The organism is Mycobacterium sp. NS-7484, from assembly GCF_001953975.1.
In the GTDB taxonomy this organism is placed as follows: Bacteria; Actinomycetota; Actinomycetes; order Mycobacteriales; family Mycobacteriaceae; genus Mycobacterium.
The window spans coordinates 57672-105030 of record NZ_MBEJ01000094.1 but is presented as its reverse complement, the minus strand read 5'-3'; the positions used below and the strand labels follow the sequence as shown (position 1 = coordinate 105030).

Genomic DNA, 47359 nt, shown 5'->3' with positions numbered 1-47359 from the left:
CCCCGGCCCCCCCCCCCCCGACAACGCCGCAGCGGGCTCGGTCGCGAGCGTGGCGTCGGCGATGTCGACGACGGCACACTGGTGCCCGGCCACGCGATCGACAAGCTCGGCGGTGGTCACCGCGGCGACCGGAGCGGCATCGGAAAGGATGAACTCGACACGCTCATCCGGTACCGACGGATCGATCGGCACATACGCCGCACCGGTCTTGAGCACCGCGAAAACCGCCACAACGGCCTCGATCGACCGCGGGAGTAGCAACGCCACCCGCTGTCCGGCACCTGCGCCTTGGTCGATGAGCCTGTGCGCCAGTCGATTGGCGGCCTCGTCGAGGTCCCGGTAAGTCATGTGGGTTCGGTCGAAACTGACGGCCACCTGCCCGGGACAGCGGGCCGCTTGCGCGGCGAACAGAGCCGAAATCGATGACGGCGCAGATTCGGACCGGGTCAGCGTTGCCCGGTTGCCCAGCGCATCGAGGCGTGCGTGTTCATCGGATTCGAGCACATCGATTGTCGACAGCCGCCGGTCGGCGTCGGCGGTCATCGCCTCGAGCATCCGCTGTAACCGATCGACCAGGGCGGTGATGCTTTCCGCGTCGAAAACGTCGGTGCGGAACTCCACCGTCCCCGAAATCCCGGTGGCCTCTCCGGTTTTCGCCCAAACCTCGGCGAGCGAGAACGACAGGTCCATGCGGGCCGTGCGGGTGCCCAGGGGTAACTGAGCGACCTCGATGTCCCCCAGCATCGAACCGTCGCCTGGTCCGCCGGTCTGACCCGGAACGTTCTGCCAGGCGAACATCACCTGCACCAGCGGGTGATGGGCCACCGATCGGGTCGGGTTGAGCCGCTCGACCAGCACTTCGAACGGCACATCCTGATGCTCGAAGGCGCTCAAACTGCGTGCCCGGACTTGAGCCAGCACCTCGGCGACACTGGGGTCACCGTCCAGCTCGACCCGCAGCACCAAGGTGTTGACGAAGAATCCGACCAGGGCGTCGAGTGCTGGATCGCGGCGCCCGGCGATCGGGAAACCCACCGCCACGTCGGACGTCGCACTCAACTTGGCCAATACCATGGCCAGGGCGGCCTGCACCACCATGAAGCTTGTCGTGTTTTGCTCACGGGCCAGACGCGCAACTTGGCGCTGAAGATCGGCCGACCATTGCACATCCACCCGGTCACCGCTTTGGTCAGCGACCAACGGATACGGACGGTCCGTCGGGAGTGTCACGCGTTCGGGCATCCCGGCCAGAGCGCTCTCCCAGAAATCCAGTTGCTGGGAGATGCGGCTGCCGGGGTCGTCGAGATCACCGAGTTGCGTGCGTTGCCACAGCGTGTAATCGGCATATTGCACGGCCAACGGCTCCCAACCGGGGCGTCGTCCGGCACACCGCCCGGCGTACGCAATACCCAGGTCGGCCACCAGCGGGGTGATCGACCAACCGTCGGCGGCAATGTGATGCACCACGGCGACCAATACATGCTCACCGTCGGAGACCCGGAAAAGCCTTGCGCGTAGCGGTATCTCCGTGGACAGATCGAAACTGTGCCGGGCAGTCTCTTCGACCGCCGCAGCCAAGCGGCTTGCCGACCAACCGCAGGCGTCGACGACGTCCCAGCCGAACTCGACGTGTTCGGCTGAGACCACCCGCTGCTGCGGTAGTCCGTCGACTGCCGGATACACGGTACGCAGGCTCTCGTGGCGTTCCAGCACATCGCCGAAGGCTGCGCCCAGCGCCGCGACATCGAGGTCCCCGGTCAGACGTAACCCCACCGCCAAGTTGTACATCGGTGAGGGCCCGTGCAATTGGTCGAGGAACCACAATCGGCTCTGCGCGTAGGACAGCGGCATCACCGCGGGACGGGATCCGGCGACCAGTGGTGGCAGTCGATGTTGCCCATCGCCGATACGCAGCATCAGCTGGGCCACGGTGGGCGCATCGAAGACCACACGCTCTTCGAGACCGGCATCGAGTGTCCGGTTGAGCGCGGCGACCAGACGCATCGCCAGCAGCGAATCGCCGCCGAGATCGAAGAAAGAGTCGTCGATTCCGACGCGGTCCACGCCGAGGATCTGTGCGTAGATTCCCGCGACGATTTCCTCGGTGGGCGTGGTCGGTGCGCGGTAGTCGGTGGACTGGTATTCCGGTGCGGGCAAGGCCTTTTTGTCGAGTTTGCCGTTGACCGTCAACGGCAAACTGTCCAAGGACATCACCGCGGCAGGCACCATGTACGGCGGCAACCGGTCGGCCAGCGCAGCACGCGCTGCCACGGGGTCGGCGCCCCCGGTGACGTAGCCGACCAGCCGCTTGTCGCCGGGACGATCCTCCCGCACGATGACCTCGGCCTGCTCGACGCCGTCGAGGGCCGTCAGTGCCGCCCGGATTTCGCCGAGCTCTATGCGGTAGCCGCGGATCTTGACCTGTTCGTCGGCGCGGCCTCGATACTCCAGTTGGCCGTCGGTGCCCCAGCACACCAGATCCCCGGTGCGATACATGCGGGTGCCGGTGGTCGCGAACGGACAGGCCACGAACCGCGTGGAGTTCAGCCCGGCCCGTCCCGCGTAGCCATATCCCAAACCCGCACCGGCGACATACAACTCGCCGACAACGCCCGCCGGGACGGGACGTAACCAGCCGTCGAGGACAAAGAAGGCCAGGTCGCACAGCGGTACACCGATCGGGCTGACCGTGTCGTCGAGATCCACCGCGGTGATCTCGCGGAATGAGGCGTGCACGGTGGTCTCGGTGATGCCGTACATGTTGATCAACCGGGGCGATCCGGCATGTCGCTCCCACCACCGCCTCAGCCGCGAGGGTTCCAGCGCCTCCCCGCCGAAGATCACCGCCTCCAGGTTGAGTTGCCCGGCGGATTCCGGCTGTACCGTATCGACGGCTTGCAGCGCATAGAACGCCGACGGCGTCTGGCTCAGCATCGTGACGCGCTGCTCGGCGAGCAAGGCATGGAACTCCTCCGGTGAGCGTGTCACCGATTCGGGAACCACGACCAAGCGGTCGCCGTGCAGCAGCGCACCGAAGATCTCCCACACCGAAAAGTCGAACGCCAGTGAATGGCAGTGAGTCCACACCTGCTCCCCCGACAAGGGCAGGCGGGTATCGATCGCATTCAGCAAGCGCGTCACACTGCGATGTGGGATTGCCACCCCCTTGGGCACACCGGTGGTGCCGGAGGTGTAGATCAGATAGGCGACGTCATCGGGTTGTGGCCCGGCCGGCACCACGGTACCGGCGGGAGATCCCGGCGCCGACGCCTGGTTCGCACCGACATCGATCACTGGTACACCGCGACCGTCGAGGCGGGCCGCCAGGTCTGCGGTCGTCACCGCCGCCACCGGGCGGGCGTCGGTGAGAACGAACTCCAGCCGCGCATCGGGCACCGCAGGATCGATCGGCACATATGCCGCACCGGTTTTCAGCACGCCCAGGATCGCCACGATCGCCTCGGCCGAGCGTGAGAACAGCACCGCCACCCGTTGGCCCGGACGTACTGCATGCTCGATGAGCCGATACGCCAACCGATCTGCCGCCGCGTCGAGCTCGGCGTAGGTCATTGACCTGCCGGCACAGCTGAGGGCCACCGCTGCGGGATCACGGGACACCTGGGCCGCGAACAATGCCGGAATCGAGGCGGCGGTGACCGGCTGGGTCAGTGCGTCACGGTTACCCCAGTGCTCCAGTTCGTCGAGTTCGTCGTCGTCGTCGAGATCCATCGACGACAATCGCCGGTTGGCGTCGGCGCTCACGAGTGCTGGTCCTTCCCGGTCATCGCCTCGAGCACCCGCTGGAACCGCCCGACGATCTTGTTCACCCGCCGTGCGGTGAACACGGTGGTGTCGAACTCGACCCGTAGAACGAGTTCGCTGCCGGGCATCGCCTGCAGGGTCAGCGGGTAATGGTTGTATTCGCGGCCGGTCACCGCGGTGATGGCCAGCCCGTCGGCCATCGATGACACTGCGGTCTCCACGGGGTAGTTCTGGTAGACGAACAGGGTGTCGAACAACTGCTCGTGGCCGACAACCCGGTGAATCTCGCTGAGGGCCAGGTGCTGGTGATCGAGTGTGTCACTGTGCAGGCGTTGCAGGGTCTCTAGCAGATCGGCGATGGTGGTCTCCGGGGTGATGGTGGCGCGGACAGGCACGGTGTTGATCAGCAGGCCGATCATCGATTCGGCACCCGTCACGTCGGCTGAACGGCCCGACACCGCAACGCCGAAGGTGACATCGTGCTGTCCGGTCAGCCACATGAGCACTTGCGCCCAGGCCGCCTGGAGCACCGTGTTGACCGTGGTGTGTTGCGACCGGGCCAGCTCGTGCACGGCCGTGGTGGTCTCGGCGGGTAAGTGGAACGTCTCGGTGGCACGGGCTCCTGGCCTGGCGCCGGTGTTGGGAGCGACCAGAGTCGGTGTGGTGAACCCGGCCAGCGCGTCACGCCAGGCGGTGCGGGCGGCATCGGCGTCCCGGCTCGCCAACCACGTCACGAACCGGCGATACGTCCCAGCGGCCGGCAGGTGCTGTCCGTGGTAACCGGCGAAGATCTCCTGCAACAGGATCGGCAGCGACCAACCGTCGAGGACGATGTGGTGGTACGTCATGACGAACCGGTGCTCGTCGGCACCCGACCGGATCAGCGCGGCGCGGAACGCCGGCTGGTCGATCAGGTCGCATACCGCGGAACGCTCGGCGGCGCACAGCCGTTGGAATTGCTCATCGGTGGCTATGTCGAGGTACTGCCAGGGCACGCGCGGCTCGACCGGAATGATCTGTACCGGTTCGCCGAACCGTTTGTCGAAGCGGGCGGCCAGGTTGGGGTGGCGGTGCACCACGTCGTGTACCGCCTCGCACAGCCGGTTGGCATCCAGTGGCCCGGTGATGGTGACATCGAGTTGCATCGCGTAGACGTTGTCATCGTTTCCACGAGTTCTGTTGGCCTGGAACAGAAGTCCGCTTTGCAGTGGCGTCAGCGGCAGTATGTCGGCGATGCGGTGATCCTGGCTCAGCTCGTCGATCTGGTGCTGGGCGAGCACGGTGGGGACGATGTCCGACGGGGTCAGACCACCGCCTCCGTTGCGCACGTGCGCGCAGATGCCGGTCAGAGCATCGAACCACAGCTGCGACAGGCGGCGCACCTGGCTCTCGTCCAGCGCCGAGGGAGCCCACGTCCACGACGCGTAAAGGCTTGGGCCGTCGTGGGTTTCTACGGTGCTCGCGTTGAGTTCGACAGTGTGCCCCAGCGGCATGGGGATGGCTGCGGCGGCCGCGGCGACGGCGGCTCCATCACGATCGACCTGCCACAGGCCGGCGAAGGCTTCGGACTCACCCGCCGCCCCGGCCGCGCCCATCCGGCCGAGGTAGTTGAACCCGATCGTCGGTTCTGCCCCGCAGAGTTCGACGTCGGGGTTGAGGTAGCGCAACAACCCGTAGGTCATTCCGTCGGGAAGGCCGCGAAGTTGTTCCTTGACCGCCTTGATCACGCCGCCGAGCGCCGATTCGCCGGCCACGACCGCAGGCCAGCTCAACCCGTTGAGATGCCGCCCGACATCCAAAGCGACCGGGTACTTCGCGGTGAACCAACCCACGGTTCGCGACAGATCGATGTTTCGCGCGTCAAGCCCATCCAGGTCCTCACTACGGCCGTGGCCTTCCACATCGACGACGACGGGCAGAGTGATCTGCAGGAACTGTGTCAACGCCAACCCATAGGCGATCAGCAGAATGTCCTGCACCCCAGCGTGGAACGCCGCCGGAGCCTCACCGAGCAGAATGCGGGTGGTCTCGGCATCGAGCGCTACGGAGAGGTGGCCCGCGGTGGCGTACGTGTCGGCCTCTGGCCGCACCGCCGGCAGTGCGGTCGGAGCCGCCAGCACCCGTCGCCAATGGTCGGCCTGCTCCGCCACCGTGGCGGACCGTGCGTATTGATCGAGTAGGTTCGACCACTGCGCGAAAGACGTTCCGGTCGTGGGTAATACCGCCGGATGACCCTGACGGAGCTGAGCCCAGGCGATGTTGAGGTCTTCCAGCAGAATCCGCCACGACACCGCATCGACGGCCAGGTGATGGACGATCAACACCAACTGGCCGGTGGATGCGACCCACAGCGCGCTGACCATCTGCCCGGAAGCCGGGTTCAGCCGGGACCGGGCCGCCGCCAGGGCCTGCTCGGATATCACGTCCACCGACTCCAGACAGGCTCGCGCAGAACCCGTTTCGGGGACCAACAGCGACCAGTGTCCGTCGTCGTCGTCGTCTACCCGCAGCCGCAGCGTCGCATGCCGATCGAGCAGCGCGTCCATGACGGTCTGGACGTCGGATTCGGTGACTCCCGGCGGAGCTTGGGCCACCACCGTCTGGTTGAACTGATCGACGGGGCCGCCGGCGCGGTGAACATCTTCGAGCCAGCGCATGATCGGCGTCGCCCGCACCGGACCGACACCCTCGTCGGCCGGGCCGGTGTCGCCGCCGGTCACTCCGACCACGTGTGCCAGTCGTGCCACGGTCTGCTCGACGAAAATGTCGCGGGGCCTGCACGTCACACCGCAAGCTCTGGCCCGGGCGACCACCTGCATCGACAGAATGCTGTCTCCGCCCAGGTCGAAGAAGGAGTCGTCGACTCCGACCCGCTCGAGCCCGAGCACCTCGGCGTAGATGCCGGCCAGGATGCTCTCGACGGCGCTGCCCGGTGCACGATACCGATCGGCGTCCTGGTACTCCGGGGCCGGCAAGGCGCGGGTGTCGAGTTTGCAGTTCACGGTCAACGGCAACGCATTCAGGACCACGATCGCGGACGGCACCATGTAGGGCGGCAGTCGCTCGGCCAAGACGTTTCGTGCCCCGGCCGGATCCACCGACCCGCCCGTCACTTCGGTGACATAGCCGACCAGACGCTTGATTCCCGGTTGATCCTCACGAGCGATCACCACAGCTTGTGCGACTCCGGACACCCCACTCAACGCGGTCTGGACCTCCCCGAGTTCGATGCGGTAGCCACGGATCTTGATCTGGTCGTCAGCGCGACCGAGATACTGCAGTTGGCCGTCGGCGCGCCAGCTCACGAGATCACCGGTGCGGTACATCCGGGCTGCCGGACGTCCCGGCTCGCCGAACGGACAGGCCACGAACCGTGCTGCGGTCAACCCCGACCGGCCCAGGTATCCACACGCCACGCCGTCACCGGCCACGTACAGTTCCCCGACCACTCCAGGGGGCACCGGACGCAACCATTCGTCCAAGACGAACAGCGATGCGGTGGGTACCGGGGCACCGATCGGCGCCGCCCCGGTGCCGGGCAGCAGAGGTGCACTCATCGAGGCATAGACCGTGATCTCGGTGGGGCCGTAGGCGTTGATCACCACCCGTCCCGGTGCCCACCGATCGACCACCTCGCCTGGGCAGGCCTCGCCGCCGAGCAGCAGGGCCACCGACTCCAGGCCGTGCGGGGACAGTGCCCCGGCGGCCGAGGGCGTCTGGGTCAAGACGTTGACCCGCTCGGCGACCAGAAGCGCGTGGAAATCGTCCGGTGAACTCACCACCGACTCGGGCACCACCACCAGGCGGGCACCGCCCAGCAGCGCAGCCCAGATCTCCCACACCGAGAAATCGAAGGCGTACGAATGGCATTGGGTCCAGACTTGCTGTTCGGGCAGGGTCGCGGGCGTGGACCGGGCCAGGTGAGTCAGGTTGTGGTGGGTGACGGCCACACCTTTGGGAACGCCGGTCGTCCCCGAGGTGTAGATGAGGTAGGCGATGTCCCCGGGCGCCGGATTCGGTGGTGCGGTGTCGGGCTGGTCGGCGACTGCTGCCCGGGTGATGTCGACGACCCGGACGGGATGTCCGTCCAACCGGGCGGCCAGGGCGGCGGAGGTGACCGCGACGACTGGCACCGCATCGGCCAGCATGAACTCGATGCGGGCTGCCGGCAGCGCCGGGTCGATGGCCAAGTAGGCAGCTCCGGTCTTCAGCACCGCCAACATCGAAACGATCGCGTCGGCGGAGCGTTCCAGGAACACCGCAACGTTGCGGCCAGGGCCGGCACCCTGCCCGATCAGCAAGTGCGCCAGCCGGTTTGCGGACTCGTCGAGGTCGCGGTAGGTGAGCGAGCGGCCGTCGTCGCTCACCGCGACGGCGTCCGGGTGGCCGGCGACCTGGACGGCGAACAGTTCGGGGACCGACATCGGCGTCGACGATGGCACCGGCCCGGCCAGCGCCGCCCGGTTACCCATTGCGTCGAGGTGCGCGTGTTCGCCGGCGTCGAGGAGGTCGATCGAGGACAGTCGCCGGTCGGTGTCGGCGGTCATCGCCGACACCACGAGCTCGAACCGCTTGATCACCGATTCGACGGTGGCAGTGTCGAACACGTCGGTGCGGAACTCCACTGTGCCGGTGATTCCGGCCGGAGCGCCGGCCGCGGTCCACCGCTCGGCCAAGGAGAAACTCAGGTCCATACGAGCGGTATGAGTATCCGCCGGCATCTGGCTGATCTCCAGATCGCCGAGCACCGGCGCGGCGCCGGACTGGCCGGGAACGTTCTGCCACCCCAGCGCGACCTGCACGAGCGGGTGATGGGTCAGCGACCGCGCCGGGTTGAGCCGTTCGACCAGCACTTCGAACGGCACGTCCTGATGCTCGTAGGCGGCCAGGCTGCGGGCCCGCACCTGGGCCAGCACCTCGGCGACGCTGGGGTCACCGGCCAGATCCGCCCGAAGCACCAGGGTGTTGACGAAGAAGCCGATCAGCTCGTCGAGCGCCGGGTCGCGGCGGCCGGCGATCGGGAAACCCACGGCCACATCGGAATTGCCGCTGAGTCGGGAAAGCACGGTCAACAGGGCGGCCTGCACCACCATGAAGCTCGTCGCGTTGTGTTCGCGGGCCACCCGCGTGATCTGTTGCTGCAGTTCTGCAGACCAGTCCAGGGCCACGGTGGCACCGCGCTGATCGGCGGCCGGCGGGTATGGCCGGTCGGTGGGCAGCGTGAGCCGTTCCGGCATGCCGGCCAGCGCATCCTGCCAATACCTCAACTGTGCCGCGATTCGGCTCTGGCTGTCGTCGAAGTCACCGAACTGCGCGCGTTGCCACAGCGTGTAATCGACGTACTGGACAGCCAGATCGGACCATGCCGGAGCCTGCCCCACGCTTCGGCTGGCGTAGGCAACCCCGAGATCAGCCATCAGCGGGGTGATCGACCAGGCATCGGCGGCGATGTGATGCACCACCGCCGCCAGCACGTGCTCGTCGGCGGCGATCCGGAATACCTGTGCCCGCAGGGGGATCTCGCTGGACAGATCGAATACATGACGAGCCGCCTCGCCGATCGACTCGTGCAACCGTGGTGCCGGCCACCCGGTGGCATCCACGACGTCCATGCGGAATCGCGTGTCCCCGACGGGTATCACCGATTGTCGGGGAACCCCATCGACGGCGGGGAACACCGTCCGCAGGCTCTCGTGGCGAGCCACCACGTCGGCCAGCGCCTCCCCCAATGCGTCGACGTCCAGGGCCCCGCTGATCCGCAGTGCGGTCGCCATGTTGTAAACCGCTGAGGGGCCCTGCAACTGGTCCAGGAACCACAGCCGCGTCTGTGCGAACGACAGTGGAATGACCGCGGGCCGCGGCCCGGCCATCAGCGGATCCAGTCGAGATCCGTCGTCACCGATACGTGGTGCCAATTGCGCCACGGTCGGCGCCTCGAACAGGACCCGCACGGCGAGTTCGGTGTCCAAGGCGGCGGTCACGGCGGCCACCAGACGCATCGCCGAGAGCGAATCCCCGCCCAGATCGAAGAACGAATCGTCGACCCCGACCCGCTCTACACCGAGCACGTCGGCGTAGATGCCGGCCAGAATCTCCTCGGTGAGGTTGCCCGGGGCCCGGTAGCGGTCGATGTCCTGGTATTCGGGTGCCGGCAGGGCGCGAGTGTTCAATTTGCCGTTGGGCGTCAGCGGCAGTGTCGGCAGGGCCATCACCGCGGCCGGGACCATGTAGGCCGGCAATTGCTCAGCCAGTTGCGTGCGCAGTTTGGCCGGGTCGGCGGTTCCCGTCACGTAGCCCACGAGCCGTTGGTCGCCGGGTCGGTCCGCGCGAGCGATCACCGCCGCCTGTTCGACGCCGTCCAACCCGGCCAGGACCGCCTGGATCTCGCCGAGTTCGATGCGGTAGCCCCGGATCTTGACCTGCTCGTCGGCCCGTCCCACGTAGCGCAGCTGCCCACCGGCGTCCCAGTAGACCAGGTCCCCGGTGCGGTACATCCGTTGACCGTTTGCACCGCCTCTCCCGAATGGGCAGGCCACAAAGCGGGAACCGGTCAGACCCGCCCGGCCCAGATATCCGACGCCCACGCCGCGGCCGGCCACATACAACTCGCCGACCACGCCGCGGGGTACCTGACGCAGTGACCCGTCCAGGACGAACAGCGCCGCGCCGGGCACCGGTGCGCCGATCGACGGTGCACCGTCCCCGGCGGCCAAAGGCGCAGTCCTGGAGGCACATATCGTGGTTTCTGTCGGACCGTAAGCATTGACCATCACCCGCCCCGCGGCCCAGCGGTCGACCAACTCGGCCGGGCATGCCTCACCGGCGGCCAGCAACGACACCGCACCCAACCGCTCGGGTGCCAGCAGCGCCACCGCGGAGGGTGTCTGACTCAGGACGTCGACGCGTTCGGCAACGAGCAACGTCTGCAGCTCTTCTGGTGACCGAGCCGTCGACTCGGGCACGATCACCAGCCGCCCGCCGTGCAAGAGTGCGCCCCAGATCTCCTCAACCGAGGCATCGAACGCATAGGAATGCCATTGCGTCCACGTCTTCCCCGCCAAGAACGTGTCGGACGATCCCAACAGCCCGGTCACGTTGTGGTGGGTGATCGCCACTGCCTTGGGGACACCGGTGGTCCCCGAGGTATAGATGATGTAGGCGATGTCGGCCGCGGTCGGCGCCGGCGACAAGGGACCCGTCAGTCCATCGGGCGGCGACGTGTCGGCAGCCGCCATCTCGCTGACGTCGATGACCCGCAGCTCATATCCGGCCAGTCGACCGGTCAGGCCGGCGGTGACGATCGCCACGGTGGGACCGGCATCGGCAAGCATGAATTCGATTCGCGCATCGGGTAAAACAGGGTCGATCGGCAGGTATGCCGCGCCGGCCTTGAGCACCGCCAGCATCGAAACGACGGCCTCGGCCGAGCGCTCGGCCAGCAACGCCACATGGTCACCCGGGCGCACACCGTGCGCGATCAATCTGGCCGCCAGTCGATCCGCGGCCCCGTCCAGTTCCCCATACGTCATCACGCGGCCGGCGCAACTGATCGCCACGGTCTCCGGTGTGCGGGCCGCCGCGCGGGCGAACAGTGCCGGAATCGATTCCCCGGTCGTGACCGGGACGGCCAGCACTGCCCGGTTACCCCACTCATCCAGTTCGGCGTGTTCCGAAGCGTCGAGCACATCGATCGTCGAGAGCCGTCGGCTCGGGTCCGCGGTCATCACCGCCAACACGCGCTGCCACCGTGCGATCAGCGCCTCGATGCTATCTGCGTCGAACACGTCGGTGCGGAATTCCACCGCCCCGCTGATACCGGCGGGTTCACCGGAGGCGGTCCAGCGTTCGCCGAGCGAGCATGTCAGGTCCATGCGAGAGGTCTCGGTGTCCACCGCCACCGGCGTCACCTGCAGATCCCCCAGCGTCAGGCCGCCGGCCGGCCCGGTGTCCTGCCACGGCAGGTTCTGCCAGGCCAGGGCCACCTGGACCAGCGGGTGGTGGGCCAGGCTGCGGGTGGGGTTGAGCCGTTCCACCAGGACTTCGAACGGCACGTCCTGATGCTCGTAGGCGGCCAGGCTGCGCGTGCGCACCTGCGTCAGCAGCTCCGCCACCGTCGGGTCACCGGCCAGGTCGACGCGCAACACCAGATTGTTGACGAAGAAGCCGACGAGTTCCTCGAGCGCGGCATCACTGCGGCCGGCGATCGGGAAGCCAACGGCCACATCAGTACTCGCGCTCAGCCTGGAAAGCACCGTCAGCAGCGCGGCTTGCACCACCATGAAACTGGTCGCATCGTGTGCACCGGCCACGGCGGCCACCTGCTGCTGCAACTGCGCCGGCCACTCCACCGTCACGGTGGCGCCGCGCTGATCTGCCACCGGCGGGTAGGGACGATCGGTGGGCAACGCCAGACGTTCGGGCAGCCCGGCCAGCGTTTCTTCCCAGTAGGCCAGCTGCGCGGCGATCGGGCTGTCACCGTCGGCGATGTCGCCGAGCCGGGTGCGCTGCCACAGCGTGTAATCGACGTACTGAACCGGCAACGGCGCCCATTCCGGCGTGCGACCGGTACGCCGGGCGTCGTACGCGATATTCAGATCACGCACCAGCGGTGCCAGCGACCACCCGTCGGCGGCAATATGGTGCACCACCGCAACGAGCACATGTTCGGCCTCGCCAACCTGAAAGAGCTTGGCCTGCATGGGTATCTCGGTAGATAGGTCGAACCGGTACCGAACGGTTTCCTCGATCGCCTCGTCCACCGCCGCGGCCGTCCAGCCGGTCGCGTCGACGACCTCCCAGCCGAAATCGACCTCCTCGGCAGAGATCACCACCTGTCTGGGTGTCCCGCCCGGCGAATCGAACCGGGTACGCAGGCTTTCGTGACGGCCGATCACGTCCGCCAGCGCGGTACCCAAGGCGTCTACGTCGAGCCGGCCGTGCAGTCTCAGACCGACGGGCATGTTGTACACCGGTGAGGGTCCGTGCAATTGATCGACGAACCACAGCCGATTCTGGGCGAACGACAGCGGGATCACGTCCGGGCGCGTCCCGGCGACCAATGGTTCGGCGGGCTCGGCATGCTCACCGATGCACAGCGCCAGCTCGGCGACGGTGGGCGCCTCGAACACGGTACGCACGGAAAGGTCGGTGCCCAGAACGGCATTGATCGCCGAGACCAGACGCATCGTCGAGACCGAGTCGCCCCCCAGATCGAAGAACGAGTCGTCGGCGCCGACGCGTTCGACGCCGAGTACGCGCGCGTAGATCCCGGCCAGCACCTCCTCGTCCGCGCCCACCGGTGCGCGGTACTGACCGACATCCTGGTAATCCGGGGCCGGCAGGGCCCGGGTGTCGAGCTTGCCGTTGACCGTGACCGGTAGCGCCGGCAGGGCCACGACCACGGTGGGAACCATGTAGCCGGGCAACCGGTCGGCAAGCGCCGCACGCGCGGTGACCGGGTCGGCGGTTCCGGTGATGTATCCCACGAGCCGTTTGTCACCCGGCTGGTCTTCGCGGGCGATCACCGCGGCTTGTTCGACACCGGCCACCGCAATGAGTGCCGACTGGATCTCGCCGAGTTCGATGCGATACCCGCGGATCTTGACCTGTTCGTCGGCGCGACCGAGGTAATCCAACTGCCCGTCCGCACGCCAGCGGACGAGATCGCCCGTGCGATACATCCGGGTTCCTGGCTCGCCGAACGGGCAGGCCATGAACCGCGAGGCGGTCAGCCCCGCCCGGCGCCAGTACCCGATGCCGACTCCGGCGCCGGCCAGATACAGCTCGCCGACCACGCCCGCGGGCACCGGACGCAGCCACTCGTCCAACACGAAAAAGGCGGCCCAGGCTGTCGGCGCCCCGATCGGCGGTGCACCGGAACCGGCTTCCAGCGGAGCGCTGGCGCACAGCCACATCGTGGTCTCGGTCGGCCCGTAGACATTGACCATCACCCGCCCCGGCGCCCAGCGATCCACCAATTCGGGTGGGCACGGCTCCGCCCCGATCACCAGCGCCGTGGCCGCCAGGCCGTCCACCGGCAGCACCCCGGCCGCCGACGGCGTCTGCGTCAGTACTGTCACCTGCTCACGAACCAGCAAGGCGTGGAAGTCTTCTGGGGAACGGGTCGTGGTGTCGGGTACCACCACGAGCCGCCCGCCGTGCAGAAGCGCACCCCAGATCTCCCACACCGAGAAGTCGAAGGCATACGAGTGGAACTGCGTCCACACCTGTCCCGGCGCCAGCGGTACCCCGATCTGGAGCGAGTCGAAGAGTTGGGCCACATTGCGCTGGGTGACCGCCACCCCCTTCGGCTGCCCGGTAGTACCCGAGGTGTAGATGATGTGGGCCATATCGTCGGGTGCCGGTGGCACCAACGGCGCGCCGCTCTGGACCGCGAGCGCGGGGTCCGCGACATCGACGATCGTCAGGCCGTGTTGCCCGAACCGCTCAGCCAGGTCGGCGGTGGTGACCGCGGCCAGCGGGGCCGCGTCGGTGAGCATGAACTCGACGCGGGCCTGCGGCAGCGCCGGGTCGATCGGCAGGTAGGCCGCGCCGGCCTTGAGCACCGCCAGGATCGCCACGATCGCCTCGGCCGAACGTCCGAACATCAACGCCACCCGTTCACCGGGACCGGCGCCGTGGCTGATGAGCATGCGCGCCAGGCGGTTTGCGGACTCGTCGAGTTCCCGATACGTCAACGCCGTGTCTCCGCAGACCACCGCCACGGCCTCTGGTGCCCGTCGCACCTGGGCGGCGAACAGTTCCGGCACCGACGCCGGTTGCGGTAGACGGGTGAGAACGGCCCGATTGCCCCACTGCGCAAGTTGCTTGCGTTCGGTCTCGTCGAGGAGGTTGACCGCGGACAGTGCGCGGTCCGGATCGGCTGTCATTGCCTGCACCACGGCCTCGACCCGATTGGTGAGGATGTCGATGGCAGCAGCGTCGAAGACGCCGGTGTCGTACTCAAGACGCAGACCCAGTTGGGCACCGGGTATGGCTTGCATCGTGAGCGGATAGTCGGTGGACTCGTGGCTGGTGTACTCGGTGATCTCCAATCCGTCACCGCCGCCTGACAATGCGTCGGTGTCCACCGGATAGTTCTCGAAAACGAACAGGGTGTCGAACAGGCGGTCGTGGCCGGTGATGCGATGCATTTCGCTCAGCGACACATGCTGGTGCTCAAGGGTTTCAGTGTGCTGACGCTGCAGCTTGCCGAGCAGAGCGGTGGTGGTGGTCGCCGCCGTGATGTCGGCGCGTACCGGCACGGTGTTGATCAGCAATCCCACCATCGTTTCAGCGCCCACCACCTCGGCCGGCCGGCCCGACACCACGGTGCCGAACGCGATATCACGTTGGCCGGTCAGCGAGTTCAGCAGCAGCGCCCAGGCCGCCTGCAACACGATGTTGACGGTGGTGCGCTGCGACCGGGCCAATTCGGCGAGCGCCCGAGTCGTTTCCGGCGACACCTGATGCGTCCGTACCCCGCGCGGCCCCGGTACCGGTTTGTGGGACGGACCGACGAGCGTCGGCGTGTCAAAACCGTCGAGCACCTCACGCCAGGCGGCATGGGCGGCCGCGACGTCGCGATCGGACAGCCAGTTGATGAAGCTGCGATACGGCGTGGCGGCCGGCAGCTGATGCCCGTGATAGGCGGCGAAGATCTCCTGCAACAGGATGGGCAGTGACCAGCCGTCGAGCACGATGTGGTGGTTGGTGAGTACGACGCGATGCTGGTCTGTCGAGGTGCGGATCACCGCCACCCGGAAGGCCGGAGGGTGGGCCAGGTCGCAGACCGCGGCACGTTCCTGCGCGCACACCTGCTGAATCTGCTGCTCGGTTGCCGCCGAGTCGAATTCGACGTACCGCCATCCGGCCGCGGGATCGGCCGGGATGATCTGCACCGGCTCGTCGAACTGTTCGCAGAACCGCGCCGCCAGATGCGGATGGCGGCCGGCCACTGCCTGCACGGCCTCGGCCAGTCGATCTGCGTCGAGCGCACCGCTGACGGTGATGTCCAACTGCACCACATACAGGTCGTCCTCGGGCCCGTGCGCTGTGCTGCTGTGAAAAATCAGACCCTGCTGTAATGCGGTCAGCGGCAAGATGTCCGCGATCCGATGCCGGCGCTGTAGCTCGTCGATCTCGTGCTGGTCGAGCCGAGCGGGCGCGATGTCCGACGGTGTCAATCCGCCGCCGCCGTTTCGCACATGGGTGCAGATGCCGGTCAGGGCATCCAGCCACAGTTGGCTGAGCCGGCTGATCTGAGCCTCGTCGACTGCCGACCGGGCCCAGGTCCAGTTGGCTTGCAGATGCGGTCCGGTATCGGTGTCGAGGATGCCCGTGTCGAGCGCGACGGTATGGGTCAACGACATCGATGTCGCGGCCGCCGCTCTGGTGGCCGACAGACCGTCCGGCGATACCCGCCAGCCACCGTTGGTCTCCGTGGACGCGGCGCCGAGTCGCCCCAGATAGTTGAATCCGATTGTCGGCTCGTCAGCTTCGAGGTCGACATCGGCGTTCAGGTAGCGCAGGAGACCGTAGGTCAGTGGTGACGGCAACGAGCGAAGCTGCTCTTTGGCTGCTTTGACCACCCTGCCCAACGCCGCTTCACCGGTCGCCACCTGGGACCAGGTCAGTCGGTCGGGGTGATCCGCGACGTGCCGGTCCCCGATCTCCAATGCCACCGGGTACTTGGTGGTGAACCACCCGAGGGTTCGGGACAGGTCGATGTCAGCGGCGAGTTCCTCGTGCCGGCCGTGGCCCTCGACGTCGATGCCGATCCGGGTACCGGGGATGCCCAGCACCCCGCCGAATTCGGCCACCGCAAGTGCGAACGCGATCAGCAAGATGTCTTGTGTCCCGGCGCGGAACGCCGCGGGCACCTCTTCGAGGAGCATGCGGGTGGTTGCTGCGTCCAATGAGACCGACAGCTGCCCGGCGTTCTCATAGGTGTCCTCGTGCGGTCGGATCGGCGGCAACAACCTCCTGGCGTTGAGCGCCTTTCGCCACGCCTCGGTGTGGGCGATGACTTCCGGGCGATCGGCGTGAGTGTCGAGGCGTTCGGCCCATCGAGCGAACGACGTCCCAGTCGGTGGCAGCACCACCGGCCGGCCGGCGCGATGCTGCGTCCAGGCGATGTTGAGGTCGTCCAACACAATTCGCCATGACACCCCGTCGATGGCCAGGTGATGGCCGATCAACACCAGCTGGCTCGTGGAGTTCACCCACAGCGCACTCAGCATCATCCCGGCCGCCGGGTTCAGCCGCATGCGCGCCGCCACGAGCGCATCGTCCGTCAGGGTGTCAACCGATTCCAGACACGTCCTCGCATCGACGGCGCCCGGCGCGGCTGCGGTCAACACCCAGCCGTCGATGTCGTCTGTCGCCCGCAGTCGCAGCATGGCATGCCGATCGAGCAAGGCCTGCAGCATGATTACGGCGTCTGCTTCGTCGGCTCCAACCGGCGCCTGCACCAGAAGTGTCTGATTGAACTCGTCGACAGGGCCACCGGTGCGTTGCACGTCATGCAACCAGCGGATGATCGGGGTGGCCAGGACCGGCCCGACGCCGTCATCGACCGGGCCGGAGTCGCTTCCGGCCACGGCGACCACGCGAGCCAACCGGGCCGCCGTCTGCTCGACGAAAATGTCTCGTGGCCGACACACCAGGCCGGCGGCCCGGGCCCGAGACACCACCTGCATGGACAGGATGCTGTCGCCGCCCAGGTCGAAGAATGAATCGTCGGCGCTTACTTGTTCTATCCCCAGGACTTGGGCGTAAATGCCGGTGAGAAGCTCTTCGACGGCGTCCGCGGGCGCACGGTAGTCGCCCTGTGCGGAGCCGTAATCCGGTGCCGGGAGCGCTCGGACATCGAGCTTTCCGTTGACCGTCAACGGGAGTGCGTCGAGCCGCACCACCGCAGCCGGCACCAGGTAGGCCGGCAGTTGCTCGGCCAATTGCCTGCGGACGCTTGACGAATCGGCTGTGCCGGTCACATATCCGACGAGTCGCTTGTCGCCGGGACGGTCCTCGCGGGCGATCACCGCCGCGTGGTCCACGCCGTCGAGCGCGGTGAGAATCGACTGGATCTCGCCGAGTTCGATGCGGTACCCACGGATCTTGACCTGCTCATCGGCACGGCCCAGATAGGTCAGCTGACCGTCCGGTCGCCAGGACACCAGGTCGCCGGTGCGGTACATGCGCGTCGCCGACTCCCCCACGCCGAACGGACAGGCCACAAAGCGGGTGGCGGTCAACGCGGTCCGGCCCAGATAGCCGTACCCCACACCCGATCCCGCCACATACAGCTCACCGACGACATCGACCGGCACGGGACGCAACCACTCGTCGAGGACGAAGAGCGCGGCGCCGGGCACCGGTGAGCCGATCGGTACGCCGAGACCGGGTGTGAGCGGCGCGCTGATCGCGACGCACATCGTGGTCTCCGTGGGTCCGTAGGCGTTGATCATCACCCGCCCCGGCGCCCAGTGGTCCACCACCTCCGGCGGGCAGGCTTCGCCGACCACCACCAGAGTCGCCGACTCGAGCCCCTCACGCGGCAATGCCGCCACTGCCGAAGGAGTTTGGGTCAACACGTCGACGTGTTCGCGAACCAGGAGAGCATGAAAGTCCACGGGTGAGACCGCGGTGTCTTCGGGCACCACCACAACCCGACCGCCCCGGAGCAGGGCGCCGAAAATTTCCCAGACCGAGACGTCGAACGCGAGTGAATGGCACAGGGGCCACACGCCGCGCCGTGGTAGCCCGGCGTCGAGCGTAGCCAACAGCTGGGTGACGTTGTGGTGGGTGACGGCAACGCCTTTGGGAGTTCCCGTCGTGCCCGACGTATAGATCAGATACGCGACATCGTCAACGCTCGGGGACGGCAGCGTGCCGGGTTCGCCGTCGGCCGCAAGGGTCTGGTGGTCATCGGCCACATCGATGACCACCAGACCACGCTCCTGCAGGCGAGCCACGAGATCTGTGGTGGTGACCGCGACGATCGGCCGCGCGTCACCGAGCACGAACTCCAACCGGGTCTCGGGCACCGCCGGATCAATGGGGAGGTACGCGGCACCGGTCTTCAGCACGGCCAGGATCGCGACGATCGCCTCGGCAGAGCGGTTGAACAACACCGCGACGCACTGACCTGGAGCAGCTCCGTTCCTGATCAGCAACTGCGCCAACCGGTTCGCTGCCTCGTCGAGTTCCCGATAGGTCCAGGAGCGTTCGCCGCAGGTGAGGGCGACCGCTTCGGGGTTCCGCGTCGCATGGTCGGCGAACAGAGCGCTCACGGTCACCGGTCGCGGTGCCGGGGAGTTCAATGCCGCATGGTTGCCGATCGCCGCGAGGTGGGCGTGCTCCTCGTCATCGAGTAGGTCCACCGACGAGAGCCGCAGCGTCGGATCGGTGGTCATGATGGTGAGGATGCGGCGCAACCGCGCCATCAGCGTTGCCACACTGTTCGGGTCGAACACATCGGTGCGGAACTCCACAGTCCCGCCGATCCCCGCCGGCTCACCGGAGGCGGTTCGACGCTCTCCCAGCGATAGATTCACATCCATTCGTGCCGTGTGCGTTTCGACGGGTACCGGAACTGCCTGTAGATCGCCGAACGTCATTTCGGTGGTTGAATCGATGACCTGCTGTCCGACACCGTTCTGCCACGCCAGCGCCACCTGCACCAGAGGGTGATGCGACAGCGATCGGGCCGGGTTCAGTTGGTCGACGAGCACCTCGAACGGCACGTCCTGATGCTCGTAGGCAGCCAGGCTGCGAGTCCGCACCCGGTCGATCACCTCGGCGATCGTGGGATCCCCGGCCAGGTCAACCCGCAACACCAAGGTGTTGACGAAGAAGCCCACCAGATCATCCAGGGCGGGGTCGGTGCGGCCGGCGATCGGGAACCCCACTGCCACATCAGAACTCCCGCTCAGCCTGGAAAGCACGACGAGCAGGGCTGCTTGCACCACCATGAAACTGGTCGCGTCGCGTTCGCAGGCGAGGCGGTGAATCTGCCGGTGCAACTCGACCGGCCACTGGACTGCCATGGTGGCACCGCGCAAGTCGGCGACCATCGGGTACGGCCGATCGGTCGGCAGTGCCAGGCGTTCGGGCATGCCGGCCAACGTCTCCCGCCAGTATTCGACCTGCGTGGCGATGGGGCTTTCGCCGTCCTGAAGGTCGCCGAACTGTGCACGCTGCCACAGTGCGTAGTCGACGTACTGCACGGACAGGTCGGCCCAGGCCGGCTGCTGTCCGGCGCTGCGGGCGGCATAGGCCATTCCCAGGTCGGTCGCCAACGGGGTGACCGACCAACCGTCGGCGGCGATGTGATGCACCACGGTCGTAAGCACATGCTCGGTGTCGGTGATACGGAAAACCGTGGCCCGCAGCGGAAGTTCAGCACTCAGATCAAACGTATATGCGGCCGCGTCGCTGATCGCAGCGTGGAGCTCGTCAGCCGTCCACCCGGTGGCATCGGTGACGTTCCAGGCGATTTCGACACTGCCCGGCGCCATCACCAACTGGCGAGGTACGCCATCGTGCTCGACGAACAACGTTCGCAGGGTCTCATGGCGGGCCACCACATCGGCCAACGCGTCACCCAACGCGTCGACATCGAGCGAACCGTAAAGCCGGAATGCCGCCGCCATGTTGTAAACCGCTGAGGCACCGAGTAACTGGTCCAGGTACCACAGTCGGGACTGCGCGAACGACAACGGAATGACCGCAGGCCGCTCCCCCGCAGTCAACGCTGCCACACCCGGTCCGCGGCGATCGATCTGTGACGCCAGTTGGGACACCGTGGGCGCATCGAACAAACAACGCACCGTGATCCCGGCGTCCAGGGCGTTGTTGACCGTGGCGACCAGACGCATCGCGGTCAGCGAATCGCCGCCCAGCTCGAAGAACGAATCGTCGACGCCGACGCGCTCGTGGCCGAGAACCCGCGCATAGATGTCGGCCACGATCTCCTCGACCGGGTTGCCCGGTGCACGGTAGCGGTCGGTGTCGACGAATCCCGGTGCGGGAAGCGCACGCCGGTCGAGCTTGCCGTTCACCGTCAACGGCACGCTGTCGATCACCACGATGGCAGTGGGCACCATATAACTGGGCAACCGTTCGGCCAGCTGCTTTTTGATGCGGCCCGGATCGGCCGTACCGGTGATGTATCCCACCAGCCGCATCCTTGATCCGTCGTCGGCGCGAGCGATCACCACGGCTTGGTTCACCCCGTCCAGATCGGCCAAGGCCGTTTGGATTTCCCCCAACTCGATGCGGTACCCGCGGATCTTGACCTGCTCGTCGGCGCGCCCCAGATACTGCAACTGACCGTCGGTGCCCCACCGAACCAGGTCACCGGTGCGATACATCCGCTGTCCAGTAGCACCGAACGGGCAGGCCACGAACCGCGATGATGTCAGGCCGGCCCGTCGCCAATAGCCCACGCCCACAGCGCGGCCGGCGATGTACAGTTCGCCGACCGTACCCGGGGGCACCGGTCGTAGCCAGGAGTCCAGCACGAACAACGCGACCCCGGACACCGGTGCACCGATCGGCACGGTCGGTGCACCGGTCAGCGGTGCGCTCATCGACGCGTACACCGTGGCTTCGGTCGGACCGTAGGCGTTGATCACCGCCCGGGCCGGCGCCCAGCGCTCGATCAACTCCGGCGGACAGGCTTCACCGGCGACCACCAGCACCATCGAATCCAGACTGTGAGCGGCGATGATGCCTGCCGCCGACGGGGTCTGGCTCAAGACGGTCACCTGTTCGGTGACCAGCAACTGATGGAAGTCGTCGGGCGATGCGGCGACGGGTTCGGGAACCACGACCAGGCGCGCCCCGTGCAGCAGTGCTCCGAAGATCTCCCACACCGAGACGTCGAAGCTGTACGAGTGCCACTGGGTCCACACCTGCCCAGGCTCCGATGACACGTCGCCGCCCAGGGCGCCGAACAACCCGGGCACGTTGCGGTGCGCGATGGCAACGCCTTTCGGCGCACCGGTGGTGCCTGAGGTGTAGATGATGTACGCGATGTCATCGGGTGTCGGGCCCGGCAGTGCGGTGCTGGACTGGTTGGCCGCACCGCAATCGTCGATGTCGATGACGGGCAGATCACACCCGGCCAGGAGAGATCGATGTGCAGCCGTGGTGACCGCGAGGATCGGTGCCGCATCGGCCACCATGAATTCGATACGCGCCGGCGGGAGCGCCGGGTCGACGGGTACATACGCGGCGCCGGTCTTCAGTACGGCGAGGATGGCCACCAATGCCTCGCTGGACCGCGAGAAAAGCACCGCCACGACCTCGCCGCGGCCGGCTCCGCGGCCAGACAGTACATGCGCCAACCGGTTGGCCGCGTGGTCGAGCTCCCGGTACGTCATCGAGCGGCCGCCGCAAGTCACCGCCACCGCGTCGGGGGTCCGCCCAACCTGCTCCTCGAACAGCGCCGGAATGGTCTGGGCCGGTGCCGATTCCGTCAATGCTCCGCGATGGCTCCACTCGTCCAGCCGGGCGTGGGCCACCGCATCGAGCGGATCGATCGCCGACAACGGCCGCCACGGATCGGTGGTCATGGCGGACAACACCGTTGTCAGCCGCTCGATCAATGCCGCGACGGCGGACGGGTCGAAGACATCGGTGTCGTATTCGACCCGCAGACCCATGGCGTCGCCCGGCAGGACCTGGACTGCGAGGGGATAGTGGTTGGATTCGTGAAACTTGAATTCGGCCACGGTGAGGCCGTCGGCACTCAACGGGGCGGTGAGGTCGATCGGATAGTTCTCGAACACCAAGAGTGCGTCGAACAGCTTGTCGTGTCCGGTGATCCGGTGGATGTCGGTGAGCGCCAGATGGTGGTGCTCCAGGGTGTCGTTGTGAGCGTGCTGAAGTTGGTTCAGCAGATCGACCGTGGTGGTGGCCGGGGTGAAGACGGCCCGCACCGGCACCGTGTTGATCAGTAGCCCGACCATCGACTCGGCGTCGGCGACCTCGGACGGCCGTCCCGAGACCGTCGTGCCGAAGGCAATGTCGTGGCGGCCGGTGAGCCAGCACAACAGTTGTGCGAATGCCGCCTGCACGACGATGTTGGCGGTGGTGCGCTGGGAACGCGCCAGCTCGCTGAGCGCCCGCGTCAGCACCACGGGTAGACCGAAAGTCTCGATGCCGCGCTGAGCCGGTGCGTCTCGGTCTCCGGAGCCGAGCAAGGCCGGAGTCTCGAAGCCGGCGAAAAGCCGGCACCACGCCGCGCGGGCGGCATCGCGGTCGCGTTCGCCGAGCCAGGTGATGAAGCTGCGGTAGGACGGCGGTGCAGGCAACCGGCGGCCCTGGTAGACCGCGAAGATCTCCTGCAGCAGGATCGGCATCGACCAACCGTCGAGGACGATGTGGTGCGCGGTGAGGATCAGCCGATGCCGATCGGCGGCCAACCGGAGCAGAGCCCCCCGGAAGCCGGGCTCGTCGGCAAGCGCGCACACCGCAGTCCGTTCGGCGGCGCAGATGCGGTCGATCTGCGCCTCGACGCCGACACCGTCGGAGTCGAGTTCGAGATACCACCAGGGAGCCACCGGGTCGCTCGGAATGATCTGCACCGGTTGTTCGAACTGGTCGCTGAACCGTGCCAGCAGGTGCGGATGGCGCCTCACCACCGTGTGGACCGCGTCGCACAACCTGCGCTCGTCGACCTGGCCGCTCAACGTGATGTCCAACTGCATCGCATAGACATCGCCGGCTGCCCGCGCCACGACGTGGAAGAGCAATCCTTGTTGCAGCGGGGTCAGCGGCAGAATGTCGGCGATGCGGTGTTGGCGGTTCAGCTCGTCGATCTGATGTTGACTGAGTGAGGCAGGAGCGATGTCCGACGGCGTCAGTCCTCCCCCGCCGCGTTCGACATGCGCGCAGATGCCGACCAGCGCGTCGAACCACAACTGGCTCAACTCGCTGATCTGGACGTGGTCGAGTACTGAACGCGCCCAGGTCCAATCGGCGTTCAGCTGCGGACCGGCGTCGGTGTCGACGGTAACGGCGTTGAGCTCGACGGTGTGCCCGAGCCGGGTGGGCACCGCACCGGCGGTACGCGTCACCGCGGATTCCTCGGGGCAGATCCGCCAGGACGCCTCCGAGCTTCTCTCGGCAGTCCCGGCCAGCCGGCCGAGATAGTTGAATGCGACGGTCGGATCGGCCTCGTCGAGGTCTACGTCGGGGTTGAGGTAGCGCAGGAGTCCGTAGGTGAGGCCGTCGGGTTGGTTGCGTAGTTGTTCTTTGGCGTCTTTGATGACTGTGCCGAGGGCGGGGTCGCCGGCGACGACTTGGGTCCAGCGCAGTTCGCCTGGTGTGAGGGCGACGGGGTATTTGGCGGTGAACCAGCCGATCGTGCGGGACAGGTCGACGTCACCGCCGAGTTCGTCATGACGCCCGTGGCCTTCGACGTCAATGGTGATCGACGTGCCTGCACTACGCGTGAATTCAGCGAGCGCCAGGGCGAACGCGATCAGCAAAATGTCTTGTGTTCCGGCGTGGAACGCTGCGGGCACCTCACCGAGAAGCCCGCGGGTGGTCCTGGTGTCCAACGACACGGAGAACTGTCCGGCTGTCTCGTAGGTGTCCAGCGTGGGGTGTACGGCCGGGAACACCGCAGCGGTCGAGGTTATGCGTCGCCATGCGTCGGTGTGGTTGATGACGTCAGGGTGCCCGGCGGTGTGGTCGAGTAGTTCGGCCCAGCGTGTGAATGAGGTTGTGGTGGGTGGTAGTTGGATGGGTTGGCCGCCCTGGTGTTGGGTCCAGGCGATGTTGAGGTCTTCGAGGATGATGCGCCAGGACACGCCGTCGACGGCGAGGTGGTGGATGATCAGGGCCAGTTGTTTGGTGGCCGGGATCCATAGGGCGCTGACCATTTTTCCGGTGGCGGGGTGTAGTTGGGCGCGGGCGGTGGCCAGGTGGTGTTCGTCGAGGGTGTCGGCGGTGTGTAGGCAGTCGGTGGCGGTGATGGTGGCGGGTTCGGGCACGGTCAGTGACCATGTGCCGGTGTTGGTGTGGGCGCGCAGCATGCCGTGGTGGTCGAGGAGGGCTTGTAGTAGGGCGGTGATGTCGGTGTCGGTGGTGTTGGTGGGGGCTTGTAGGACGACGGTTTGGTTGTATTCGTTGATGGCGCCGTTGCCGGTGTCGAGTCCTTTGAGCCAGTGCATGATCGGGGTGGGCTGTACCGGGCCGAGCCCGTCGTCGATGACCTCGGCGATATCGTCGGCCAACCTGACCACTCGACCCAGCCTTGCCACTGTCTGCTGCACGAACAGGTCACGCGGGCGGCCGATCAAGCCGGCGGCACGGGCGCGCCAGATCACCTGGATGGCCGAAATACTGTCGCCGCCAAGGTCGAAGAACGAATCGTCGACGCCGACCTGCTCCAGTCCGAGAACTTGAGCGTAGATATCGGCCAGGATTTCCTCCACGCGGCTGGCGGGAGCGCGGTAGTGGTCGATGTCCTGATATTCCGGGGCCGGAAGGGCTTTGGTGTCGAGTTTGCCGTTGATGGTCAGTGGCAGGGTGTCGATGGTGACGATGGCGGCCGGGACCATGTAGGTGGGCAGCGTGTCAGCCAGTGCGGCGCGCACGACGGCAGGTTGAGCACTGCCGGTGATGTAGCCGACCAGACGCTTGTCACCGGGCCGATCCTCACGGGCGATGACCACCGCCTGCGCCACCCCCGGCAGTGCGGCCAGCGCGGCTTGGACCTCGCCCAGTTCGATGCGGTAGCCCCGGATCTTGACCTGCTCATCGGCACGACCCAGATACGCCAACTCACCGGCAGCGCTCCAACACACCAGATCTCCGGTGCGATACATCCGCACCCCCGCACCGCCGAACGGACACGCCACAAACCGGGTCGCACTCAACCCCGCCCGACCGAGATAACCGATGCTCACTCCCGCACCGGCCACATACAACTCACCGACCACCCCCGGCGGTACCGGGCGCAACCAGCGATCCAGAACGAAAAACCCCAGATGCGCCAACGGCCGGCCGATCGGACTGAGCGCATGGCCGACATCGGCAACGCCGATCTCACGAAACGAGGCATGCACCGTGGTCTCGGTGATCCCATACATGTTGATCAACCGCGGCAACACCGGATGATCGGCCATCCACTGCCCCAGCCGGGAAGGATCTAGTGCCTCTCCACCGAACACCACCACATCAAGACCCAACTGGCGATGCTGCGGTTGGGCGGCATCCACCGTTTGCAGCGCATAGAACGCCGACGGCGTCTGACTCACAACATTGACCTGCTCACCGATCAACAGGGCATGGAACTCCTCTGGGGAACGGACCACCGAATCCGGCACCACCACCAGCCGCCCACCATGCAACAGCGCCCCGAAAACCTCCCAGACCGAGAAATCAAACGCCAACGAATGCGTCTGAGTCCACACCTGCCCCGCAGACAACTCCAACTCACCCTCGAGCGCCTCAAGCAGACAAGTCACATTCTGATGCGCCACCGCAACACCTTTGGGCACACCCGTGGTACCCGAGGTATAGATCAAATACGCAACATCCCCCGGCCCCGGCCCCACCGACAACGCCGCAGCGGGCTGGGCATACACCGCCCGCTCGGCGACATCGATCACGGTCAGGCCGCGCCCCTGCAACCGGGACGACAGATCTGCGGTGGTCACCGCAACGATCGGGCAGGAATCCTCAAGCACGAAGTCCAACCGGGCTTCGGGCACCGACGGATCGATCGGCACATACGCCGCACCGGTCTTAAGTACACCCATGATCGCCACGATCGCCTCGACCGAACGGGAGAACAGCAGTGCCACGCGCTGCCCCGGCCCGGCACCGTGCTCGACAAGCAGATGCGCCAATCGGTTAGATGCCGCGTCCAACCCGCGGTAGTTCATGGCCGTGTCACCGAAGCTGACCGCCACCGCGCCAGGCTCACGACTCACCTGTGTTTCGAACAACTCGGTAATCGTGCCGGACGACGACACACACCGGCTTGACGCCGCACGATTGCCCCAGCCGTCGATCCCTGCGAGCGCCACCTCACCGTGGATTTCGAGCGAGGCAAGCAACCGTCGCGGGTCGGCGGTCATCGCGGTCAGCACGCGCTCGAAACGGTCTGCCAAGTCACGGGCGTCACAACCACTGAACACTTGCCCGACACCTGAAGTGCTGAGAAAGAGGTCCGCATCCTTCTTCAGGAAGACCAGGCCGAATTGATCCGTCAGCCCGGTGTGCGTCACGGTTCCGGTTCCGGGTGCGTCGGCAAAATCCGCCAGGCGAGTCGTCGGGATGAAGTTGATGGCCGCGCGGGTCGATGCCTGTCCGGTTCCCTGGACACGAGCGCCCTGCTCTATACCGCGCAGCGGGAAACGCTGATGTTGCACGGCTTCTCGGATCCGCCGGTCGACATACTCACAAAAGTCCGCCACCGTTGCCTCAGGCGATGTGGTGAGAACCAACGGAACGACCCCGGAGACCATGCCGGGCACCATCATCGTCTTCGGATTCACCCGGCGACTGACCGGGAAATCGAGCACGACTTCGGCGCCACCGATCTCGCTGTGCACCAGTAATGCACACGCTGCGGTGATCACTGAAGCTCGGCGCACTCCCAACCGGTGCGACAGCTCGCGGGTCCTGGCGACAACGGCCGGATCCAGCTGCACCGGCGCCGAGGGCTCATACTCGAGTCCTGTTGCGCTGCAGGGCGCAAACCCTCGGTGCGGATCGTTCTCCGGCGGAACATTCCGCGCCCAGTAGTCCCGGTCGACGAGGTAATCCTCGGACGCTTCGTATTCCGATTCGGCTTCGACGAGATCCTTCAACGATCCGAAGATCGGTGCCGCCGGCGGTACACCAGTGGCAAGCGCGGTATATACGGCGGCAATCCGGTGGCACACGGCAGCCATGCCGATGCCGTCTATCGCGATGTGATGGCAGCATACGAACCAATAGAATTCATCTTCACGTGTCTGCATCAACGCAGATTTGAACAACGGACCATTCAGCGGCATTGGCGCGCGTTGGATCGTCGATACGTGGCGGTAGACCTCGGCTACTGAATCATGCTCAGCACCAAGGTCATAATGTGCGAGCTCGATGTACGCATCGTCGATCACCCGTTGGAAAACCTGGCCGTCGACCTCCGTGAAGACAACCCTGAGCGGTTCCGCTTCCTGCACCACCTGCCGGATGGCTTGTTCGAATAAATCGAGTTCTATCCGACCGTCGATCCGCCCGAGCATGCCGTTGTGCCACTTGGCACCACAGCTACCCGTCTCCTCGGACAGCCAGATATCCAACTGCCCTCGTGTGAGCGGGAGCAGCTCATGACTTTCCATCAGTCGTGGCCCGCCGACTACTGATTGCCTGCTCGACCCTGGGCCAACCTCTCACGCAAACTTTTCGGCCGGATATCGGTCCAGTGCTGCTCAACGTATTCCAGGCACGCGGCGCGATCCGCTTCACCGTAGACCACCCGCCAACCGGCTGGAACGTCGGCGAACGCGGGCCACAGACTGTGTTGCTCCTCCTCGTTGACCAGGACGAAAAAGCTGCCGTTGTCGTCGTCGAATGGATTGATGCTCACCAGTTCTCCAGACCGTCTAGGCGAGATAAGTGGAACACGTTCTAAAGCTAGACCAGGAGCGCGCACCGGAAGGCGGTTTTAGGAAAATCGTCAATATTTGCTAACTGCGTCCTGGTGTGAGCGTCGCGGGCCGCCGCCGGTTGCCGGCACTTTCCGGTTAACGTTGCGAATTAGCCGTTAGTCCAAGTATGACCTCTGCCTATGCCCCCTATGTGCAGCCGACAGTGGTATCACGCACGCCGGGGCAACCGCCTCTCAAAGTTTGCTGGAGGTTACCCAGTTCGGTGAGGCGCCCCTTTTGTGGCCGATGAGGCGGTCTCACCGACGCCGGCCGGAAAAAAGATTCAAGTGCTCGTAGCCAGCTGAGCGGTAGCTCAGCACGCGGTCCGGAAGATGGGCGGACGGCGGGTACTTCCAGCCATCTGCCAGGGTTTGCGGGCCAACCGAAGCCGGAACGGCCCGCCGCGTCGGTCCGACGGCCGGGCACTACGCCGAAATCGCCCCGCGTCGAGGCCGAGGCTCGTACCGTTGGGAAATACCGTGGAGTCCAGATCTGTGACCGTGGGCCAAACCTGAGCGATTTTCAGTCCAGAACAGGCGATCTCGCGCCGTTACAGCGCTCCTGGGTGATCGGTGCCAAGCTTCATACCGTCTACTGCTAGGGATCACGAAAAGTGAGCAAGACTGCGCAAACCGAACTGCCACCCGGACCGCGGCTGCCCATGATGGTGCAGTCGGTTCTGATGGCGGGCTTTGGTCTCCGGTTCCTGTCGGGGTGTCAACGGCGCTACGGCAATGTGTTCACACTGCGTAATCCGCTGTCCGGCACCGTGGTGTACCTCGCCGATCCGGCCGACATCAAGACCGTGTACGCCGGGGACCCGCGGGTGTTTCATTCCGGCGAGGCGCATTGGTTCTTTCGTGGACTACTCGGCGACAGCTCTCTGTTCGTACTCGACGAGGACGCGCACCACACCCTGCGTCGCCTGACGATGCCGGCGTTCCATCGCGATGCCGTCGCACACCAAGCCGCTCAGATCGTCGACATCGCCGCAGTGAACATCGCCGGTTGGCCGATCGGAAAGAGCTTCCCGGTTGCGCCGAAGACTACCGACATCACGCTCGAGGTGATCCTGCGAACCGTCATCGGGGCCAGTGACCCAGCCAGGCTCGCCGCCTTGCGCACGGTAGTGCCGCGACTGCTCTACATGAAACCGTGGGAAACACCGGCGATTACGAAACCGGCCCTGCGACGCCATCGACCATGGCGAGGGGTCGGCCGACGATTCGCCGAAGCCGACGCTCTGCTCTATGCCGAAATCGCCGATCGTCGTGCCGACCCGAACGTGGAGCAACGAACGGATGTGCTGGCCATGCTGGTTCGTGCCACCGACGACGACGGCCGAACGATGACCGACAGTGAATTGCGCGATCAGCTGTTGACCGCGATCGCGGCAGGGCATGAGACAACCGCGACGGCGCTGTCCTGGGTTCTCGAGCGCTTGACCCGGCATCCGGCGGCGCTGGCCAAAGCCGTGGTGGCCGCGGACGCCAGTGCGGCCGGCGATCCTGCCGGCGACGAATATCTCGACGCAGTGATCAAAGAAACCCTGAGAATACGGCCGGTACTTTTCAGCTCAGGACGAATACTGAAAGAGCCGACCGAGGTGGGCGGTTACCGGCTACCGGCAGGCATCATGGTCGATCCGGCGATTGGACTGGTTCACGCGAGCGCTGAGGTGTACCCGCATCCCCACCGCTTCGATCCCGATCGAATGCTCGGTGCCACTCTGAGCCCGACCACTTGGTTACCGTTCGGCGGTGGGAATCGTCGCTGCCTCGGCGCCACGTTTGCCATGGTCGAGATTCGGCTTGTACTGCGCGAGATCCTGCGCCGAGTCGAGCTCAGCACCACCACCGAACCCGATGAGAAGCAGCGGGCCAAACACGTCACCTTCGTGCCCCACCGCGGGGGAATGATCCACATCGTGGCGGCGAGAGACCACACCGCGATGCCGGTGGCGGCACCAACGGCACGCTGCCCCACCAGTAGTCACGCGTTGCGCGACTCACCGAAGTAGCGGCCACGGCCGGCGAGCTCCTCGACGAGGTCGGCAGCGGCCGTAACGCTGTCTGCAGGTTTGGTCATCTGCGTGGCGACTTCGCGGGCGGCAGCCGCATAGTCCGGTTCCAGAACGGTCCGCAAGTCGGCCACCAGTGTCTTGCCGGTGGTGGCCGAGAGGCGGCGGGACGAACCGACTTTCAGCGCTTTGACGCGCCTCCCCCACAGCGTCTGATCGAGATCGGTCGACAGGATCAGGGTCGGTACCCCCGCGCGCAATCCGGCGGCTGTGGTGCCGGTGCCGCCATGGTGTACGACGGCCCGACAAGTGGGGAAGATCGCCGAGTAGTTCATCGACTTCACCACCTTGATGTCGTCAGAACCAGGGAGCCCACTGAAATCGGTTCCGCCGGAACATATGAGGGCTCGCTCACCTAGCTGGGCGGACGTGGAGGTGATCATCTGGAGAAGTTCGTCGGCGGAATGGACCGGCAGGCTGCCGAAGCCGAAGAAGATCGGTGGCGTTCCGGCCGCGATCCACGAGGCGACCTCGTCGTCGGTGTCGGCGGGCAGATCCATTGTCAGTGCGCCGACGAAGGGACGCTGCCCTGACCACCGCGCCCATTCGTCGGCCAGTCCGGCAAAGCACACTCCGTCATAGCCTTGGATCTCGAGGGATCCGCGTCGGGTGAGGCGCCACGGCGAGGGCGCCGTAGCCCTGGGCAGGGCCAGTTCGCCGCGTTGTACGCCCTCGACTCTTTGGGCGAGGCGCCACGCCACCCACTCGGAGGCCTTCATCGCCGAACGGCCCAGCGCCGCAGGGAGAAACGGCACGAACTGCCCGTTGGCCCGCAACGGAAACAGGTGCAGGGTGGCCAAGGGGATGCCGTAGTACTCCGCGACGTTGCCTGCGGCGTCCTCGAAATTCACGCCCGTGAACAGCAGGTCGGCATCCTCGGCGACGGAGGTGAGGGTGGCGACGATGTCCTTCCAGGACTCCAGGAAAGGTTCGACCACCTCGCGGCGCAATTCGATGAGCTCGCGGACCTTCCAGAAATTGCGAAAGAGGTGGGTCCAGAAACTGCGGTGTGCGTCCAGGACGTCCTGTAGGTCCGGCCCGTAGGCGACGGCCGTGGGCCCGGCGGCTTCGACGAATGCGATGAGATCGGGCGGTACGGCCATTTGCACATCGTGTCCGCGGCGGATCAGCTCACGGCCGACAGCGACGCACGGCTCGATATCACCGCGTGTTCCGTAGCTTGCGAATGCAAACTTCATCGGAGTTCTTGGCCTCTCACTTTCCTTGCGCCCCAAGGAATGACGGCGGGAGCCTCGGGACCGAGCTCAACTGCCCGGCAGCATAACGCGATACGGGCGACGCGATCCGCTATTTGCGCCAGAGCACGGCAGTTCCATCGATGTCGACGATCTCGGCGCTTATTCCGTGTTCTGCACGGTAGTCGGTGACGGCTTCGCGGCATGGTTTGAGATCGTGGTAGTCGTCGATGATGCAGAAGCCGCCCCGAGATAACCGCGGGTAGAGCGCCTCGAGCGCTTGAATCGTTGATTCGTACAGGTCACCGTCGATCCGCAGGACGGCGATGTGATCGACCGGCGCATCGTGCAGGGTGTCCTTGAACCAGCCGGGCAGAAATCGGACCTGGTCATCCAGAAGTCCATAGCGTTGAAAGTTTGCTCTGACCTCGGTTTCTGACACGCCGAGTATGCCCGAGAGGCTCTGCGTTCTTAGCCCCTTATCTGCTTTGTAGTTTGCGGCGTCGACAGGGGGCAGGCCTTGGAACGAGTCCGCCAGCCACACGGTGCGTGCCTCGTCGCCGTACGCCGCGAGCACGGCCCGCATGAGGATGCAGGCGCCGCCTCGCCACACACCACATTCGATGAGGTCGCCGGGGATGTCGTCAGCGAGCACGGTCTCAACACAGCTTTGAAGACTGGTGAGCCTCTGCATTCCGATCATTGTCTCGGCCTCGGCAGGCCAGTCGATGCCCAAGTCCCGCTTTCGCTGAACCAGCGTACGTCGATGCCCGCCCGGGCCGGCCTGGTCGAGTCGATGCGCACTACTGCGCACCAGCATGCGGTTGAGCATCTTGAAGAAGAGACGGCGTCGCAGTGACCACTGTTCGGGCATTCGTTCCTGCATCCCGTAACGAGTGAGATTTGTTCGGATGAGGTCGAGATACAGAGATCGAACGTCGAGGTCGGTCACGTGAAGCTGCCCCTGTCGTGTTCCGATTTGTTGCGACGACTGTAACCGCGAAGTTGCCAGAACTCGGCGCGGTTGGCCAATTACGGAGTACGGGACATGACAATCGGCTTCGCTCCCCTGCCGCGACCGCGACGTCACATCGCTCGCAAGACGAACCCCGTCTGGTCTCCGCGCCCGTTCCGGTTGAGCCACACGGCGCGTTTCTCCCACTCCCATAGTTGCTTGGGCCCGAACAATCGAAGGATCTTCGGATCGGTCACGGCAACGTCGCGCCGGTACGCCTCGCTGCCGAGAAACTGACCCAGAGTCGAATCATCGAACGTTCTGTCCACCCGCAGCCCGGCCTGCCCGGCGGCCATCTCCATCCCCCGCCGAGACGGGATGACCATGTGGCGAGGGGCGTCGGCCTGCACCCAGTCCGCTCCGTAGGTGGACCAGGCTTCTGACGACGTCGTGGGTACGCGCGCCAAGCATGCGCCGGCCACTGCGAGCTTGCCGGCAGCCGCTTTCAGTGCCGCGACCGGGTCGGGAACATGCTCGAGGGAGTGATTGAACATGATGAGGTCGAATTCACCCTCCACCGCACTCAACTCACGTTTCATCAATGGCACCCCGGCAGCTGACTCACCATCGGCGGCTATGAATGGATCAGCTCCACTGAGATTTTTGAATCCAATTCCGTGCAATCGGTCAAGCAACGCTCCGGTCCCGCAACCCACATCAAGAATTCGCGCGTCCCGCGCAATTGCGAGTTCACCGAGCATTCGGACGACGTCACCGCCGAGAAGTACCCGGAAGATCCCTTCGGAGGCGCGTGCTGCGATGAGAGGCCCGAGCATTCGGGAGCCTTCGCCCAGCTTGTGGGTGTCATGCTGAGTGACCAGCCATTGGAAGACGCTCGGTTGGTTCGATGCGTTATGCGAGTAGTAATTTGACGGATAGTGCCGCATGAGGTCTTCACCATCGAGCGCATCGACAATCTGCAGTGAATCGCACGACGCGCAACTGAAATATTCGAACAGTTCCTTGGTGCCGAACATCATCTCGCGTATTTCGATCGTCTGATGGGGGCCGGTCGATCTGCAGAGTCGACACTCACTGGTAACCGCGTTCATTCGACCTTCCTCACGCGAATTGACGCAACTGAAAAAGTGTAGCGGTTGCGGTGCTTTCCGGAGTCGGAACAGGCAGCCCCCTCGGACGCGCCGGTGCAGCGAAGTAAACACTGCTGAGCCAACTTTGGCGTTCTCGGTTGCCTGTGAGCACATGCGCGTCAAAACCGCCGACAGACGGCAGCAACGTGAGTAGTGTTTCCGCCGTGTGGGGATCGGTACTGGCGCTGGGAATTCTGGTCGGCCTCGATCCCATGCGTCTCGGCATCACCCTTCTCGTCATCTCCCGCCCGCGGCCGGTACAAAACCTCCTCGCCTTCGGAGCCGGGTGTGCAACTGCATGCATCCCGACGTTGATAGGCCCGCTCATGCTGCTGCACCTGACCCCGGCTTTCAAATCGACCGCGGAATCCTGGGCCAGGAGCTCAACTGGCGGCTACATACAAATCGGCATGGGTTCGGTCGCGCTGGTCACTGCCACACTGCTGACCGTCCACTTCTGGGTGCGGCAACGAGCCAAGGTATCGGCTGCGGAAGGGAGCACGTCTACCACCTTGGTCGTCGACTCAGAAACCGTGACGCCGGTCGCGCGGTTGCTGGCTCGCGCCCGGGATGAGCCGGCGGATGGTGAATCCCTATTCCGACGGATACTGCGGCGCGCTCACCAAGCCTGGGAAAGCGGATCCTCGTGGGTGTCGTTCGTCATCGGCTTGTCTTTTGCCGGAGCACCGCCGGACGTGGCGCTGTTCCTCCTCGCAATCGTGGTCGTCTCGGGAGCCGCGGTCGGCACACAGATCAGCGCCACGATCGCGTTCATCATCGGGATGTTGGTCGTGGTCGAGATCGTTCTCGTCAGCTATCTGGCCGCACCGGCCAAGACCGAGGTCGTTGTGCACCGGCTACATGATTGGGCGTGGGCGCATCATCGCAAGATCCTCGTCGCCATGTGTGTGTTGGCCGGGTGCATGCTCATTGCCAAGGGGCTCAACAGCATCTGAGTCGGTACCCAAGCGCCATGCGGCGTTGTGCCGCAGCTCTCCGGAAACAATGGGCCGCCGTCAGGTGCGGTACGGACCACGGCTGGCGACCGCTACCGTCGGCCCCAATCCACGTCGCGTCCGGAACTCGACGGTGATCGACGGATCGGCATACCGAGCCAGTGCACGTAGGGCCGATGGGCTGTAGGCGCGAAGCGAACTGATGAACCCATCGTGCTGCAGCGGCGAGATCCGGACAAGCGGCAGCACCACCGCCAACAGACCCAGGTGTAGCGGCGCCGGTGGTCGCGGAAGGTCCACAATCAACAGTTTTTTCGCGGCCCTGGTGCCCGCCGCGAACACTCGCGCGGCAAGTTCAGGGGGTAGGTGATGCAGCGACAACGCAAACACCGCGAGATCGTAGAAGCCTTCCGGCGCATCGATTCGGGTGGCGTCCATCTGCCGAATCGTCGCTCGTGGGTGCCTGCCGAGGTCGGACGCGGTCATACTCGCGATGAACGCGGGTTCGATGTCGGTGACCGTCACCTGTGCGGTCGGATGTTTCTCCAAAAGCTTGCGTGAGAGACCGCCGAGGCCGGCGCCGAGTTCGAGGATGTTCGGATGAGATATCTCGGCTACCTCCTGAAGCACCATCCGCGCGCACTTGTCGTGGATACCGATCCTGCGCCTGCGTCCGGCGCGATCGAGTGAATCCATGACCTTGTGCTTCAGATCCTCGACGTCGTCGCGGTCGAGGTACTCCAGCCGGTTGGTCTGCAACCGCCGGTCCAGCCAGGAGGCATCGGGCCCACCTCGGGGCATCTTCGCGATGTCGGTTGTTCCGGTGTCCACGTACACATGATGGATCATTGCGGGCTTCGAGCCCATCGGATCCAAAGGTTTTGGTGCAAAAGCGCTCAGCCGATACGGCCGCGCCGGGCAAAACTTTCCAGCAGATCGGCGGTGGTCGCAGCACTCTCGGCGGGCTTGGTCATCTGAGTGGCGACTTCGCGGGCGCGATCGGCATACCGGGGGCCGAGAATGGTGCGCAAGTCGGCGACCAACGTCTGATGGGTGGTGGCTGAAAAGCGCCGCGCCACACCGACGCCCAGCTTTTTTACCCGAGCTCCCCACAGCGTCTGGTCAAGATCGGTCGACAGGATCAAGGTGGGTACGCCGGCGCGTAGTCCCGCGGCGGTGGTGCCCGCACCACCGTGGTGCACCACCGCGCGGCACGCGGGAAAGACAGCTGCGTAGTTCAAGGTGTCCACCACGTGGACGTGGTCGGAATGTGGAATACCGCTGAAATCACTAGATCCCGCACATACCAAGGCGCGTACGTCCAACTCCGCGCAGGCCGCCCCGATCATCGCCAGCGTGTCGTCGGCAGAGTCGACCGGCATGCTGCCGAACCCGAAGCAGACGGGCGACGGCCCGGCGGCGATCCACGAGGCGACCTCGTCATCATTCTCGCCGGCCAACTCCATCGTCAGCGCGCCGACAAAAGGCCGCTGGCCGTTCCACTTCGCCCACTCGGTGGCCAGCCCGGGAAAGTAGATCTCGTCGTAGGCTTGGATTTCCAACGAGCCGCGTTCGGCCACCCGCCACGCGGAGGGCCCGGTGGCCTTCGGCAGGCCAAGTGCCCGACGCTGTGGATCCTCAAGTCGTTTCATCATCGGCCAACTCAGCCACTCCGACACCCTCATCATTGTGCGAGCCAGCCGTGCGGGTAGCGCGGGAACGAGTTGGCCATTGGGCCGCATCGGGAAGACATGCAGCATCGCGAACGGAATATCGCATGCCTCTGCGACGTTGCCTGCGGCCTCCTCGCCGATCACACCGGTGAACAGCAGATCGGCCCCTTGAGCCATGGACATCAATGTCGTGCTGACCTCTTGCCAGTACTGGTCGAAAAGGTGCCATTCCTCGCGAAGCAGCCCGACCAGATCCCTGACCCGCCAGAAGTTTTTCCAGAACTTTCGCAAGAACCGGGCCCAGAAGTCCCGGTTCAGGTCTTGCCACACCCGCACGTCGGGTCCGCAGGCTATGGCCGTCGGCCCCGCGGCTTCGACGAATCCGACCAGATCGGGCGATACGGCCATGCGTACATCGTGGCCACGGCGCAGCAACTCTCGACCGACCGCAACACCAGGCTCGACATCACCACGAGTCCCATAGAACGCCAGAACAAATTTCATCGGGGAGACCTCTAGCCTTTCAGTTCTCTATACCCGTGGGCCAGCCGGGGACATCGGTCATTATCCCCGTCGGCAGGCGGTTCCGGTCCAAAACCGAACACGTGAATCAGAAAGTGAACGGCCATGATTCGGCTTCTGCAGCATGACCGATGACCGCGCACATCTTCTCCCGAAAGCGCCAAATTGCAACAAATCAGCAGGTAGTGTTCCCGGCCGTGTGGGGTTCACTACTCGGGATGGCAATTCTGATGGCGTTCAACCCCGCTCTTCTGGCCCTCATCCTTCTGATCATCTCCCGGCCTCGACCGGTTCAGAATCTGCTCGTCTGTTGGATCGGCTGTCTCAGCACCAATATTCCGGCTCTGTTGGTGCCGGTGTTGCTGCTGCACCGCGCTCCCATGTTCAGCCCTCAAGCACCGACAGCCACTGCGGCGGGCCGACACATTCAACTCGGCATGGGCGTGCTGGTGCTGTCGGTGGCCGCGTTGATTGCCGTACGTTTCTGGATGCGTCGTCGAACACAGGTGCCGGCACCGGCCGGCGTTGCGGCCACGTCACCTTTCGCAGCCGTCGCCGATGGCGCCGGGCCAGACAGCCAATCGGCGATCCGGCGACTTTTCGCACGTCTCCAAAGGGCCTGGGACAGTGGTGCGTTGTGGGTTGCGCTGGTCTGCGGCATGGGATTCCTGCCGGGGTTCCCACTCGTCCTGTTCGTCTCGACAACCGTCGTATCCTCCGGTACCACGACGGGGACGCAGATCGTCGCCGTCGTCGCGTTCGTGGTCACCATGTTCCTGGTTTTCGAAGTCGCCGTCGTCAGCCATCTGATCGCTCCGGTGCGGACCCAGACTGTCCTGCAGCCGGTGCACGACTGGGCCCTGGCCAATCGCCGTCAGGTGATGATCGGCATCTTCGTCATGATCGGGTTGTTGCAAGTAGTAAAGGGTTTGGGCATCATCTGAGCTCACCGATTCTCATGCTGGGGTACTTGCAAGGACGAACCCCTCCACGAGATCAGCGGTACGGGTGACGCTGTCGGCCGGATTCGTCATCTGCCCGGCGATCGCACGGGCACGGGCGGCGTACTGCGGTTGGAGAACTGTACGCAGGTCTGCACCAAGCGAGTCGCTGGTTACGGAGGATATGCGCCGCGCAAGACCAACTTTCAGTCGCTTGGCGCGAGCTGACCAGATTGCCTGGTCGAGCGCCGTCCAGTAGATCAACATCGGTACACCCGCGCGCAGCCCGGCCGACATGGTGCCCATACCACCGTGGTGCACAAGCACGCGGCAAGCCGGAAACACCGCTGCGAAGTTCACTGTGCTCACGACCTTTGTCCGGTTGGAATCGGAAGCCTGAACGAAATCGCTTGCACCCGAGCACACCAGCGCCCGCTCACCCAACCGCTCGCACGCCGTGTTGATCATCTCGAGCGTGGAAACGGGAGATTTCACCGGTGTGCTACCGAAGCAGAAGAAGATGGGCGGTGTACCCGCGGCGATCCAGCTGTCGATCTCGTCATCGGTATCCGTCGTCCGCCCCATCGTCAGCGCGCCGACGAATGGTCTTCGACCCGAACAGTTCTCCCATTCATCGTCCAAGCCGGGAAAACACACCTCGTCGTAGGCTTGAATCTCCAGTGACCTGCGTTCGGTGATCCGCCGCGGTGCGGAGCCGGTGGCGTTCGGCAGCCCCAGTTGACGGCGTTGGGCGACATCGAACTTCTTGACGCCCCGCCAGTTCGCCCATTCGTAGAGTCTCAGGGCGGCACGACCGAGCATCGGTGGCAGGAACGTCAGCATCCGCCCATTGGGCCGCACGGGTGACACGTGCACCGTCACCAACGGAATGTCGTAATACTCGGCGACATTCAGTGCGGGTGGCTCGAAATTGAGGAAGGTGATGAGCAGGTCGGCTCCGTCTGCCAGCGATTTCAGCGTGTCCGCGATCTCCTCCCAAAACTCGACGACCGACTCACCGATTTCGCGCATCTCGCGCCACAGTTCGGGCAGTTCTCGAGGCTTCCAAAAGTTGCCGAAGAATCGGATCCAGAAGTCGCGGTGGGCGTCCGACCAAATCGCCGTGTCCGGGCCATAGGCAACGGTCACGAGGCCGGCCGTCTCGGCGAACCCCACCAAGTCGGGCGGGACTGCCACACGCACGTCGTGGCCGCGGCGCAGCAGCTCGAGACCGAGCGCGACGCAGGGCTCCACATCACCGCGGGTTCCATAACTCGCCAGCACCAACTTCATAGCGCTTCTTTCGGTATGTCAGTGGATCTCGCCGACGAGGAGAAAGTCGTCCAGCGTCCGTGCAGTCAGTTCACGCAACGCCTCGGTCGTGTTCTCAGTAGCGGGTTGGTAAGCACCGACGCTGATGAAGATCTTGCCGCTCAAGCGGCCAGAGAGGACGACGGCCCGCCCGCCTGTCCGATCGAGAAGTTGTCGCGATTCCTGCTGACCGGTGGTGCGGGCATTGGCGAATTCGGCAACCGTACCGTCGGCTTGGCTGATCAGTGAGCTGAGATCGCCCAGGTAAGAACAGAACACCGGTTGGTCAGGATCGGCCGGCACGCTGGAAACCATCTTTTTCAGCGCTCGCTTCGGCACAAAGGAGGTCAGCCACAGGAGTTCCTTGGACACATCCGGTGTCTCTCTCATGTGTTTCAGAGTGTGTTTGATCGCGGTGCGGATCTCACGCAAATCTGTTGTGGCCTGCGATGGGTCGACGGTGACGCGCGCGTACGACAGGGCCATCGCTCGCGTGTCGTCCGCCGAGACACGGTCGCTGATCGGCAATTGCAGGGTGACGGCGCCGTCCGCTGCTCGCGTGCGCCCGAGGTGCTCACCGAGTTTGGCCGCGAAGGCCGCCGCCAGAGTGTGACTGGCACCTCCGAGCACTTCAGCTCGCGCATCCCAGTCGGCAAGGTCGATGTAGACGGTGAGCGCAGGCACGAGGACGGTGTCATCGCGGTCCGCCGTATCGATCGGGACAGCCGGCCGCGTCGGTGAAGGATGCCCCTGGCCTCGGGTGGGCCTTTGCTTGCGGGCAGCTTTCGCTGCGGCAATCAGCGCGCGGCCGACATTGGGTACGTCCATCGCGGTGTGCCGGAGATCCTGGATCAACCCGCGAAACCGCGTGCGCGACAGTGGCGATGGGTAGCCGAGCTCGCGGGTCTTGCCCAGCGTCCCTTCTATTATCACGAGGGCCAGTCCGAGGCCGTCGATCAAGTTGTGTGAGAGCACCAGGCTGATGGCGGTCGAGCCGTCATCGAGTGGAACGACACCGAGGTGCCAACCTGGACCTGATTCAGCGTTGACGGGCAGCTGCGAACGCTCATCGACCCAGTCGCCCAGTGCGGCACGTGGGCGCGTCGACTGGGCAATGTCGATTTCAGACGGACCACGGTCGACGACCCAACGATGCCGGGCGATCGGCAGCGCCGGACGCTCGATGCGACGGCCCAACAAACCCTGACCGAGCGCTTGGTGAAAACGTCGGAGCGCGTCGAGGTCGACGGCCCGTTCGTATAGCCAGGTGACCTGTATGACGACATTCATGCCTGCGGCGTGATGTTCTGCCAGCAGAGCTTCATCTGCCAATGCGAGCCGATTGTCCGGCCGCGTGGGAGCTGTGGCCTTTCTCATCTCACGCCCACGTCCCCCGACGCCGGTGTGCCAGGGCCACTGCTTCGTAACGCAGCTTCAAAAGGGATGGGCGGATGAACCGGTTGAGCTTGTGCAGGCGGTGGGAGTTCTCGAACACCGTCCGGAAAGTCTGTTCACTCGCTCGATATTCGGCATAGACGCGGTCCAAGACGGCTTGGTTCCAGGGCTCGTCACGTGCCGCGGCGTGCAACACCTCGTAGACTTCGGGGATCCAGCCGGTGCCGAAGGCATCGGTCACCGGCCCGGTGTGCCGCTGACGGTGGAGATCGGGGGTGAGGAACTCCTCGATGGCACCCTCGTCCCGGGTGTCCAGATCGATTCCAAGAGCCAGGGAGATGCGTTTCACTTCCCGCTGCCAATCTTCGAGGAGGTTTGCGTACTCGACGAAGACCCGCGGCACCGTACGGGTATGCCGCTCCGCGAGCAGATTGAACTTCACCCAGAGTGCACTCCCGAGTTCCGGTGAGGTCAGAAAGTCCGCGGCTCCCGATGCGATGACTTCCTGTGGTGGGCGCACCATGTTCACGACGGCGATGTCGTAGCCGGCCAGGCGGGCGGCTTCAAACCACACAGTGGTCAGCAACGTTATCTGCAGATCTTTGACGAGCACCAACGGTGCAGAGGGCAATGTGGCGAGAAATTGCCCAACCTTGGTGACACAGTCCGCTTTCTGGCCGGCGTCGAACCCGCCGTCCTCCTGCAATCGCAGTGACGTGTCGAATACGGCGCTGCCGTGGCTGCGCAAGATGGTGTTGTTGAGATGAAGAGACGCGCGCGGCTCCCAGTACCCACGTGGGTTTCTCGGATCGGCACCGGACAGTCCGGCCGGGAGCGTGGCGCCACACAGCGAGAGAACCCGGGTGACCGCCGATGTCCCGGATCGAGGGACACCCAGTACGAACAACAGGACCGGCCGGACGGTGCTCACGAGCGATCCTTGAGTGTCGGTGACGGCTTGAGGTTTTCGGGCAGACGCTCAACGAGGCGTGCGCAGCGGCTCACGGTCATCTCAGCTCAGAAGTTGTGGCACGTGTTGAATGCTTGTTCGATGGTGCCGAGGTACGGCTGGAACATCGGGGCGTTCGCTACGTCCCGAGCCGTCTTCGCCCGCTTGTCCGGCCCGTCGGCCAGGAACTCGCGCAAACCGCGCTGCAAGATGGGCGACTTGCTGAATGCGTTGGCGACTTGCGGATCCTGGGCATTGAGTGCCGATACCAGCTGGGGATAGCTACACGTCGTGTTGATTGCGGCGTCCAGGTTCGGCGCCGCCGAGGCGACGCCCGATCCCGCGGCCAATGACAGTGCCAGTCCCCCGATTCCGGCGGACAGTCGGGTCGATGACAGACCGAACATGTGCAAATCTCCTCTCTACCACTGCTTCCCGACCGGCTCGAGGTGAGTCTGGCGGGCCTTACTCGGGTTCTTTCCGGTACACCTGTGAAATCAGACCTCCTGCGCAATCATTGGGCTGACGGGCGGGTGCACCGGGCCCAGTACCGCACTTGCCGGTCGCTGCCGGACTCTCAGTGGCCACCAGAACCACCGCCCCAACAGCGCCGCGATCGCCGGGGTCATGAATGCGCGTACCACCAGCGTGTCGAACAGCAACCCCAGTCCGATGGTGGATCCCACCTGCCCGATGATGCGCAGATCGCTGACCACCATCGACAACATGGTGAACGCGAACACCAGGCCGGCAGTGGTCACCACCTTCCCGGTGCCGCCCATGGCCCGGATGATGCCGGTGTTGATGCCGGCGCCGATCTCCTCTTTCATCCGCGACACCAGCAACAGGTTGTAATCAGACCCCACGGCCAACAGCACGATCACCGACATCGCCAACACCAACCAATGCAGCTGGATGCCGAGGATGTGTTGCCAGACGAGCACCGAAAGCCCGAATGCGGCCCCCAGCGACAGTGCCACCGTCCCGACGATCACCAGGGCGGCCACGAAGCTTCGCGTGACGATCAACATGATCCCGAAAATCAGACAGAGCGCTGCGACCCCGGCGATGAACAGGTCGTATCTCGACCCGTCCCGCAAATCCTTGTACGTCGCGGCGGTACCGGCCAGGTGGATCGAGGCGTTCTCCAACGGAGTCACCTTGATCGCCTCCTCTGCGGCCGTCCGCACGGCATCGACTCGGGAGATACCTTCGGGTGTCCCGGGATCGCCCCGGTGGGTGAGGATCAACCGCACGGCCTTGCCATCGGGCGAGAAGAACAAACTCATCGCACGTTGAAAGTCTTTGTTCTCGAACACCTCTGGCGGAAGGTAGAAAGAGTCGTCATTCTGTGCAGCGTCGTAGATCTTCCCCATCGAGGTGGCGTTCGACGTCGTGTCGTCGACGATGGCGATCATCCCGGACATGGTGCTGTGCATCGTCAGCATCATGTTTCGCATCGACTTCATGATCGCGATCATCGGTGGCAACTGTGTGACGAGCTGTGCTTGTAACCCATCGACTCGCACGAGGTTGTCGAGAAGTTTGTGTAGCTGAAGGCTGAGTTTGTCGGTGCCATCGAGCGCGTCGAACACGGATCGAATCGCGAAGCAGACCGGAATGTTGTAGCAGTGGCCTTCCCAGTACAGGTAGTTGCGCAGCGGCCGGTAAAAGTCGTCGAAACTTGCCACGGTCGCCATCAGCTGGTCGGTGAGTTCTGCTGTCTCACCGGTCAATTCGACCGTGTTGTGGGTGATCGAGCCGATCAACCGCATCAGGTTGTAGGTGCCCTCCATCTGGGTGATCATCTTCTGCATGTCGTCCGCCTGCTTCACCATGTCATTCATGCGATCTTTCGCGAACGGCATCACCTGAAGAAGGCCGGCACTTTGCAGGCTGATTTGAAACGGGATCGACGTGCGTTCGATCGGGCTGCCTTCGGGCCGGGTGATGGTCTGCACCGTGGCGATGCCCGGCACCCCGAAGATGTGTTTGGCCAGCTTGTGTAGTACCAGAAAGTCGGTCGGGTTGCGCATGTCGTGGTCGGCTTCGAGCATCAGGATGTCCGGCGTCATCCGCGACTCGGGAAAGTGTCGTTCTGCTGCGGCATATCCGACATTGGCCGGGATGCCTTGGGGCACATACAGTCGGTCGTCGTAGCTGGTCTGGTATCCGGGCAGGGCCAGCAGGCCGACGAACGCCACGGTGCACGCGGCAGCCAGAATGGGCACAGGCCAACGGACCACCGCGGTGCCCACGCCGCGCCAGCGTCTGACCATGAGCTTGCGCCTGGGCTCGAACAACCCGAAGCGACCGCCCACGGCGATGACGGACGGAACCAGCGTGACAGCCACCGCGACGGCGACGGCCATGCCGACAGCCGAAGGTACGCCCATTGTCTCGAAGTAGGGCAAGCGGGTGAAGCTCAGGCAGTAGATGGCCCCGGCAATCGTCAGTCCTGATGCCACCACCACCTTGGCGACACTGCGATAGGTGGTGTAAAACGCGGTTTCTCGGTCCTCGCCGGCTTGCCGGGCTTCGTGATAGCGACCGATGAAAAATATCCCGTAATCCGTTCCGACCGCGATACCGAGCGACACCAGCAGATTGACCGCAAATGTCGAAAGTCCAAGGATCTGATGGTCACCGAGAAACGCGACGACGCCCCGGGCCGCCTGGACTTGGATCCCGACCATCGCCAACAGCAGGACGACCGTGGTGATCGAGCGATACACGAAGAGCAACATCGTGAAGATGACCGCAAGCGTCACCAGTGTGATCTTCATGATCGAGGAATCACCGGCGTGGTTCATATCCGTCACCAGCGGAGAGGGTCCGGTGACATAGGTTCTGATTCCGGCCGGTGGCGGCGTCTTCGCCACGACGTCCCGGACCGCTTCCACCGACTCGTTTGCCAACGCTTGGCCCTGGTTGCCCGCCAGGTTCAGCTGAACATAGGCGCTGAGGCCGTCGGCGCTTTCCACGCCCGAGGCGGTGAGCGAGTCGCCCCAATAGTCCTGCACATGCTGCACATGGGCGGTGTCTGCCCTCAGCTGACGAATCAGCTCGTCGTAATAGCGGTGCGCGTCTTCACCCAGGGGCTTCTCGCCCTCCAGGACGATCATCGCGACGCTGTCGGAATCGGATTCCCCGAACACCTCCCCCATGCGCTGCATCGCCTGAAACGACGGCGCGTCTCTGGGCACCAGCGGTACGGAGCTTTCCCGGCCCACTTGCTCCAACGACGGCACAGCGAAGGTCACAACGGCGATGAGCGCCAGCCATCCGAGGATGATCGGCACTGCGAGCCGATAGATCAACGCTGCCATGCCGCTCAGCGCTCTTGCCTCTGCAGAATGGACCGGACAAGTTGGCCACGGCCGGGTGTGCGACGCGCTGCGCTGAGCGGGCGCGGGTGCACCCGCTGCGGCCACCAGAACCATCGTCCGAGCAGCGCGGCGATCGCCGGAGTCATGAACGCCCGCACCACCAACGTGTCGAACAGCAATCCGACGCCGATGGTCGCGCCCAACTGGCCGATGGTGACCAGGTCACTGACCACCATCGCCAACATCGTGAACGCGAACACCAGGCCGGCGGCGGTGACCACCTTGCCGCTGCCGCCCATGGCCCGGATGATGCCGGTGTTGATGCCGGCGCCGATCTCCTCTTTCATCCGCGAGACCAGCAGCAGGTTGTAATCCGAGCCCACTGCCAACAACACGATCACCGACATCGCCAAAACAACCCAGTTCAAGGGCATACCGAGAATGTGCTGCCAGATGAGCACCGACAGCCCGAATGCCGCGCCCAGCGACAGCGCCACCGTCCCCACGATCACCAGCGCCGCGATCAGGCTTCGCGTGACGATCAGCATGATGCCGAAGATCAGACACAGCGCTGCGACAGCCGCGATCAGCAGATCGTAGGTGGAGGCTTCCACCAGATCTTTCACCGACGCTGCAGTGCCCGTGAGATAGATGGTGGCGTTCTGTAGCGGTGTGCCCTTGAGCGCTTCCTGCGCTGCCGTTTCGATCGGGTCGACCAGCGACATGCCTTCGGTGGTCGCCGGGTCGCCGCGTTGGGATATGAGCATGCGGGCCGCCTTCCCGTCCGGAGACAGGAAGATGTCCATCACACGTTGAAAGTTTTTGTTCTCGAAGACTTCTGGGGGAAGGTAGAAGGAGTCGTCGTTCTGCGCGGCGTCAAATGCCTTGCCCATCGCGGTGGCGTTGTCGGACGTCGCCTCCATCTGCTCCATGATTCCGGACATGGTGCTGTGCATCGTCAGCATCATGGTGCGGGTGGATTCCATGGTCGAGATCATCACGGGGAACTGAGCCGCCAACTGGGGCAGAATCTCGTCGAGGCGATCGAGATTGGCGACGAGATCGACCATCTTGACGGTGATCTGGTCAATGCCATCGAGCGTGTCGAACACCGATCGGATCGACGAACAGATGGGAATCGTGTAACAGTGCGGCTCCCAGTAGAAGTAGTTGCGGATGGGTCGGAAGAAGTCGTCGAAATTCGCGACGTGGTCGCGCAATTGGTTCGTTGTCTGTTGCAGCTCGTGAGTGTCGGCGACCATTCGATGGGTCGTGTTGACCATCTCTTCGGTCAGCGCCTGCATGCGCTTGACGATCGTGATCGTCTTCTGCATATCGTCGGCCTGGACCAGCAGGTCGTCCATCCGATTCTTCTGGAACGGCATCAGGTGCGTCTGCGATGCGTTGCTCATGCTGAGCATGAACGGGATCGTCGAGTGCTTGAGGGGCTCACCGCCGGGACGGGTCGGCGCCTGCACGGTCGACACACCCGGCACCGACAACACGCCCTTCGCCAGTTTGTTCAAGACCAAGAAATCGACCGGATTTCGCATGTCGTGGTCGGCCTCGATCAACAGGATGTCGGGCGCCATCATCAGTGACTGCGGAAAATGCCGTGTGGCCGCCGCGTAGCCGACATTGGCCGGGATGTCCTGGGGTATGTACTTCTGATCGTTGTAGCTGGGCTTGTAGGCGGGAAGTGCCAACAGACCGATGAGCGAAACCGCGCACGTCGCAACGAGAATCGGGCCCGGCCATCGAACGACAGCCGTTCCCACCTTCCGCCACCGGCGGACGGTGATCTTGCGCTTGGGCTCGAACAATCCGAAGCGGCTGCCCACGGCAATGACCGCGGGCACCAACGTGACTGCCACCAGAACAGCAGCCACCATGCCGATCGCGGTGGGAACGCCGAGAGTTTGGTAGACGGGTAGGCGGGTGAAATGCAGACAGAGAATCGCGCCGGCAATCGTCAAACCGGAACCTACGACCACCTTCGCGACGCTTCGGAACGTCGTGTAGAACGCCGCCTCTTTGTCCTCACCCGCCTGGCGTGCCTCCTGATAGCGCCCGGTGAAGAAGATGCCGTAATCCGTTCCCGCCGCGATCGCGAGTGCCACCAACAGATTGACGACGAACGTGGTGATCCCGATGACCCCGAGACTACCCAGCAGGGCGACGACCCCGCGTGCCACCGTCAGCTCGATGCCCACGACCACGAGCATCAAAATGACGGAGACGATCGATCGGTAGACGAGCAGCAACATCACGAAGATCACCGTGAGACTCAACGAGGTCACCAGCGCCACCGTCCGGTTGCCGGCCGGCCCCAGATCCGCAGCGAATGCCGCCGGTCCGGTGACATAGGCCTCGACCCCGGCCGGGGCCGGGATCCGGTCGACGATCTCCCGCACGGCCTCAACGGATTTGACCGCAGACATCTCCTGGTTGCTGGTCAGGGTCACCTGCACATAGGT

At 64.8% G+C, this 47359-nt stretch carries 17 protein-coding genes (1 of these 17 running past the window's edge); 3 read left to right on the top strand and 14 right to left on the bottom strand.

Features of this window, described 5'->3' with window-relative positions; translation table 11 throughout:
* The 3 genes from A5733_RS27750 to A5733_RS17460 all read right to left on the bottom strand — a co-directional run.
* Positions 1-3762 (bottom strand): non-ribosomal peptide synthetase (locus tag A5733_RS27750; RefSeq protein WP_233152718.1); only part of this gene is annotated, 3762 nt, incomplete at its 3' end.
* Positions 3759-28115 (bottom strand): non-ribosomal peptide synthetase, encoded by a 24357-nt coding sequence (locus tag A5733_RS27745; protein ID WP_076241013.1) that lies wholly within the window; start codon positions 28113-28115, stop codon positions 3759-3761. The genes A5733_RS27745 and A5733_RS27750, both read right to left, overlap by 4 nt.
* Positions 28116-28132: 17 nt before the next feature.
* Positions 28133-28363 (bottom strand): MbtH family protein, encoded by a 231-nt coding sequence (locus A5733_RS17460; protein WP_067770753.1) that lies wholly within the window; start codon positions 28361-28363, stop codon positions 28133-28135.
* Between the two features lie 674 nt (positions 28364-29037).
* On the opposite strand from A5733_RS17460, the gene A5733_RS17455 reads away from it, so the two are divergent.
* A complete protein-coding gene (locus tag A5733_RS17455) occupies positions 29038-30444 on the top strand; it encodes a cytochrome P450 (protein ID WP_076241012.1) in 1407 nt (468 codons plus the stop codon).
* Here A5733_RS17455 and A5733_RS17450 read toward each other — a convergent pair.
* From A5733_RS17450 to A5733_RS17440, 3 genes are all read right to left on the bottom strand, one after another.
* Complete coding sequence (locus tag A5733_RS17450) at positions 30417-31703, bottom strand: glycosyltransferase (RefSeq protein WP_076241011.1); 1287 nt, start codon at positions 31701-31703, stop codon at positions 30417-30419. The two genes, A5733_RS17455 and A5733_RS17450, sit on opposite strands and share 28 nt — an antisense overlap.
* A 109-nt stretch (positions 31704-31812) precedes the next feature.
* Complete coding sequence (locus A5733_RS17445) at positions 31813-32652, bottom strand: TylF/MycF/NovP-related O-methyltransferase (RefSeq protein ID WP_076241010.1); 840 nt, start codon at positions 32650-32652, stop codon at positions 31813-31815.
* A 134-nt stretch (positions 32653-32786) separates the two neighbouring features.
* A complete protein-coding gene (locus tag A5733_RS17440) occupies positions 32787-33767 on the bottom strand; it encodes a class I SAM-dependent methyltransferase (protein ID WP_076241009.1) in 981 nt (326 codons plus the stop codon).
* A gap of 203 nt (positions 33768-33970) precedes the next feature.
* Between A5733_RS17440 and A5733_RS17435 the strand changes: the two genes are divergently transcribed.
* Positions 33971-34762 carry a GAP family protein gene (locus A5733_RS17435; RefSeq protein WP_076241008.1) on the top strand — a complete coding sequence of 264 codons (792 nt, stop codon included), beginning with the start codon at positions 33971-33973 and terminating at the stop codon, positions 34760-34762.
* Positions 34763-34822: 60 nt separating this feature from the next.
* Here the strand turns inward: A5733_RS17435 and A5733_RS17430 are convergent, their stop codons facing one another.
* Together A5733_RS17430 and A5733_RS17425 are read right to left on the bottom strand one after the other, a co-directional pair.
* Positions 34823-35611, bottom strand: coding sequence for a class I SAM-dependent methyltransferase (locus tag A5733_RS17430; protein ID WP_076241007.1), 789 nt, complete (start codon positions 35609-35611; stop codon positions 34823-34825).
* A 47-nt stretch (positions 35612-35658) separates the two neighbouring features.
* Positions 35659-36939, bottom strand: a complete 1281-nt coding sequence (locus A5733_RS17425) for a glycosyltransferase (RefSeq protein WP_076241006.1) — start codon at positions 36937-36939, stop codon at positions 35659-35661.
* Positions 36940-37088: 149 nt separating this feature from the next.
* Here A5733_RS17425 and A5733_RS17420 point away from each other — a divergent pair, with 149 nt between their 5' ends.
* Complete coding sequence (locus tag A5733_RS17420; RefSeq protein WP_233152717.1) at positions 37089-37901, top strand: GAP family protein; 813 nt, start codon at positions 37089-37091, stop codon at positions 37899-37901.
* Positions 37902-37913: 12 nt separating this feature from the next.
* On the opposite strand, the gene A5733_RS17415 is transcribed toward A5733_RS17420, so the two are convergent.
* From A5733_RS17415 to A5733_RS17390, 6 genes are all read right to left on the bottom strand, one after another.
* Complete coding sequence (locus tag A5733_RS17415) at positions 37914-39191, bottom strand: glycosyltransferase (RefSeq protein WP_076241005.1); 1278 nt, start codon at positions 39189-39191, stop codon at positions 37914-37916.
* An 18-nt stretch (positions 39192-39209) separates the two neighbouring features.
* Positions 39210-40586, bottom strand: a complete 1377-nt coding sequence (locus tag A5733_RS17410; protein WP_076241004.1) for a hypothetical protein — start codon at positions 40584-40586, stop codon at positions 39210-39212.
* 1 nt (position 40587) lies between these two features.
* The gene (locus A5733_RS17405; protein ID WP_142254050.1) at positions 40588-41535 is read right to left on the bottom strand and encodes a sulfotransferase family protein; all 948 of its coding nucleotides are present in this window, start codon (positions 41533-41535) and stop codon (positions 40588-40590) included.
* 86 nt (positions 41536-41621) lie between these two features.
* Complete coding sequence (locus A5733_RS17400) at positions 41622-41960, bottom strand: hemophore-related protein (protein ID WP_076241003.1); 339 nt, start codon at positions 41958-41960, stop codon at positions 41622-41624.
* Between the two features lie 90 nt (positions 41961-42050).
* Positions 42051-44882, bottom strand: coding sequence for an RND family transporter (locus A5733_RS17395; RefSeq protein ID WP_076241002.1), 2832 nt, complete (start codon positions 44880-44882; stop codon positions 42051-42053).
* 5 nt (positions 44883-44887) lie between these two features.
* A protein-coding gene (locus A5733_RS17390) for an RND family transporter (RefSeq protein ID WP_076241001.1) crosses the window boundary here: on the bottom strand, positions 44888-47359 show its 3' portion. It continues 429 nt past the right edge of the window; only the last 2472 of its 2901 coding nucleotides appear in the window; its start codon lies off the right edge, out of view — the gene reads right to left on this strand; its stop codon occupies positions 44888-44890.

What these genes read in the sequence shown, in the direction of transcription:
- A5733_RS27745 (WP_076241013.1), bottom strand. Translation starts at nt 28,115, where the DNA reads ATGGAAAGTCATGAGCTGCTCCCGCTCACACGAGGGCAGTTGGATATC.
- A5733_RS17450 (WP_076241011.1), bottom strand. Translation starts at nt 31,703, where the DNA reads ATGAAGTTTGCATTCGCAAGCTACGGAACACGCGGTGATATCGAGCCG.
- A5733_RS17440 (WP_076241009.1), bottom strand. Translation starts at nt 33,767, where the DNA reads ATGAACGCGGTTACCAGTGAGTGTCGACTCTGCAGATCGACCGGCCCC.
- A5733_RS17430 (WP_076241007.1), bottom strand. Translation starts at nt 35,611, where the DNA reads ATGATCCATCATGTGTACGTGGACACCGGAACAACCGACATCGCGAAG.
- A5733_RS17425 (WP_076241006.1), bottom strand. Translation starts at nt 36,939, where the DNA reads ATGAAATTTGTTCTGGCGTTCTATGGGACTCGTGGTGATGTCGAGCCT.
- A5733_RS17420 (WP_233152717.1), top strand. Translation starts at nt 37,089, where the DNA reads ATGACCGCGCACATCTTCTCCCGAAAGCGCCAAATTGCAACAAATCAG.
- A5733_RS17415 (WP_076241005.1), bottom strand. Translation starts at nt 39,191, where the DNA reads ATGAAGTTGGTGCTGGCGAGTTATGGAACCCGCGGTGATGTGGAGCCC.
- A5733_RS17410 (WP_076241004.1), bottom strand. Translation starts at nt 40,586, where the DNA reads ATGAGAAAGGCCACAGCTCCCACGCGGCCGGACAATCGGCTCGCATTG.
- A5733_RS17400 (WP_076241003.1), bottom strand. Translation starts at nt 41,960, where the DNA reads ATGTTCGGTCTGTCATCGACCCGACTGTCCGCCGGAATCGGGGGACTG.
- A5733_RS17395 (WP_076241002.1), bottom strand. Translation starts at nt 44,882, where the DNA reads ATGGCAGCGTTGATCTATCGGCTCGCAGTGCCGATCATCCTCGGATGG.